This is a genomic window from Clostridium paridis (assembly GCF_016765615.1).
Taxonomy (GTDB): Bacteria; Bacillota; Clostridia; order Clostridiales; family Clostridiaceae; genus Clostridium_T; species Clostridium_T paridis.
On sequence record NZ_JAESWA010000023.1, the window covers coordinates 498,778 to 555,210 of the forward strand.

The window sequence follows — 56,433 nt, forward strand, 5'->3', positions numbered from 1 at the left end:
AGTAGCATTTCAGATATTGATTTATTTTCTTTATATGATGATAAAGATCTTAAAGAATCAAGCTCCCCAACAATACTTACACTGTTTTTTATGGCACTTTCATTTGATAATGTACTTGATGAGTTGTATAAATCAAAACTCTTATCCAGAATATTAAAATCCTCCTGAAATTTTTGAGTATTGGATTTTTCAATACGCTTGTAAGTATTCACTCTATAAAATTGAAATAAATTTATTAAAACTAAAAGTAAACAAACTAGTATTAATCCATTTATTATTCTTTTATTCATTCAAACACCTCATCAATTAATAATTATAAATTCGTACTAAATTACAACTTGGTTTTTATACCAATTATAGCATTAATTCCAATATGGTGTACATAATCAACGCATACTAGCTCTCTTATGTTTGCTAAAAGATTCATTAAATATTGGAATTTAACAGTTAATAATTTTCATGGCGCTCTTAAAAAAAGTCATTCTATAATTTCGTTATACCCCACGCAGTCGCTGCGAGGGGCCCACGAAAAAGAATGACTAAATTTTTCAGAGCTTCCGTATGTGACAATATTGTAAGGTTAAAATAATGTTTTGTAAGGAAGAGAAATGGATTGATTATGCTATACTTTGTACAATAATATTGTAGTTCGAAACAAGATATAAAGGAGAATAGATATGAATGATGTTTTAACAGCTAAAAGCTTAAAAAAAGTTTATGGATCAAGGGGTAATGTATACACTGCACTTCATGATATAGATCTAAATATTAAAGAAGGTGAATTTGTAGGAATAATGGGGCCTTCTGGTGCAGGTAAAACAACACTTTTAAATATTATATCTACTATTGATAAACCAAGCAGCGGAATGGTTACTATCGGTGGAGAAGATATAGTTAAGATGAATGAAGAGAAGTTATCTGTATTTAGAAGAAATAAGTTAGGATTTATATTTCAAGATTTTAATCTTTTAGATACCTTAACAGTAAAGGAGAATATAGTTCTTCCACTTGCACTTTCCAAGGTTAATTTAAAGGAAATAGAAAATAGGCTTAGGGAAGTAGCTAGAAACTTAGGGATAGATAATATTTTAAATAAGTATCCTTATGAGATCTCAGGTGGTCAAAAGCAAAGAACAGCAGCTGCTAGAGCTATTATAAATAAGCCAGCTTTAATCTTAGCTGATGAACCTACTGGTGCATTAGATTCTAAATCATCAACTGAGCTTCTTCAGGCTTTAAGTGATTTAAATGAAAATAATAAAGCTACAATTATGATGGTAACTCATGATGCCTTTGCAGCTAGTTATTGCAAGAGAATAATCTTTATCAAAGATGGTTTATTATTTACAGAGATAGCAAGGGGAGGATCTAGAAAAGAATTCTTCCAAAAGATCTTAGATGTACTTAAGACCTTAGGTGGCGGCTTAACTGATATGTAATAAACAAGAACACTAGATATTTAAAGGAGTGAGAAATTAATGGGCTTATTTGATATTGCCTTTAAAAATATAAAGAGAAATTTTTACAACTACTTTTTATACTTTGTATCTATGATATTTAGTATAATGATTTACTTTACTTTTACTTCAATTCAATATAACACGAAGGTTCAAGAGGCTGTAGGATCTTCGGTGAATTTTGCAGCTGTATTTAAGGCAGCGGCTATAGTTGTTGCAGTATTTGTATCCATTTTCATTTGGTATTCTAATTCTTTCTTCATTAGAAAAAGAAAGAAGGAAGTTGCGCTTTATTCTTTACTTGGAATTAGAAAAAAAGAAATAGGAAGAATGCTTTTCTATGAAAATATTGTTATGGGTATACTTGCCCTTATTGCTGGTATTCTTGTTGGAGGTTTACTTTCCAAGCTATTTATAATGTTACTTATTAAACTTATGGGATTTAGTGCGAGCATTTCATTTATGATACCTATTAAGGCAGTTATAAATACTGCTATAATATTTTCAATATTGTTTTTACTAACTTCAATTAACGGCTATAGACTAATATATAAATTTAAGCTTATAGAACTTTTTAAAGCTGAAAATGAAGGGGAAAGGGAGCCGAAGGCATCCTTAATTAGATCAGCATTAGCTATTATATTTATAGCTGCAGGTTATTTATTATATACAAAAGGACCATTAACTTTAAGTGTCTTTGCTATACCAGTAACCTTAGTACTTACTGTAATAGGAACCTTCTTACTTTTCTCTTCCTTGACTTTACTAGTTATAAAGCTTTCAAAGAAGAATAAGAGAAGATACTATAGCGGTATAAACATGGTAGGAACTTCTCAGCTTTTATATAGAATCAAAGGAAGTGCTAGAACTTTAGCAATAATTGCAGTGCTAAGTGCAGCAACCTTAACTGCTATGGAGGTATCTTCAAGCTTCTATTATGACCTTACCGTTAATTTGCAAAAGAATCATGCCTTTACTTATGCATTTGCAAGCAATAACACATCTTTAGATAAAAATGTTGAAGATATAATTTCAAAATATCCTAAAAATAAAATACTTTCATCTGTAGATATGAACTTTGCTAAAGTCCATGGTTTATGGGTGGATGCAGATCAAGCTTCTAACTTTTATTTAATATCGGAAAGTAACTATAATAAAGTAGCAAGCGCAAGAGGATTAAAGGATAAGGTAGAGCTTAATAGCAACGATGAAATCATAATTTACGATGAAAATTTAAGTTTCACCTCCCCAGAAAAAAGTTATATTGGCAAAACTATTAATATAGATACCAATAATCAGAAGCAGACCCTAAAGGTTAAAGACTATAAAGACTATTCTCTTGTAAACACAGGAATGATAAGAAGAGTAGTTGTTGTAAAAGACCAGGTTTATAGTAAGTATTACTTAAAAGACAATCTATATAGAATAAAGGGATATATTACTGATAATAAAAAAGATAGCGAAGAACTTACTAAGGAGTTTATAAGCTTAATCAATAATAAACTTCCAAAGTCAGATGGAAGCTATTTCAACTACTCTGCATATTATGAGGATTATAGAGCAGGACTTACTTACTCAGGGCTTATAATTTTTATTGGTGCCTTTTTAGGTCTTGTATTCTTAGTAGCCACTGGTAGCATAATCTTCTTTAAACAATTATCAGAGGCTAATGATGATAAAAATAGATATGAAATTCTTAAAAAGATAGGAGTTACAAGCAAAGAAATTAAAGCATCTATAAGTAAACAAATCTTTATGATTTTTGCCCTTCCATTAGGAGTGGGAATAATTCATAGCTTAGTGGCATCAACTCTTTTATCAAAGATTACAAGAATGAATTTAACATTACCTATAATTATAACTATAGGTGCATACACAATTATTTACATGATTTATTATTTCTTAACTGTAAATTCTTACTATGATATTATTAATTCAAAAAGATACGCTTAAGGATAAGAAAATTGGTAAAATTACGATAATAAAGTAAGGGGTTTTTGGAATGTAAGATGGCTTAATAATAACGGGGGGAAGACTTATGGCAAAGGATAAAAAGAGACGTAAAAAAAGAGGCTGCCTGCTAACTTTGTTTAAATTCCTTATTTTTATACTTGTAGTTTTATGCATAGGATGGTTTGGACTTAAATTTTATTTTACCAATGTAAACAAGATTGATGATAAGATACGTACTAATGTAAATACTAGCTTAGAAGAAAATAATAGTAAGTATTTAAGTTATAATGAGATACCTGAAATGTATAAGAAAGCATTAATAGCTACAGAAGACCGAAGTTTCTTAAAGAACCCAGGTGTTGACCCAAAAGGGATAGCTAGAGCAATATATGTGGATATAAAAAGTCGCGAACTTGTTCAAGGGGGATCTACAATAACTCAGCAGTTAGTTCATAATACACTTTTAAGTAGCAGAACAAAGCAATTACAGTGGAAACTACTTGAGGGAATCTATGCAATTGGAGTGAATGACACAATAAACAAGGAAGAAACTTTAGCCTTATATTCCAATGTAGTTTATTTTGGACATGGAGCTTATGGATTAAATATGGCTTCAGAGAACTACTTTGGTAGGGAACCATCAGAATTAAATTCAGGAGAGCTTACTATGCTTGCAGGACTTCCTAATGCTCCAAGTAATTATGATCCATATAATAACTATATACTGGCTAGAGAAAGGCAAAAGCAAGTAATACAAAGTATGGTGGATAGTAAGGTAATAAGTGAGTCAGAAGGAAATGAAATTTATAATAAACAGATAAGGTTGAAATAGTAAGAGAGACGTTTTGAATTCAAAACGTCTCTTTACTTATAGTATAAATTATCTAAAAGATAGCACATATTAAATCATTATGAATATTATGTAGTAAACACTCGCTTGTTACATAGAGACAAGAAATTGTCTCTATAAATTATAAACAAGGAGATGGGTGTATGGATAACTATTTTAATTTTGGAGAAGATCCAGGTATTAATGATAGTACAAATATCACTAACAATATAGAAAGTAATAACAACAGTTTAAACAATAACAATTTTAGTAGTAACTGTAACTCATGCAATAGAGATCCTGACCCTTGCAATAAAAGATGCAGCATGTGTGTAGGATTTGCATCAATATTAGGTTCTAATATTTTAGTAAACCAAAATGGAGTATGTGTAGTAGGTTTTATAAGGAACCTAAATGTTGAAATACTTGGAAGAAGAACTCGTTCACCATTATCAATAGGCTCAAGATTTTCATATGAGAATCCAGATAGAAATGGAAGAACCTTAAATCTAGGTGAAGTGGTTTTACTACAAAACGAAGTTAATGATTTTGTTAGCGCTCTTAGAAGATGTGGTATAATCGTTACTTCAATTAATAGCCGCTGGTTATTTGATGATCCTAGACTTGTATATGTTAATTTTGAATCAATAGACTGTCCATTAGATTTTGCAAGAAAAGTAGCACAAGCTTTAAGAACAATTAGATGCTAGATTAGTATTAACCGTGCTAGATAAAACTAGCACGGTTTTTATAGTTAACCTGTAGGAACAAGTACCAATTTGCTTATTAGTTGAATATGATAATTATTGAGTAATTGAAAAAAGGTGGTAGGTTTGTATTTATCTATACCGAAGAATTTAAATATTTTAGTTAAGTATGTAAGTAAAGAGAGCTTAAACATAGAGTGTTTAGAAATATTATATGAATGTAAGTACAGAGAACATGAAGAGATAGGTGTAACCATTCCTAATCAGAGAGAGGCTAGATGGGTTAGAGATAAGGAAGGGATGGAGGAAGAGGCTAAGTTAGATTATGTTACTTTAAAGATAGGATATTCTGAATTTAATTTAAAGAAACAAGAGGAGCAAGTAGAAGATTTAATAAAAGAAGGAGTGGATTTATTAATAATAACGCCAGTTGATCCGGAAGAGGAAGCAGAATTAGTTAAAGATGCTCATAAAAAGCTGATTAAAGTAATTTCTTATGAAGAACTTATAAAAAATGCTGATGTAGATTTATATGTAGCTTTTGATAATTTAACTATTGGAGAGCTTCAAGGAAAGTATTTAACCAAAAAGGTTCCAAGGGGTAATTATATTATTCTATCTGGTGACTCTGGAGGAAATACTTTTAAGAGAGGAGCAATGGAATATATACAGCCTTTAGTTAGTAGAGGGGAGATAAGAATAGTTACAGATGAAGTTGTAGATGATTGGGACCCAAAGAATGCCTATGATATAGTAAAAGATTCATTAATTAAAAATAATAATAGAGTAAATGCCGTATTAGCTCCAAATGATGCTATTGCAGGAGCTGCAATTGAAGCGCTAAAGGAGAAAGGTTTAGCGGGAAGGGTAGCGATAACAGGGCAAGATGCAGATATAGATGCAATTAGAAGAATAATTGAAGGAACTCAATCAATGACTGTATTTAAAGATTCAAGGCAACTAGGTAAGACTGCAATAAATGCAGCAGTAAAATTAATGAGAGGAGAAGCAATAGAAACAACAAACACAATAAATAACGGTAAGGTAGATGTACCTTCTATATTACTATCACCAATAAGTGTAGATAGTTCTAATGTAAACACAGCAGTTTTGGGAACTGGATTTTATAAATTTGAAGATGTTTATAAAAGAATGTATAGTAACTACTTAAATGTATAGAATAGGGACGTTTTGTTTGTAAAAAGGGTACAAACAAAACGCCCCTATATCTATTTAGTAAGGATTAAATTCATGTTTGATAAATTATATACGAAAAAGTTAATAGTGTGATATAATTATCCGGGCATTTTGATTTTAATTTAGATTTTTTTATAATTCACAAACAAAGGAGAAGGTTTTCTTTATGAAAATTAAGTATAAACTTATTATTAGCTATTTAGGGTTAATTATATTTGCTGTAAGTGTTTTAGGATATCTTATTGCAGAAAGATCCCAAAAGGCAGTATTAACAGAAGTAAATGAAAAAAGTCAGCGCTTAACAGAATCAATATGTACAACTCTTAGTGTAAGAAATGATTTGCTAACAGAAAAATCCTATGGGGATTTAAACTTTGCCATGTCTATTTTAAATGATTTAGATGTTATGAGGGTAGATTATAATGAAACTGTAAAAGTTGGGGAATTTAATTTGCCAGTTCTGTATGCGGGAAAGCAGAGATTATCCTTAGACAATACTATAGTTGACAAGCTTAAACAGTCTACTGGCACAGTTGGATCTATATTTCTACTTCATGATAATAAATTAATTAGAGTTTCAAGCACAATTTCAGTAGAAGATAAGAGTATAATAGGTACTTATATACCCAGTGATTCCATAGCTTATAAAAAAATACTTAATAAAGAAGAATATATCGGTGATATAACAATACAAAATAATTCATATATAACAAGAATGAAACCATTACTTGATAAAGATAATAAAGTTATAGGGGCAATAGGCATTGGAAATAAAGTTATAAATGACTATTTAGAGCAAACCTTAAGTAATATAAAATTAGGACAAACTGGTTATGTATATATATTAGATTCAGAAGGAAATGTAATTGTTCACCCTTATGATAAAGGTAAAAATGTGAAAAATTATGATTTCGTACAAAATATGCATACGAACAATAGTGGGAAAATTGAGTATACATATAATGGAATAAAAAAAGTAGGATATTATAAATATTTTGAGCCGTGGCATTGGTATATTGTAACTTCAGCTAATTATGATGAACTTAATTCTTCAGCAATATCAATTTATGAGACCACACTATTAACTGGATTAGGAATAGTTATATTAGGCGGAATTATAGCATTAATTATAGCTCATAATTTAGTGAAGCCTATAAATAAGCTAAAAGACTGCGTAGAGATAGCAGGAAAAGGAGATCTATCAGTAAGATGTAATATAAATAGTAAAAATGAAATAGGAATTCTTTCGAATAGCTTTAATAATATGTTGGTAGAAAATAATAGACTACTTGAGGAAACAGTTCAGTATGACAAATTAAAAACTGAATTTATAGCAAATATGTCTCATGAATTAAGAACTCCACTTAATATTATATTTTCAACAGCACAATTATTTGATGTATTTATTAAAAGTGGTGAAGATGTAGATATTAAAAAGATAAAAGGTTACACAGGAAGCATAAAACAAAATTGTTATAGGTTATTAAGATTAGTAAACAATCTTATAGATGTTACTAAAATTGATTCTGGTTTTGTAAGTTTAGAATTAATGAATGCAAATATAGTACAAGTTGTTGAGGACATAACCCAATCAACTGCGGAGTATGTACAAAATATGTCAAGAACAATAATATTTGATACCGATGTAGAAGAAAAGTTTATGGCCTTTGACCCGGCGAAACTTGAGAGAATATTACTTAATTTAATTTCCAATGCAACCAAATTTACTAATCCAGGTGATAGTATTGAAGTATCACTATTTGACAAGGGTGATCATGTAATTATTTCAGTTAAGGATACAGGAGTAGGTATCCCTGAAGAAAGAATTCCTGAACTTTTCCAAAGATTTAAGCAGATAGATCCACTTTTAAGCAGAAGTCATGAAGGAAGTGGAATCGGATTATCCATAGTAAGAGCATTAGTTGAAATGCATGGAGGCACAATAGGAGTAAAAAGCAAATTTGGAGAAGGAACAGAGTTTAATATATACATTCCAGCGAAAGTTATTAAAGAGGAACCAAAAACAAAGGTTAATAATGATTTAAACAACCAATCAAATGTTGAAAAAATTAAAATAGAATTCTCAGATATTTATAAATAAATTATAAGGATGTAATGTTTGTATAAAGTGCAATCATTACATCCTTTTATTTAGACATAATAAAATTTAATGATGAATTAATAGAATAATATTTATATTTTGGAAAGGGAATATATATAATATATAGTTCACAAAAATTTGAAATAACTTTACGGAGGTATAGATATGTTTGAATTAAAGGGTAAAATAGCTGTAGTTACTGGAGCCTCAAGTGGACTCGGAAAAGATGCAGCCTTAGCTTATGCAAAGGAAGGTGCTAACCTATGTCTTTTAGCGAGGAGAATAGAAAAACTTGAAGAGCTTGAAAAGGAAATAAAAGCTTTGGGAGTTAAAGCAATCTCAATTAAGTGTGATGTAACTAAGGAAGATGAAGTTAAAGCAGCAATAGAAACTGCAGTTATTGAATTTGGCAGAATAGATATCTTACTTAATAATGCTGGAATAGCAGTTCGTGGTGGAGTTGACACCCTAAGCGAAGAGGACTGGAATAGAAGCATGGATACTAATGTTAAGGGAATTTACCTAGTTAGTAAATATGTAATTCCAATTATGAAAAGGCAAAACTATGGTAAGGTAATTAATATTAGCTCTATTAATGCAATACTTGCAGATAAAAATGATATATTTATAAGACATTCTTATAATGCATCTAAAGCAGCTGTTATTGGACTTTCAAGAGGAATGGCAGCATCTTATTCTCAATTTGGAATTACTGTTAATTCTGTATGTCCAGGATTATTTGAATCTGAAATGACAGAAAATACTTTATTTAAATCCAAAGAGTTCTTAACAAAATATAATATGCTTTGCCCAGCAAATAGACCAGCTAAAAGAGGAGAATTAAATGGAACAATACTTTACTTCTCGTCTGATGCATCAAGTTATGTAACAGGGCAGCATATTGTGGTAGATGGCGGATTATCAATAGTGTAGAATAATAAATATGTGAAAGAAAAGAGGTGCTAACCCAATTAGAGGGTTAGCATTTCTTTTCTTTTTTTATGCGCTTAAGTACACTGGCCGTAACATATTATGTAGCAGGGGAATATGATGTATTGTACGGACTGAAGAAAAATAAGTATTCAAAGGAGAAATATTATGAATGACTTTAGTAGCAAACTAATGAGATTGATTGAAGATAATATAAGTAAGGGAAAATATGTACAAAAAAATATTGAAGTTTCTGCTGCTACAGGAGATCAATATTTTGTCTTTCAATTAAGAAGTGATGGAGGTTATTCAATATTTGCAAAAGCTGATGTGGAAATGCCTAAAGAAATAGAAATCCCAAGTCAATTTAGTAATAAACCAGTGGTTTCAATCGGTAAAAATGCATTTAGCAATAGTGAAAATAGGGTGATAAAGAATCAAAAGATAGAGAGTGTAACTATACCAGAATCAATAATGAATATCTCAGATGAAGCTATGAAAGATTGTATAAGGCTTTTAAAAGTTATTATTTTTGGAAATAGGGTACCAACCCTAGGCAAAAATGTTTTCTTGAATACACCAAAAGAATTAGCAATATACGTTCCAGTAGGAATGGTAGATGTTTATAAAAATGATCCAAGCTGGAGTGCCTATAGGGATAAAATTCAAGCAATAGATGTGCCTTCACCAGAAGAAACTCCAAATCAAGAGGGGCTAGTTAATACTGTAGTTACAACAGTAGTTGATAGTAAAGATGTTTCAATATCTTATAATTTCTATTTCTTAAACATCACTAATTCTACAGTTGTGAATGATGATGAAAACTATGACGTTAAGAACTTTGATGATATAGATCAGTAAGTGAGTAAAATTTACTAAACAAAGGAGTAAAAGATATGGTTAGAAAAACAATTGAAACCAATGTTATTATAGCTGAGCAAGAAGAACTATTTTTTAAAGAAGTAGTATTTGATTTTGATGCATTACCACCACAAGAGGGAAGTGGCGGCCTTCTTTCTAATGTAGCTTCAAGACTATTTAAAATACAAAATATTGATGAAAGTGTTGAGGTTAAAGCATATCCTACAAGAGATTGTGCTATTATGTTTAATGCGTGGATAACAAAAAATATATCTTATAAAATTGCAGCACGAGTTCCAAAAGAAACTACTCCTATGCCTCCAACCCCTATGCCTGTTGCAGGTGATAATCCTCCAACCCCTCCACTAAATCCAATTGAGATGGTAGGAGTAGGAATTGAAGATTCAGCTGGCTATCCAACAGTTTATGGACCACTTCATCACATGACAAAAGTAATCGACTTTGGTGGATTTGTAAAATTAGATCTTCCATTTGGAGAAAAATTAAGAGAAACAGATACTGTAGAAGTAGTATGTGCAGAAATAGTAGGGACACATGATGAATTATTAAATCCAGAACCAATTCAAAACCAACATTCATCGACTTCAGTGACTTATCAAGAAGTGGAGATACCATTACCTCCAAATCCATTAGATCCTGATGCGCCACCACAAACTATGAAGATTATAGTACCAGTACCAGTGACTACTACAAGCTTTAAACCCTTTGATCCACCACTAACTCAATACGCAAGATTAAGGGAAAAAATGTGTATAAAAATTAAAGTTAGAGTGATAAGAAAAGAGTGCGTTGATATAAATTCTTAAGAAAAGTAATTTTTGAACTTTCAACTAATATATTCTTATAGTAGTTGAAAGTTCAAAAGCTTATATACATTCTAAATATTATCAGGTTGATTAAAATCTTTAAGCATTTCTATAAAGTTTTCAAGCTCTAAATCATCCCATCTAGAAATACGTTCATAGAAAGCAGATTCTTTCTCTTTTAATGCCTCAATAGTTTTTTCACTTCCTAGATCAGTTAGTGATAATAGTACGCCACGTTTATCATTAGGAGATGGCTCACCTTTTACATAGTTTAATTTTTTCAATTGATTCACAAGCCTACTAACGGAACTACGATCCATTGCAGTTGATTCAGCTAAAGCTGTAGCACTCGTTGGGCCATAGGAGTAAAGCCAGCGAACAATAAGAAAGGCAGCAGGTTGTAGTGTGGAATCAAAACGTGCAGCTGTTTTCATATTTAATGCGTGGGATGCACTTATTAGTGCATTAATCTGTTTACCTAGACTCAGCTCTAAATTTATTCTATTAGTATTTTTCATAATTCACCTCACATGAAATAAAGTACTTGACATATATCAAGCAAGTATATATAGTTGACATATGTCAAGTATAATTATTTATTTAAATCATGTCAAGCAAGGAGGATTATTATGGATAAATATCATACAGTTGTAATTACTGGTGCTACTAGTGGTCTTGGACAATTAGTTGCAATTGATTTAGCAAAGAAAGGTGCTAACTTAGTGCTGACTGCAAGAAATAAGGAAAAAGCGAACTCAACTAAAAAAATGCTTCAAGAATTAAATCCTAAAGCTAAAATAGACTTCTTTTATGGAGACTTATCACTACTTAAAGATGTTAAGAGAGTAGGAGAGGAGATTAAAACTAAGTATCCTAAAATTGATGTACTTATCAATAATGCTGGGCTACATGCATTTGAGCAAAGAATAACTTCAGAAGGGTTTCCTGAAATGATTGCAGTTAATTATTTGGCACCATGGTTATTAACCAATATATTAAAAGAATCATTAATCAATTCAGAAAGTGCTAGAATTGTTAATGTTGCGTCTGAAGCATCGCGAAATCACGGTGAACTTAGACTTCCAGAAGATTTATTAGACACATCAAGCTTTACAGCTAGAGGGTCGTCAGTGATATATGGTAAGACAAAATTATTAGATATTATGTTTACTTATGAACTTGCACGAAAACTTACTGGAACTAATGTTACAGTTAATTCTCTTAATCCAGGCTTCAATGTTACTGGGATTGGACGTGAACTTTGGTTTTCCTCAATACTTGAAAAAATATTAAAGATTTTACATATCGGAGATCCTCGTAAAGGGGCAGATATTATTCTTAGTTTAGCTACTAGCTCAGAATATAATAAAATAACTGGTGGATATTTTAATGTTGGAACAGGAAAAGAGATCACTCCAGTATATCCTGGTAATGATAAGGATATGCAAAATAAATTGTGGAATGATACTATGATGATGCTTAATGAAAGAGGGTATATTGAATAAAAAGATTAATATATTCAACAAATATTAGAAAATAAAGATATAAAAATAGAAGCTTTGAAAAAATTCCAATGAAATATATTTAGGTTATAAACTATGAATCTTATTCATGTGATATAATGAAACAATTACTAGATAGTATTCTTTGTTCTATTATTTGGAGGGTTAGTATGATTGAAAAAATATGTGAAATTATTAATGATGAGTATTGTTGCGATATTGATATAACTGTTGAGGAATGGAAACAATTATTAACTAATCCTAAAGTTTTCGATGATAAAAGCATGGAAGCTATAAAAAAGTGGTATATAGAATCTGGGCACTCTGCTACTTGTAGTTATATTGGTAAAAAATATAATGAGCACAGTATGAGTGCAAATGGAATAATAAATGGTTTAGCTGGAAGAGTTCAAAAAGAACTTGGACGGTTCACTGTTAAAGGAATTGGGGGTATAGCTAAAGGTACAAGATTTATTGTTGTAATGAAGAGTAAACTAATTGATACAAAACCAAAGACTTGGGAGTGGACGCTTAGAGAGGAACTTGTAAAAGCTATTGAAGAATTATATATATTTTCAGATGATAGTTATTCAGATGATGATCTTGTTACAGATATCGGTGATATTGACATTTCTCCTGATTACCCTCATTTTGAGTATAGTGGTAAACCTAAAGATAAGAAGGATCCTCTTAATGTACAAAATAAATACTTATATCCTCGAAGTCACAAGGTATCAATAAATGCTTTGCAGCATGCAAATTATAAATGTGAATTTGATAATACCCATGTAACATTTACTAGGAGAAATTCGGATTTAAACTATACTGAACCTCACCATTTAATCCCAATTACTTACCATAATAAATTTAAAGTATCTCTTGATGTTGAAGAAAATATTGTTTCTTTATGTTGCAATTGTCACAAACAAATACACTTGGGACAAGGGTTTGAAGTGATGTTAGAAAAACTATATAATGAGCGAAAAGATTTATTAAATATGGTGGGTATAGATATTTCGTTAGATAATCTTATTAAACTATATAAAAATGAAAAAGGCGATAATTAAATAGTAGAAATGTTATTAAAAGAAAACAAAGTTAGTAAAGATGTAAATGGAAAGTGAAAAATTACTTGGATTACAGCTTCATTTTTTTAAGAAGAGAAAATAAATATTTATAAATAAAAAGATACATTTTATATGTATCTTTTTTATTTGCAAAAATCAATTCCTCGAACTTCTGTAGATACTTTTTGGGAAGGAGCATTCACAGAAAATACTTGTGCTATCCAAATTAGAATGCCACTTAGTGGAACATGTACTTCTGCTGTAGCTGAAGTATCACCTGAATTTACAAGATTACTTACATCTACTGATACATTACTCCACAGAGGGCCAGAAGAATTGTTAAAAACATTTGTTCCAACCATAGAGTTATTAAAATAAGCATTATCTCTTCCATTAGAAGATTGTCCAACCATGTATGTTGTTTTAGCAGTAATAGGTGGATTGCCCACAATGAAATCCTGAAAGGTAGTTTCTATAGTATCATCGTAAAATGCTACTAAACCTTTATTTATTAAAACAGTCTTAAAAGGTTTACTAAAATTAGAATATACAACTACTAAAGAAGCACCATCAGTTTGAAGGACACGAAATGCACCTCTTGGAAAATCTTCTAATACATTTATACCTTCTTTTGCAATAGATGAAACATCCGCATAAAATCCATCAATATAATCTCCCCCAAAATCTATGGTACTTATTAAGGTTCCGGTTATATTTATGTTATTCAATTTACCACCTGGTAATATTGGACCTACATAACCACCAAATCTTATAACATCCCAAAATAGAAATGCTGCTTCAATAGATGATCCAGGAGGTAAAGTTATACCTATAGTAGCAGATCCAGTAGCTGTAAGACCTACACCCATTGCTTCGTAATCTCCATACAAAGCTCTGTTGTAAAATTCAGTTAATGGATTCGGAGTTGGCGCATATAATATGTCATATAGATCATTTCGATTTTGATCTATAGTGTAATTAATTGATACACCATCGGAGGGCATTATAAGAGGATGACTTTCAGTATTTTTGGTTTCCATTAAAATTACCTCAAATAAGTATTACTTTTAATAGTATAAGATATTCAAGGGCGTTATTTCTGGTTATAAATATTTAAGATCTTTTTTATTTGCAAAGATCAATTCCTCTAACTTCAGTAGATGGCTTTGAAGGAGTTTTTGGAAGAGGAGCATTCACAGAAAATGCTTGTGCGACCCATATGAGAATGTTGCTTTGAGCATTTAGTATTCCAGCTATAGCAGTTGTATCTCCAGGATTAACCTGGTTACTTACATCCAAAGTTACATTACTCCAGAAAAAGCCTGATGAGAAATTAAAAACATTAGTTGCAATCGTTGATCCATTAAAATAAGCAGCGTCATTGCCATTAGTAGTCTGACCGACCATATATGTTGTTTTAGCTATTATTGGCGAATTTGCAGCTTTAAAATTATTAATGGTAGTGTAAGCTGTTTCTCTAAAAAAGTAAAATATACCTTTATTTAATACTATTGTTTTATAAGGTAGACCATAATTATAATAGATAACAACTAAAGAGGCGCCGTCAGTTTGATATCTTCCTGGAATTCTTGGAAAGCCAGCAAGTTCATTATCCCCAATCTTTACTAAGTTGGTTACATCTGCATAAAATCCATTAACTTCTGAATCAAAACCAGTTGAACCAATTAAAGTTCCAGTTATAGGGTTACCATTTAGTATACCACTTGGTAATACTGGAAGCGTACCTATGGATTTAGATACATCCCAAAAAAGAAAAGCAGCAACAATAGTTGATCCATTAGGAAGGGATATGTTTATAGTGCCTGCTCCATTGATAGCCAAACCAATACCATTAGCCACATAATCACCATATAAAGTTATGTTGTAGAATTCAGTTAATGGAATTGGGTTTGGGGCTATGCCCATTACAGAGACATCACTTTGATTCTGATTTAAATCATAGTTAAATTGTTTTCCATCAGATAATGTTGTAAAAGTAGGTGATTGTATATTTTTAACATCCATTAAAATTACCTCGAATAACTATTATATTTAATAGTATAAGATATTCAGAGGTGTTATTTCTGGATATAAATTTTAAGAGCTTAAATATATTTACAAAGATCAATTCCTATAACTTCAGTAGATTCTTTCTTTTTAATCAACAAGTAGTCCTGCTAATATAACTTCTAATCCATATAAAAATTGCCCCTCAAAGTCTATACTCATTTCATATTGTTCTCCAAAAATTAAGCCGAACTGTTTAGCTGCATCAGGTGAAATATCTTTTCCGCGAATTTCATCAGCAACAAAGGATAAAACATAATTATTTAAAATATTTGCAGCAGTTAAGCAATTTTTATTAGAAACTCCATAGCTAGTTAAAGTAGCTAAAATAAATTTTATACCTTCTATCCTGCTTGGAGTACGTGGAAAAGATGTTGCCAAAACTTCTACAGCATCTCTAGTGTTTAATAAAACTCTACGTATTTCTAAAGAAAGAGCTATTAAGGTTTCTTTTGGATCCTCTAAGTTTTTAGGTAATACTATTTCTTTGTTAATATGTTCAGCAATCAAATCATATAAATCTTGTTTGTCTTTGATATGCCAATATAAGGAGGCAGCTTTAATATCTAATTCTTTTGCCAAAGCCCGCATTGATAAATTGTTTATTCCATCACGATTTAGTATATCTAGTGATGCTTTTATAATTGAATCTTTTGTTATAGCCATAAAATCACTCCAAAAAATTTATAATAAACATTGACACTAACACCGTTAGATGATACACTAACGGTGTTAGATACCTAACTATGTTAGGTGCTTATAATTATAGGTAATAATTTTAATAAAATCAATATGTTTTATAAGGAGAAGGCTAATTATGATGAAAGATATGAAAAATATGAGAAAAAGTAAGGATATTGGTATTTATGGTTTAACAGCAAAATGGTATGATAAGAATTCTCGCAAAAGTAGAATTGCGGAAATGAAAAGATATGCTGATGAAGTTGCTTCTCATGTTGATAAAAATGCAAATATATTAGAAGTAGCTCCTGGTCCAGGCTATTTATCAATTGAACTTGCGAAGAAGGGGTTTAATTTAACAGGAGTGGAGATAAGTCCCGATTTTGTAGAGATTGAAAAAAATAATGCAAAGGAAGCAAATGTTTCCGTTAATTTTAAAGAAGGGAATGCATCAAATCTCCCTTGTGAAAATAATTCTTTCGATTTTATAGTATGCAGTGCTGCATTTAAAAATTTTAAAGATCCCGTAAAAGCACTAAATGAAATGTATAGAGTTCTTAAAGAAGGTGGAACATCTTTAATAATTGATATGAATTATGATGCAACATCTGAAGATATAAATAATGAAGTAGTAAGATCAGGAATGAAGGGGTTTGATAAGTATTTTGTGAAATTTTCCTTTAAAACTTTCTTGAAACAAGGGGCATACACTAAAGAAGATTTTGAGAGGCTATTAAAAGAAACCCCTTTTAATAGATATGAGATAAAACAAGAAGGAATCTGTTTATATGTTTATCTATATAAATAAATGAAAGTCTATTTAATGTGAGAAGAGTTATACTTAGTTGTTAATTAAGTATAACTCTATTTTTTATATTTTTTTGAGGGTGAAATAATAGTAGTGGAATTATATGGTTGACAACCTTTGGTACACATGATAAAATGAGTACGTACTCAATGAGTAAACACTCAATGAAATAGAGGGGAATTATATGGCAGGAACACAAAGACAAGATCAGAAACTTAAAACTAGAAATCATATTATTGAGATAGCTTTAAATCAATTTGCAAAGGATGGACTGACTTTAGCTCGTACAGCCGATATTGCAAGTGCTGCAAATGTATCTCATGGCACAATCTTTTCTCATTTTAAAACAAGAGAAATTCTTTTGGATGAGGTTATTGAGGAGTTTGGCAGACGTATTACAACTAGGCTCCATGAACTTGTTAGTAGTGATTGTGATATGAGAGATGTCCTTGAAGCTCACTTAAGAGGTATTAGTGAATATGAAACTTTTTATACTAGATTGATTTTGGAAAGCCGTTTACTAAATGAAAGTTCTCGTAATTCAATAATTATGATTCAATCAGCTATATCCTTTCACATAATTCAAGTTGCTGAAAGAGATATAAAGGAATGCAAAATACGAGAAATACCGCTTGATTTAATTTTTAATACTTGGATAGGTTTAGTTCATCACTATTTAATAAATAGTGATTTATATACAAAAGAGGGCACTCTTTTTGATGCGCACGGAAAGAGATTAATTGATCACTTTTTAAATTTATTAAACAAATAGAAAGGAGAAAATAAAATGAAAACATGTATAGCTTGTGGAATGCCAATGAAAACTCAAAATGAATTTGCAATGGGGGATGAAAGTAAGGATTATTGCGTTTATTGTGCAAGACCAGATGGAACAATGCAATCTTATGAGGAAAAGCTTGAATCTATGACTGGATTTATTATAAGAACTCAAGGATTAGTGGAAGATGCAGCAAAGAGTGCAGCAAAAGGAATGTTAGAAAAACTTCCAGCGTGGAAAAAATAAAGTTACTTTTGAGGGAAGTGTGCAGATTTGTACACTTCCTTTTTAGTGGGGAATGTTTTTTAGATTAGTTAATGTAAAAGAATAGTAAAATTGCCATTTAATTAATATTCAATTAATGTTATAATTTTAACAGATAACGTTTTCTGAAAGTGACTTCTTATGTGGCTGGCACCATGAGGTTCAAATTTTTATTAGTAAATTAATACTTTTGGATTAAAGGAGAAGTTATGAAACAGAAGGCTAAAGCTGCAATAATTGAATCATTTAAAGAATTATTAAATAAGAAATCTATAGACAAGATTACAGTAAAGGAAATTTGTGAACACTGCAATGTAAACAGACAGACTTTTTATAATCATTTTACAGATATTATGGACATTTTCAAATACATATTTTTTAAGGAACTATCAATGGACATTGCTCAAAACAGAACTTTTGAAACTTGGAGTGGTGGATTCCTAGCTACAATGAATTATCTCAAAAAAAATTCAAAAATGATTCTTCATGTATATAATTCTTCTTATTTGACTGAAGCAAATACCTTCTTTATAAGCCTTTCGAATAGATTACTGGATGATGTGGTTGAAGAATGTGTTAAAAAAATGGAAGTAAAATTAAATGATAAAGATCGAAGTTTCATAGTTAATTTTTATAGACATGTGTTTAATGGATTAATGACAGACTGGGTAAACGAGGGGATGGAGGAGGAACCGGAAATTATCCTAAAAAAGCTTTTGGTTATGATAACAGGAAGTATTCCTCGCTCTGTTAGTGCTTTTGTAAAAGAAGAAATAAAATAATATTTTTCAAATTAGAAAAGTGTTCAAAATTGGACACTTTCTTTTATTTGTCTATTGAACCTTGTTTGTGAAAAAATGTAAAATAAAGTTAATGGGACAACCAGCTTAAAATATTAATTGTTTATATTAAGGAGGTTATATTATGTTTGTTTTCAACTACTCTGATGGTGCATCAGCAATCAGTGTGTGGGGTGTTTGGATAATTGTATTTATCGCACTCTTTGGATTTAATGAAGTAGCCCGAAGGTGGAAGTATGTTGGATTTTTCAGTTTTGTTATTTTACCAATTATATTATCAATGTTATGGTTTACAGTATTAAAAGACACCACTTATACTGACTGGTTCCATTTAGCTAAGGTGTATTCATCTACAGCTGGATGTATAGGTTTCTGGTGTATTAGGCATGTGAAATGGACCAATAAACGTACTGGCAGGGTATGGAGATTAGCGGATAAGAAATGGGCATTATGCTTTCCACCACTTATTCTAGCTATAAATATCATGGAAGCAGTTTTCCGTGATTTCGAAGTTGGACTTAATTATGCTGGTGGAGGAATTTTAAAAGATGAAGCCATGTATGTACTTGGTGGTTCTTGGAATTTTATGAATGGTATAGCAGGTATTTTAAACATTATAACCATAACTGGTTGGCTTGGAATTTGTATAAAAAAACAGACAGCTAAAGATGGTAGCAAAGATATGCTATGGCCAGATATGTTGTGGTTTTGGATAATAGCATATGACTTATGGAATTTTGCTTATACTTATAACTGTTTACCAGGCCATTCTTGGTACTGTGGTTTTGCATTACTTCTAGCACCAACTCTTTGTGCCTTTACAGTGGGAAAAGGAGCATGGCTTCAGCACCGTGCACAAACTCTAGCAATATGGTGTATGTTTGCTCAGACATTCCCAGCGTTTATTGATAAAGGAGCTTTTGCTGTTTCATCATCTTATAATGAAACACCACTTTTTGCATTTAGTTTTGCTGCATTAGCTGCCAATATACTAGTATTCCTTTATATGATTTATAAAGTAGGTAAGACAAGAAGAAATCCTTATCTTGGAGAACTTTATACTGATTTAAAAGAACATAAGGAAATAGGAGCACTTGCAGAATAGACATCTTCAAAGCTAAATGAACCTTTTAGGGTTATAGAATTTAAACTTTTAATTTAGACAAATTGAGCATTTTGTCTATTGTTATGTGTGAAATAATTATCTACAATTTGGTTATACAGTTAAAAGATGGAGGTACTTTAAATGTATTATAGTAATGGAAATTATGAAGCATTTGCACGTCCTTTAAAACCTGAGGATGTGGATAAAAAGTCAGCATACTTAGTAGGAGCAGGCTTAGCAGGGTTAGCAGCAGCATGTTTTTTAGTACGTGATGGACAGATGAAAGGTGAAAATATTCATGTATTAGAAGAACTCAATATATCTGGTGGTGCTTGCGATGGGATTAGAGATAATGAAAAAGGGTTTATAATTCGTGGCGGCCGTGAAATGGAAAATCACTTTGAATGTTTGTGGGATTTATTTCGCTCAATTCCTTCAATCGAAACAGAAGGGGTTTCAGTTTTAGACGAATATTATTGGCTTAATAAGAAAGATCCAAACTATTCATTAATGAGAGCAACTATAAACAGAGGAGAAGATGCTCATACTGATGGAAAGTTTGGATTAAGTGAGAAGGCATCAAAGGAAATAGTAAAGCTATTTATGACCAAAGATGAGGATTTATATGATAAAACTATAACAGATGTGTTCACAGATGAATTCTTTTCTTCTAACTTCTGGCTTTACTGGAGAACAATGTTTGCCTTTGAAGATTGGCATAGTGCCTTAGAAATGAAGTTATATATTCAAAGATTTATTCACCATATTGGAGGACTTCCAGATTTTTCAGCACTTAAGTTCACTAAGTTTAATCAATATGAATCATTAATTAAACCAATGCTTAAGTATTTAGAATCTCATGGTGTTAAGTTCCAATACGATACAAGAGTTACAAATATTATTTTTGATATAAATAGTGGCAAAAAGCTCGCAAAGAAGATTGTTTACATGCGTGGGGGCAAGGAAGAAAGTATTGACCTTACAAAGAATGATTTAGTATTTATTACAAATGGAAGCTGTACAGAAAATTCTACTCTTGGTGATCAAGACCATGCACCAGTATTTAATGATTATATTGGAGGCTGCTGGGAACTTTGGAGAAACATCGCAAAACAAGATAAAGCCTTTGGTAATCCAGATAAGTTCTGTACAGATACAAAGAAAACAAATTGGGAGTCAGCTACAGTAACTACACTTGATGATAAAATTCCTCCATATATTGAGAAGATGTGCAAACGTGACCCTTTCAGTGGAAAGGTTGTTACAGGAGGAATTATAACAGTAAAAGATTCAAGCTGGCTACTTAGCTATACCTTGAATAGACAACCTCACTTTAAGGAACAGCCTAAAGATCAACTTGTTGTTTGGGTATATGGACTATTCTCTGATGTTCCAGGAGATTATGTGAAGAAGCCGATGAAAGAATGTACTGGAGTAGAAATCACTGAGGAATGGTTATATCATATGGGTGTTCCAGAAAATGAGATTCACGAAATGGCTACAAATTCAGCACGTTGTATACCATGTATGATGCCATATATTACTGCCTTCTTCATGCCAAGAGCAAAAGGGGATAGACCGAAGGTTGTACCAGATGGAAGCGAGAACTTTGCATTTATAGGACAGTTCTCAGAGACAGTACGTGATACAGTGTTTACAACAGAGTATTCAGTTAGAACAGCTATGGAAGCCGTATATACTCTTCTTAATGTAGATCGCGGTGTACCAGAAGTATTTGGTTCTGTTTATGATATTAGAGTTTTACTAGATTCTACCGCTAAGATGATGGATGGTAAAAAACCAATTGATATGAAATTACCATTCCCACTAGGTTTTGTTAAGAATAGAGCGTTAAAAAAGATATCAGGAACAGTAGTAGAAGAAATACTAGAAAGATATAAAATAATCTAGCTCAAGATATTTGGAGGGTTAGCTAATATGGAAGAGTATAAAGTACTTGAAATTAAGCAAAGTGTTTTTGAAGATAATGATAGACAGGCTGAGCTTTTAAGAAAAGAGCTAAAAAAAGAAAAGACCTTTTTATTAAACTTAATGTCATCGCCAGGTTCTGGGAAAACTACAACAGTTTTAAGAACAATAGAAGCTTTAAAAGATGAAATGAAAATTGGAGTTTTAGAAGCAGATATTGATTCAGAGGTAGATGCGAGCACTGTCTCTAAGACTGGTGCAAAGGTAATTCAATTGCACACAGGAGGCATGTGTCATTTGGATGCTGACATGACAAAACAAGGTCTAATAGGGCTAGGGACAGAGGGTATAGAATTAGCCATTTTAGAAAATGTAGGGAATTTGGTATGTCCAGCAGAATTTGATACAGGAGCATCTAAAAATGCAATGATTTTAAGTGTACCAGAGGGAGATGACAAGCCATTAAAATACCCATTGATGTTTTCAATTGTTGATGTTTTATTAATAAATAAGATTGATGCAATAGATTATTTTAATTTTGATATAGAGGCAGTAAAAGAACGTGTTAAAAAATTAAACCCCAATATTAAAGTTATTCCAATCTCAGCAAAAACAGGAGAAGGAATGGATGAATGGGTAGAATGGTTACGCTTGGAAGTAAATAATTGGAGGGAAAATTAGCAGTTATTTTTAGGGGGAGTTAATATGGTAAAGAAAAAAGTCCTGGAACTAGCTAATAAGATTGCTGCTGGTATTACAGGAGGTATAATTAAAGTAAAACCAACAGATCCTGAATATAGAATTTTAGAGCCTGTTACTTCAGATGAAGAGGCAGAAGTTGCACTTCACTTAGAGATTCGTAAGCCTAAGACTGTGCAGGAAGTAGCAAAGCTATGTGGTAGACCTGAAGATGAAGTGGAAAAGATTTTATACAAAATGGCAGTGGACGGCTCAATAAAATTAGAGAAAGAAGATGGAGTAGATAAATACTTCCTTGAGCTATTTGTACCTGGGGTTATGGAATACATGATTGATAATAAAGAGAATGTAGAAAAGTATCCAGTAATTGCAGAGTGTTTTGAAGAGTATACAAGAAAACTAGGTATCATTATGGCAGGAAATATTCCTATTGGCCTAGGGGTAATGAGAGTAATTCCAATAGAGAGTGCTATAGATGGAGATACCAGAAGAGCTTCTTATGAAGAAATCTCATATTTGCTTAATAAGAACGAGGTTTTTGCTGTTACAGATTGTGCTTGTCGTGTATCCATGAGAGTTAAAGGGGAAGGTTGCGGACACACAGTTGAAGATATATGCATTCGTCTTGGTCCAGCTGCTGAATACTATATTCGTACAGGAAAAGGCAGAAGTATTACAAGGGAAGAGGCAATAGCTATTTGTGAAAAGGCTGAAAAAGAAGGGTTAATGCACCAAATACCTAATTTATCTGGCCCAGGAAATGCTCTTGCTATATGTAATTGCTGCGGATGTTCTTGTTTTGGTTTAAGAAATGCAAATCTATATAAAAATCCTGATTGGTCAAGATCAAATTATGTTTCGCAAATAGACACTGATAAATGCGTTGCTTGTGGAGAGTGTGTTGAAAATTGCCCATCAAATGCCTTAACTTTAGGTCTAAGCTTATGTACTAAAGAAAAGCCTATAGAACCTCAAGAAAAGGACACTCCATATGATACTCCTTGGGGAAAGGATAAATGGGATCTAGATTATCGTCATAGAAAAGTTGTTGGGGACAGAGGCACAAGTCCTTGTAAATCAGAGTGTCCAGCACATATAGCTGTACAAGGATATATTAAAATGGCGTCTCAAGGAAGATATAAAGAAGCATTAGAGCTAATTAAGAAGGAAAATCCATTCCCAGCAGTTTGTGGTCGTATATGTCCAAGAAAATGTGAGTCTGCATGTACAAGATCAGGCTTAGATGAACCACTTGCTATTGATGAGATTAAGAAGTTTATAGCAGATCAAGACTTAAAGGGAGAATACCGCTATGTACCTGAAAAGAGAGGGGACAGAGCAGAAAAAATAGCTATTATTGGTGGGGGACCAGCTGGACTATCATGTGCGTATTTCTTAGCAGTTGAAGGGTATAAGATTACGGTTTTTGAAAAGCAAAAAGTACTTGGTGGTATGTTAACACTTGGAATTCCAGCCTTTAGATTAGAAAAGGAAATAGTAAATTCAGAGATTGAAGTTTTAAAAGAACTTGGGGTAGAATTTAAAACTGGAGTTGAAGTGGGAAAAGATGTTACACTTCAGGAACTTAGAAATAGTGGGTATAAAGCATTTTATGTAGCTATTGGTGCTCAAGCTGGTAGAAGCCTAGGCTTAGACGGGGAAGAAGCTGAAGGGGTTATAACTGGTGTAGATTTCTTAAGAAAAGTAAATCTGGGGGAAGATACAAAACTAGAAGGAGAAGCTATCATAATTGGAGGAGGAAATGTTGCAATTGATGTAGCAAGAACTGCTGAGAGAGTGGGAGCTTCAAAGATAGAGATGTATTGCTTAGAAAGTAGAGAAGAGATGCCAGCCCTCGAAGAAGAAATTGATGAAGCACTAGCTGAAGGAATCAATATCAATAACTCCTGGGGTCCAAAAGCAATTCTTCATGAAGATGGCAAAGTTATAGGTGTAGAATTTAAAAAATGTATTTCTGTTTTTGATGAGAATAAAAGGTTTAACCCTAAGTTTGATGAAAAGATAACTAAAGTAGTTAAAGCAAATAATGTCTTGATTTCAGTAGGACAAGGAATTGATTTAGGAAGCCTATTAAAAAACACTAAAGTAGTATTAAATCCAAATAAAACCTTAAAGGTTCAACCTCTTTCTTTTCAAACTGAGGAGAAGGATATATTTGCTGGGGGAGATGTAGTAACAGGACCTAAGTTTGCTATAGATGCCATTGCATTAGGTAAGCAAGGTGCAACTTCTATCCATCGTTATCTTCATGGAGATAATCTAGAGTTAGGACGTGAGAGAGAATACCGTGCTTTTGATAGAGAAAACTTAGATAAGGATGGTTATGATAGACTTCCAAGACAAAGGGCGGTTCATGTTGATGGAAGTAAGTCAAAATTAACCTTTAAAGATTTGCGTTCTACATTTACAGAAGAGCAGGTGAAGAAGGAAACTGAGCGTTGTCTAGGCTGTGGTGCTACAGTTGTAGATCAATATCAATGTGTAGGTTGTGGAATGTGTACTATTAAATGTAAGTTCGACGCTATTAAGTTAGTAAGAAAATATAATAGCGCTGGGGTAGAGTTTAAAGATATGAAATCTACTGTAATTAAACACGTATTAAAGCGTCAGGGAAGAATTGCAGCAAAGAAGGTAAGAAAATCATTTAAAGCAATTATCCCAAAGAAAAAGCAAGAGGTTTAATATTGAGAGGTGAGTCCATTGCATGAAATTGGAGTTATGATGGAAGTTGTAAAAACAGTAGAAAACTTCGCTAAGAAAAATTCTATAACTAAAATTGAAACCTTAGTTTTGCAAATTGGTGAGTTATCCTCAATGATACCCAGATATATAGAAGCTTGCTTTCCAGCTGCAGTGGATGGGACTTTGCTTCAGGATACCAAACTGAAAATTGAAGTATTGCCAGGCAATGCTATGTGTAAAAAGTGTAATAAGGTTTTTAATCTTATAGAAAATAACAATAAATGCCCACACTGCGAAAGTAGGGAATGGGAAATATTAAGCGGCAGAGAATTTATGATTAAAGAAATTGTTGCATGTTAAAAGGTTTGAAAGCATTAATCCATAAAGGATTAGTGCTTTTATCTTTATTAAATATCCAAATTGTGTTACTTTTAATTATTGATAAGAGGCTTAGACATTGATATTATGGATTAAAAGAATGATTAAGTTAAATATCTAAGGAGATATAAAGATGGATGATTTAGAAAATAAAGAAGTAAAAGCAGTAAATGGGATTAAGGTTCCTAAGCTAGGCTTTGGTGTACATAATCTAGGTGAGGAAGAAGATATTGAAGGTGTGGTTAGTAAAGCTATAAGAGCTGGATATCGTAATTTTGATATTTCAGAAGAATACACAAGTAAAATTAATTTTGGAGAAATCATTCAAAAAAGCAATTTATCGCGAGAAGAATTCTTTATATCCTCAAAAGTTTGTAATTGGGACAATAGGTATGAAGATATAAAGCAAGCATTTATAAAAGTATGTAAAGACCTAAACTTAGATTATATAGATATGTGTTTATTGCAATCTGAGGCTACTAATTATAATGAGGCATGGAAGGCTTTAGAAGAGTTATATTCAGAAGGGAAAATTAAAGTCATTGGTGTATCTAATTTTGGGATTAAAGAATTAGAAGAATTAATAGAGAACTCTAAGATTTCACCTATGTTAAATCAAATAGAAACACATCCTAAATTACCTCAAAGCGAATTATACAATTATCATATTGAACATAAAATCTTACATGAATCATTGAATCCATTAGGAGAAGAACGTGAAGGATTACTTGAAAATCCAATACTAAAATTAATATCAAAAAAATATGGTAAAACTGCTACTGAAGTGATTTTAAAATGGCATATGCAGCGTGGAAGTATAGTGATTTTAGATCTACAAACGACAGAAAGAATAAAAGAAGATTTTAGCTTACTTGATTTTGAATTAACTAATGGTGAAATGGATGCAATAAGTAAATTAAACTTAGATATAAAACAAACAAACCCAAAGAAGAATTGGCTTTTTAAAAGTTTTATAAAAATATTTGACAAATAATAATTCGAATTATGTGAAATGATTTTTAACCATTAAAGGTTATTATGAAAAGAAAAAAACCTTTACGCTAAGGATTACTGTAAGATACAGCCATAACTTACACTTGACACTAAATATTCCTCTAGATTACTAAAAACTTACCGATAATATAAGTGGCGGAAAATTAAATCTTGGAGGGAGAAACAATGAAAATTAAAACAATTAAAAACAAACTAATTTTAACCTTTCTTTTAATTATTTTAGTGCCTATGTGTACTACTGGTATTATTTCTAACCTAGTACTTTATAACAGTCTTAAAACTTCTTATTCTAGTTCTATAGAGAAATCTGTAACTGGCGTAAATAAAGTTGTAGATGAATCCTATAATGGTTATGAAGCATCATTATCTCAGATAACAGAAAATTCTATATCAAAAACTTCATTAGCTAATCCTAATGGAGCCATAGTGAAAAAGGAGCTTAATGGAATAATAAAAAGTAATCCAAAGATACTAAATGCTTATATTGCAACTGCAGATAAAAGCATGTACATATTCCCGGAGACAGAACTTCCAAAGGGCTATGATCCAACAGTGAAGTCTTGGTATAAGGATACAATTTCAAATGATAAAATACTTTGGCAAGATGCATATAAGGATGTTGCAACTGGAAAGATGGTAGTGACTGCTACAAAGAAAATAGTCGATGAATCTGGAAAAGCAATAGGGGTTGCTGGAATAGATATTGATATTACTAATATAGCAGAACTAGTTAACAGTACTCAAATTGAGAAAACTGGTGAAATACTGCTTATGGACAGAACTGGAGTAGTAATAGCATCGAAGAATAAAGACATATTACAGAAGAACTTAAATCCTGATAGAGTAAATACTAATGCAGATACTCAGGATCAAAAGATGGAGAATGCATTTAAAGATAAATCAGAAGTAGCTTGGATGAAACCAGTAATTGAAGGTAAATCAAGTTCAATCCAAACAAAGCTTCTTGGAAAAGATAAATTAATATATTACATAAGTAACGATAAATCTGGCTGGAAACTTGTTGGTATGATGGATACTAGTGAAGTATACTCTAAAGTTCTTTCTACCATTGGAATAACTGGTGGCTTATTCATATTATTTATAATAGCTGCACTTTTAGTTGGCTTTAGGATATCTAAAAACTTAACTAATCCAATTAATCAATTAAAAGAAGCTATGAAAAAAGGAGAAGCTGGTGACTTAACAGTTATAACAAACATAAAAAGTTCAGATGAAATTGGAGAATTAGGTGGAAGATTCTCAAATATGATTGATAGTGTTAAGAATTTAGTTTTATCAGTTAAGAATTCAGCTGATGATGTATTAAAATTTTCAGAAATTCTAACAAGACAAGCAGATGAAGTTTCAACATCTTCAGAAGAAATATCTAGAGTTATGGATGATATTGCAAGAGGAGTTCAAGAGCAGGCTACAGAAGTAGACAAGGCTGCTGGAATTGCTACTGATTTTAATAATAGCTTAACTATTATAAAAGAATACAATAGTAAGATGAATAGAGAAAGCCAAGAGATGGAGACAAGCAGTGAAAAAACAATGGCTGCATTCAAAGAACTTAAAACTAAAAATGAAAGCACAATAAATGGTGTTTCAGAAACAGCTAAGAGTATTGGAGTTTTAGTAAAAGAAACTGAAGATGTAGGTCAAATACTAAGCACAATACTAGAAATTTCTGAGCAAACGAATCTTTTAGCATTAAATGCAGCGATTGAAGCTGCAAGAGCTGGAGAATCTGGAAGAGGTTTTGCTGTAGTTGCAGAAGAAGTTAGACAACTTGCAGAACAATCAGGTACATCAGCAGAAAACATAAGAAATATAATTACTAGAGTTATTGAAACAACTAAGGTTGCAGCAGCAAATATGGATAACATTAGAGCTGATGTAGAAAATCAAAACTCAGCAGTTACTTATACAGAACAAAACTTTGTAAGTCTAAATAAGTCAATTGAAAGTATAGTAGAAAAAATAGAAGCAATGAATAAAAACATAGAATTGATGCTGTCTAATAGTGAACTACTTACTTCAAATATTCATAATATATCAGCTGTTTCAGAAGAATCAGCAGCTGCAACAGAAGAGGTTAATGCAGGTGTTGCTAACCAATTAAATGATATACAAAATGTAAAAACACAAGCAGATGAACTTCATAGATTAGCACAAACACTAGAAAACTTAATAGAAAAATTCCAAGTTTAATATTAATAAAAAATGACGTATTGCAATCCATGATGGAGAGCAATACGTCTTCTTTATTTATAAGCTATTTAATTGATTTAACGAAACATGTAACTCCATTTTCAATTGCTTCTGTAAATTTCATCTTCTTAAGATATTTAATATGAGAAGCATTTGATGAATAACAGATGAATTTATTATATCCCTTATCTAAGAAATACTCTTTACTATTTTCATAAATAAAGGTTCCAATTTTAAAATCCCTATATTCAGGTATAACAAAATCTAAATCAATTTTTAGGGTATCGCTTTCTTTTTCTGATGCGATAAAAATTCCAGCAGGCACTAAGTTTCTTAAAATATAAAAGCCAACAGGTGTATTATTAGAATCATATTTAAGATTGCTAGAATAGTTTTTAATATCTTCTTGATAGAAATCTAGAAAATTCTTAAAGTAGTTAGAATCACTTTCAATTGGCATTATTTTAAAATATTCTTTTGTACCATAGATTTTTATAAGATAGTAAACATTAATTATGCAGATACATAGGTTCATAAAACCTACAGGGAAAGCACCTATTAAGAAGCCATATAAAGAAAATATTGCGGATCCTAATAGGTTAATCCACCTTAATTTTATTATAGAGCTCATAAGTAGAGAAATTAAAACAATGAATGAGGCTATATACCCCAAAGCTTCTAAAAAATTATTACTCATATTGTAGTCTCCCATAGCTATTATTTTCTGTATTCTAGTATAGCTTAAGAGTAAATAAAAGCAAAATCAGAAAAAAGCTCAAGAAAATAAGTAAGCGCTACCATATTATTATTTTCAAACTGTTTCTCTTGTTTTTATAGTTTTAACTTGTCCATAATTTAATCATGAGTATATCCAATAATATTAAATTCTTTAGATAAGATTTCAATAAAATCATCATACATTTTGCAATTTATTTTTATACATGTAGATATGTGTATAGTATCTACCCCTCTATTTTTCATTTGAGTAGCTCTATGTAACATTTGTTCTAGTGAATTATCAGAGCATCCATTGCAATGAGTAAAACATATTATTTCAGAATTCAAACCATAATTCTTAAAGGAAGCATTTCTGTCATTAAAAGCCTTAAAGCATCCATAGCTTGAGCAGACCTTACTTTCGTTAAAACATGTAATAATACCAATATTATTCATAAAAACAACTCCTTATATAAGCTTACTGTATATTAAGAAGTATAAATTATTATAGATTAGTAATCCTCCTATATTTCATTTTCTAATTTTGCGGTATATATTACGTTCCTTTATTAATTGTTACAATTGCTATATAATATGTACATAGAAATTTTAAAATAAGGGGCGATTTAAGTGTACATAAGCGAAACAAAAATTGTTGTTAGATATGCAGAAACTGATCAGATGGGAATAGTACATCATTCTAATTATTATATTTGGTTTGAACAAGGTAGAACTGATTATATAAAAGAAAGTAATATGAGTTACAGTGATATGGAGGAAAGAGGAATATTAATGCCACTAGCTGAAAGCAGTTGTAAATATATTCAAGGCGCTAAGTATGAAGATGAATTAATAATAAAGACTTGGGTAAGTCACTTATCTCCAGTGAAAGTGGTATTTAATTATTCTGTGATTAGAGAAAAGGATCAAAAGGAAATTTCTAAAGGAAGTACAGTACATGCTTTTGTAAATAAAGACCTTAAGATAATGAATATTAAAAAGACTCATTCAGATATTTATGAGAAATTACAAACATTGATGTAGTAAATAGAGAAAAGATCACTTTGGTGTAATACTAAAAGTGGTCTTTTTTATCTATCTCATCAAGTTTTGATAATATTAAGTATGTACAGGTAACTATTATAGAACCAATTAAGCATACACCTGTTAGTGCTGCGATTATAAATGAATCATTAGTAGATGAGGAATCTGATGCAATTAGAAAAGAAACAAATCTAATTAAAAAGTAAGTCCCTAGAAATAAGACGATTGAGGTTATGATTTTATTAATTTTATTAGCTTTATCTGTCATAAAAAACCTCTCTATTCTTTAATATAAAATCTTATGAAAAAAGGTGACAAGAGCAACAATAAAGTCCCAAAAACAGGATAAAACCAAAATGCATAAGCATTTAGGCCATGAGATTTAAATGTACTAAATATGATGCCTTCAAAAAGTACTGGTATAAAAGCAATAAGAATTATAATTATACGGAAAATAGGTTTTATAAAATGCACAGTTTTGCAATTTTCACATTCAACAGGCTTAAGGCCTCCCCAATCCCAACTTGCTTTTAAAATAGTGGACCACTTAAAACTTTTAGAACATTTCTTGCATTTCGGAATTAACATACACTTCACCTTTCCTGAATGTTATGATTTAATAATATGCTTTTTCATTAATCTTATCAGCTTGATTTCCCATAAAAAACCTCTTTATTCTTTAATATAAAATCTTGTGAAAAAAGGGGATAAAAGCATTAACAAAATAGCCCAAGCAGGATAAACCCAGAATATATAAGATCTTATTCCATAAGGTAAAGGTAAGCCCAATATAGCATTTTCAAAAATTAGTGGTGTAAAAGCAAGTATAAATATTATTATACGGTTAATAGGTTTATAATAATGTTTAGTTTTACAATTTTCACATTCAATAGGTTTGAAGCCGTTCCAACTCCAACTTGCTTTTAAAATAGTGGACCACTTAAAACTTTTAGAACATTTCTTGCATTTCTGAATTAACATACACTTCACCTTTCCTGAGTATTATGATTTAATAATATGCTTTTTCATTAATCTTATCAGCCTGATTTGAAATAAAAAACCTCTTTATTCTTTAATATAAAATCTTATGAAAAAAGGTGATAAAAGAACTAATAAAATCATCCAAGCTGGGTAAGCCCAGAATATATAAGCATTTAATCCAAATGCCTTAAATAGTTCAAATACATGGTTCTCAAATAATAATGGAATAAGAGCAAGTACAATTATAATTATACGGGCGATGGGCTTTATTAAATGTGTAGTTTTGCAACTTTCACATTTAATGGGTTTAAATCCACCCCAGCTCCAAATAGCTTTAATAATAGTAGACCACTTAAAACTATTAGAGCAGTTTTTACATTTCTGAATTAACATACACTTCACCTTTCCTGGTATTATGATTTAATATTATGTTTTCTCATGGATTTTAAAATATATTTATAGATATCTGTAAACCTAAAGATTTTTGAACCTATAAATCCAGCTAATCTAGATATAAGCATGCCTATTACTAAAGGTATTGAAATTGCTAATAGCACTTGAAATATAGTACTAAAAAATGAATACATGTAAACACCTCTTATTAATCTTATTAACTTATTATAACTCAAAATCAATTTTATGGTAAAATATTTTTATGAGGGGGGATTAGTATGACGCTTGATATTAAGTATGATGTAATTATAGTTGGGGCAGGTATGGGAGGCTTAAGTACTGCAGCTTTTCTATCTAAAGAAGGAAAGAAAGTTTTAGTTATAGAAAAACACGATAAACCTGGTGGATTTATTACTTCATTTCAGAGAAAAGGATGTCGTTTTGACATTGGGTTAGAAGGCTTAATGGAGCTTAGTGAAAATGGAGATATAACTGGATTTTTAAATTACTTTGGTGTGTCAGTGGAAACTGTTAAAAGAACTGAAAAGCTAAGGATTTTTACTGGGGACAAGGATTATACTTTTAACTCACCTACATTAAAAAGTGATTTTATAAAACAATTTCCCCTTGAAGAGGAAGCCATTGATAAATTTTTTGATTTAAATGAAAAAATTTTAAGCGAAATGTATAGTGGTGGTGCTCCAAAACCTCCTTATGAAATGAGATTATTTGAAAAGCTTAAATTTGGAATTGAGTCCATGTTAAAAAGACCAACCTTAATGAAATATGGAATGAAAAATGCATATCCAATATTAAAAAAGACATTTAAGGATAGAGACTTAATTAACGTTATAATATCAAAAGGCATATGTAATATGGTGTATTTAGGTTATGTCTATAGATGGGATGTAGTTAATAGAGATATTGTTTACTATCCTATAAGTGGAATGCAGGCAATTCCTGATGCTGTAGTGAAAAATATAAATGATAATTATGGGCAAATACTATTAAATACTGAGGTTAAAGAAATTCTTATAGAAAATGGAGTTGCAAAAGGCGTAGAGTGTACTAATGGAAGTTGTTATTATGGGGATATTGTTGTCTCTAATTCTTCTGTACATTATACAGTTAACAAACTTGCTAAGGATGCACAAGAATTAGAACCACTAAGAAAGAGTATAGAAAAACGTGAAATATATCCTGGAGCTATGATTAATTTCATGGGAGTAAGTAGAGAATATGATTTTGGTGGAGTAAATTATATAGCAATAATGGATAAAGATACTATAGATTTGGATTTTGATGATTATACTCCATATAATTGTCCTATATGGTTAATTGTAAGTGAAAAACCAAAAGATCAATTAGATCATTCAGTTACAATTTTAGCTTACCTTCCATATAAATATCATAATAATTGGGATACTGGAATAGACGGTACTAGAGGAGAAGAATACAGGAAATTAAAGAGTGAAGTAGAAACTATTATAACTAATAGAATTTGCAAAAAAATGGGTGAAGATTTTAGAAAGTCAATATTATTTTGTGTATCATCTACCCCTGTATCTTCTGAAAGATATACCTATAGCACTGAGGGCGCATTTATGGGATGGATGATGAATGAAGGAAATTACGGTAAATTTATTCCTCAAGAAACTAAAGTAAATAATCTTTATTTAGTTGGGCAGTGGGTTTTCCCTGGTGGAGGGGTAGCAGGTGTTATGGCAAGTGCTTATTATCTATCTAAAAAGATATTGGCTTTAGACAACATAGATTTAGAGAAGAAATATAAAGAAAGTATATAGATATAGTGTTTCGTAACTAGAAGAGAAGTTAATAAAGCTTCTCTTTTTTATATGCTATAATTAATTTACAAGAACGAGACATGCTAATTATATCTTAAGGGGGAATTATATATGGAAAAGTGCAATACAATTATTTTTGATTTAGATGGAACATTACTTGATACTCTTGATGATCTAACAGATAGCGTAAATTACTCATTAGCACGTCATGGATTCTCATGCAGGGAAAAAGATGAGGTTAGAAGATTTGTTGGAAATGGAGTTGCACGTTTAATAGAGCTAGCAATTCCAGATGGACGTAGTAATCCAAAGTATGATATATGCTTAGCAGATTTTAAAGAGCATTATTCTAAAAATAAACAAAATAAAACCAATGCTTATAATGGAATAATGGAGCTTTTAGAAAAGTTATCTAAAGAAAACTATAAGCTTGCAATTGTATCAAATAAGTTTGATAAGGCTGTAAAAGAACTTAATCAAATTTATTTTGGGGAATATATAAAAGTAGCAATTGGACAATCAGAGCACATAGCTAAAAAGCCTGCACCAGATACTGTTTATATGGCATTAGAAGAATTAGGTTCAAAGACTGATAATTCAATATATGTAGGAGATTCTGAAGTAGATGTAAAGACTGCTAAGAATTCTGGAATTAAATGCGTAGGTGTTACCTGGGGCTTTAGAGGAAGAGAAGTTTTAGAAGATAAGGGCGCAGATTATATCATAGACAAGCCGTCAGATTTACTGGAAATAATTGCATAAAATACTGTATAATTAAGGTGTGAATTATTTAAGAGGGGAATCTTTATGTTAATTGGGGTGGCTATTTTATTCTTAATAATAGCATTATTAATCTTTTCAGGAAAAGGAAGCTTTCTTATAATTGGATACAATATAGCATCAAAAGAAGAAAAAGAAGAGTATAATGAGAAAAAGCTTTGTAGGGCTGTAGGAACATTATGCATATATATATCAATAATAACTGCATTAGCTAATTTCTTTAAGTTCAATGATATATATGGAACTTTTTATTTGGTTTCAATATTTGCAATGATTATATCTACAATTATCTATATAAATACTAAGTGTAAAAAAACAAACTAAAACTGCTGGAGGTAAAGTAATTGAATTTTGATCAATACTTAAGACATGTTGAACTACGACATGAAAGAATAGAATCTTTTTCTGAATTTCCATATTGTCTGCCATCAGTAAGAAATTTAGATAGAATGGAGTTTCATCCAAAGGTTACATTCTTAGTAGGTGAAAATGGAACGGGTAAATCAACAATACTTGAAGCAATTGCCATTGCTTTTGGTTTTAATCCAGAAGGGGGAACTAGAAATTTTAACTTTTTAACAAAGGATACTCATTCAAAGTTACACGATGCAATTAAACTTGTTAAAGGAGTTAAGAGACCGTGTGATGGATTTTTCTTAAGAGCAGAGAGCTTTTATAATGTAGCTACAAATGTAGATGAACTTGATGCAGCGGAATTCTATGGGGGAAAATCTCTTCACTCACAATCTCATGGGGAGTCTTTTTTATCACTAATAAGAAATAGATTCAGTGGGAATGGGTTATATATTTTAGATGAGCCTGAAGCCGCACTTTCACCATCAAGACAAATGTCCATGATAGCTATAATGCATGAGCTTATAAGTAATAACTCTCAGTTTATTATAGCAACTCATTCGCCAATAATAATGTCTTATCCTAATTCTTTTATCTATGAATTAAATGATGGAATTAAAAAGGTTAACTATAAAGAAACTGAACATTATAAAATTACAAGGGCATATCTTGAAAATCCTGAAAGAATGCTTAAGATACTCTTAGAAAATGAGTAGAATAATTGTGTTGGAAGTCATAAGACTTCCTTTTATTTTTTATAAATTAAAATATTTAATAAAATTGTAATAGAATTTTAAAGATTATTAAGTAAATATTTACATTTTACATAGTATAATAAAGTAAATTGACTTTAATACTTTAAAGAATAAAAATTAATTTTAAAAGGGGAATAACCATGGGCTATATACCTAAAAAAGTTAAGTTCATTATAGACAAGCATATAGAAATGATAGAAGAAAGACTTCCTGATTTACTTGAAGGCTATTACATTTATGGATCATTATCTCTAGGAAAATTTCATTATGGCTTTAGTGATATAGATTTTATTGCAGTAGTTAATAGAGAAGTTAGTGAAGAAGAATTAGAAGTTTTAAAATATATTCATAATAGTATTAATAAAAAATATCGTAAGACTACACTAGATGGAATGTATGTAATGGAGGAAGATATAGAATCCTTAAATAAAGAGGGAGATAGATGTGTTAGGTTTAATGACGGAAAATTTGAAGGATATATAAAGTTTAATAGAAATTCAATAGATGCATATCAATTAAAAAAATGCGGAATCGTTATAAAGGGGAAAGATATTGAGGATTATAAACTAGAAGTCAATTTTGACATTTTAATTAATGAAATGAGGAATAATCTAAATAGCTATTGGGTCAACTGGATGAATGGCTGTAAGAAATTTATGTCATCAAAATACATTGGTTCCTTTGTTAGTCTAAAGAATATTGAGTGGGGAGTTTTAGGTGTTTCTCGTCTTTATTATACATTAAATGAAAAGGATATAACCTCAAAAGTTGGAGCAGGAGAGTATGCATTAAGCAAAGTGCCTGCCAAATGGCATAATATAATAAAAGAATCCATGAAGCTTAGAAATGATAGCAAGGAATCTTATTATAAATCTTTCTCTAAGAGAAGAGATGATGCTTTAGAATATATGGATTACATAATAAAAGAGAGTAATAGACTATTAGATGGTAAGAAATAAGCTGTTTTAAGAAAAAGAACAGAATACTAAGTTAGTATTTCTGTTCTTTTATTGTTATTTTACTTACTTTTCTTTTTTGCCATTTTATATTTTTGATAAAGAATATCTTTTAAAACCAAAACTGTGTCAGAATCATCAAAATTGAACTCACTTTTAAAGGTATCATATAGCTCAGAAATTTTTTTGCTATAGCTATCTATCCCTTGCATACCTTGATATGAAGCTAATATTGGATACTTTTTACTCCAAGCACTAGTCCAATCTATTTCATCAACAATTAATTCAATATTAGTAAGGTCACCTCCAATAGGGGTTCCACTTATAAGATAATCATAGCTTACATTATAAAGTTCACTTAATAATTTAGCCTTAATAAGTTCCGGAACTGTCTGATCAGTTTCCCATTTACTCACAGTTTGCCTAGATACACCTAGTTTTTCAGCCACATCTTCTTGAGATAAAGCTGCTTTTTTACGTAAATCTAATAATTTTTCGCCTAAGGACATAATTATCACCAGCCTTTCTTCTACTTCAATACGTATTGATTAGTTATAGTATACTAAAGGATAAATATCATTTCTATCAAGTAAAACTGGAATTTTGTCAACTAAACTTAACATTTTAAAGTATAATGAATATATATTTGCTTACACTACGAGAATAAGTAATCCTACTTAATTGTGCAGGAAAAGTCGGATGTGTATTTTAAAATTTTGATATCCTGTTAATGAAAGGAGGTCATATAAATGGATTCGCTAGGAAGAATGAATGAAGCATTAAACTATATTGAAGAAAATTTAGATGGTGATATTGATTTAAAGATAGTGGCTAAAATAGCATATTGCTCAGAATATCATTTTCAAAGAATGTTTTCATTCCTTGCAGGTATTACTTTGTCTGAGTATATTCGCCGCAGGCGTCTCACTCTTGCAGCATTTGAGCTTAGTAATAGTAATTTTAAGGTTATTGATATAGCAATAAAATATGGATATAACTCACCAGATTCATTTACTAGAGCATTTCAGAATTTACATGGCATAACACCATCAGAAGCTAAGAATAATGGTAAAGCTCTTAAAGCATATCCAAGAATGACTTTCCAAATTACAATTAAGGGAGGAAATGAAATGAAGTATAGAATTGAAGAAAAAGAGGGATTTTCCATAGTAGGGATTATGAAGAGAGTACCAATAGTATTTAACGGAGCAAATCCTGAAATTACATCTATGTGGCAAAGCCTAACTCCAGAGATTATTAAAGAGCTTAAGGAACTTTCAAATGTAGAACCTATGGGAATTATTAGTGCATCCACAAATTTTTCAGAAAATAGAATGGAAGAAAAAGGTGGACTTGATCACTATATTGGAGTAGCTACAAATAAGGAGTGTTCTGATAAATTTAAGAAACTAGAAGTGGCACCTTCAACCTGGGCTGTATTTGAAGCAAAGGGACCATTCCCAGAGACTCTTCAAAATATATGGGGACGAATATACTCAGAATGGCTGCCAGCTTCAAATTATGAAGTTGTAGAAGGCCCAGAAATACTTTGGAATGAAAGCAAGGACACAACAGCACCAGACTATAGAAGTGAAATATGGATTCCAGTTATGAAGAAGTAAGAATTAAAACACCGTATTAATTTACGGTGTTTTTTATGTTAAATATCTATAATAACTCATATATGGTATAATTTTCATATAAAAATTAAAGGTAGGTTATATTGATGAGAAAAAAACTCATTATATTAGTCATTAGCATAATAATGATATTTACCATAGTTATGCATTTGAATCCTTATTATGCACTAAGATTACACTTGTTTGTAACTGGCTATAGAAAGGCTGCATTAGAATCTCGTATTATTGAAAGTTCTCATGATAGTAATCAAGATAATGTAAAATACTATTATTTTGATAAAAGACCTATTGATATGTTTGGTTCTGAACAAGGAGACTATAAAGTAACTAAAATTGGACCTTTGTATTTTGTAAAATACCAAGGGATTTAATAAGGTAATTGGAGGTTCAAGTGATTGTAGATGAGAAATTAATAGAAGGCAAAAGGCTCACATGGATTCTTAGGTGTCCAACAAAAGGAGATTCAGAAGAACTTTCAGCACTCAGAATTAAGATTGATGGAGAAACAGAAAATCTTGATAGAGAAGCCGGTGAAGGATTATTAACATCAGAGGACTTTAAAAAGCTAATTTATGAAGATTCAATATCGGAAAAAAACTTATTTTTAGTAGCAGAAGTAGAAGGGAAGCTAGTTGGTTTTGCAAGATTACAAGGAAATGGGCTAAGTAGATATAGACATAAAGCTGAGTTTGGAATTTGCATTTTAAAAGAATATTGGGGGTATGGCATTGGGAAAGTACTTCTTGATAATATTTTAGGATATGCAGATAATGTGGGAATAAAAAAAGTATGTCTATATGTAGTCGAAACCAACACAAAAGCTATTGAGCTTTATAAAAGCTTTGGATTTGTACAAGAAGGCTTATTAATAAATGATAGAATTCATATGGATGGAAATTATTATAATTCAGTTGTTATGGGAAGAATTATAGATTAAATAAGAGGAAAGAGTTCTAAGAACTCTAATGATAAAAGTATAATGGCTCATAATTAAGCTAGCTTATTGGAACTCACATTAATCTTTTTAGATAATATAATAATATTAATAATAAGTTATGGGAGTAGAAAAATATGAGCAGTCTTATTCTTTATTCAGCGGCAATTATACTGTTCTTATTGTCTTATAGAAAAGATAAGGCAAAAACTAAAAAAGCACTATTAAGAGGGTGGAAATCCCTAGAGAATATGTTACCTCAGTTTTTAGGAATAATAATAGTTGTTGGGTTAACACTTGCAGTACTTAAACCTGAAACAATATCAAGAATATTAGGAAGTAATTCTGGTGTCTTTGGAGTGTTTTTAGCAGCTTTATTAGGAAGTATAGCTATGATGCCTACCTTTGTAGCTTTTTCTACTGGAAATATGCTTCTTAATAATGGAGCAGGTCTAGCCCAAGTTGCAGCACTTATATCAACCCTAACTCTTATTGGAATAATCACTATTCCTTTGGAAGCTAAATATATAGGGAAAAGAGGCACATTTTATAGAAACTTTATAGCTTTTATCTTTTCAATTATAGTAGCTTTCTTTGTTGAAAAGGTGGTGCCAATAATATGATAAAAACTCTAGCAAAAAGGTATTCTTTTTTTATAGTAGCTCTTTTGGTATCAATAGTAATCACAATTTTCAACAAGGATCTGGGTTTAAAATCCTTTAGTATAGCTTTTTCAAGTTTTGAACAGATGATTTTAGTAGTGCCTCCAATTATGTTACTGCTAGGATTAATGGATGTTTGGATTCCAAGAGAAACTATGATGAAGTACATGGGTGATAATTCAGGTATAACAGGAATCTTTCTTGCTATACTTATAGGCTCATTAGCTGCAGGGCCTATGTATGCTGCATTTCCTTTTACAATAGTATTACTTAAAAAGGGTGTTAAATTTAGCAATATAATAATTTTTATGAATGCTTGGTGCGTAACTAAAGTATCTACCCTCATGTTTGAATTTGCAGCACTTGGCTATAAATTTACAATAGCACGGCTATTAATTGATCTGCCGGGGGTAATACTAATGGGGTATTTAGTTCAGGCATTAATGCCAAAGGAGGAACTAAAGAGGCTATATAAAGGTAGTTCATAATATAAATAAAAGATAACTAAGATAAACTACGTAGTATAGAAATCTTAGTTATTTTTATTAACTACAGGACTCTTCCATGGTAAAATATGAGGTAATTATTATAGAAAAACCTAGAGGAGGTTTTTAAGTTCAACTAATAATTTTTTCGTGCCTGAAAATGTCCAGTAACCGACATTTTCAAACAAGAATAAATTAAGTTTCCTACAAAAACCTAGAGGAGGACAACATGGAATTTTTAAAGTCTATATTTTACTTTATATTAGCAGGAATATTTGAAATTGGCGGCGGCTATTTAGTGTGGCTATGGATACGTGAGGGAAAGAGTATCATTTATGGAATAATGGGAGCAATAATTTTAATATTATATGGAATTATTCCTACTTTACAACCTCCTAACTCTAATTTTGGCAGAGTGTATGCAACCTACGGTGGGATTTTTATTGTCTTATCAATATTATGGGGATGGAAGGTTGATAATATAATACCTGATAAGTTTGACTTAATTGGAGGAGCTATCGCATTAATTGGGGCAATTATTATTATGTATGCGCCTAGAGGATAGCCATCAATGTTTAATAGTTACATAAGATTTTGAATAAATATTTAAGACATATGGTATTGTAAATAATTATGTATAAGGAGAGGGTTATGAAAAAGGTAATCGCAAGTATAATTAGTTCTATATTTGTATTTACAGTGTTAACTGGATGCTCAAATAATAAGCCAGACACAATAGAAACAGCTAGTAAAGATAAGGATGAAGTATATTTAAAACTAGAGAAGTACATGGATAAGTATAGTAATTTTAATGGTACAGTCCTTGTAGCTAAAAATGAAAAGATTTTATTTGAAAATGGATATGGTATGGCAGATGCTGAAAATAAGAGGCAAAACACTCCCCAAACTGTTTTTAAAATAGCCTCAATAACAAAACAATTTACTGCAACTGCAATACTAATGCTTCAAGAAAAAGGACTATTAAATGTTCAAGATACAATTGACAAATATATCGAAAATTATCCTAATGGGAATAAAATAAAAATTTTTAATCTTCTAAATCACACTTCAGGTATTCCTGATTATCTTAAGCTCATCAGTTCGAATAGCGGATATACTCCTGAGAAGCTAATTGGATTGTTTAAGGATAAAAAACTAAATTTTGCACCAGGAACTAAGTATGAATATAGTAATTCTAACTATGTTTTATTAGGATATATAATTGAGAAAGTATCAGGTATGAGTTATGAAGATTATATGCGAGAGAATATATTTAAACCTTTAAAACTTGAGTCTACTGGAACTTTAAATAATATGGATAGAGCAACTGAAAAGGCGCAAGGGTACTCATATATAAATCATAAATCAAATCAATATCAAAAAGACATAGATATGGATCCTTCATTAGCTTTTGCTGCAGGAAACCTATATTCAAATGTAGAAGATTTGCTTGTATGGAATAATAACTTATGCTCAGGCAAACTTATAAATGAAAATTCATTGAAGGAAATGTTAACTCCGTATCTAAATGGTTATGGCTTTGGCTGGTATATAATCAACAAAGATAATCAAAAACTTATTGAACATGAAGGGGATATACTTGGATTTACAACACTAATAAGAAGAGATATGAATACAGGATATGTAGTTATTCTTTTAAGTAATAAACTTGGTGAGGGTGCAAGCTTAAAGGAGATGTGTGACGGATTATTTGCAACTGTAAGCAATAAGTAAAATCTTCTATAAAATATGTAATTTAGGGTATATAATATAATTATAACCACTAAGGAGGAGTAGAGAATGATCAACAAAATAGGAAAGATTACGTTATATGTGAATAACCAGGAGGACGCAAAAAAATTCTGGACAGAAAAAATGAACTTCGTAGTTAAATTTGAGCAAGCTATGGGACCAAATATGAAATGGATAGAAGTTGGACCAAGTGCAGATGAGTTTACTACCTTCGTTTTATATGACAAGAATGCTATGAAGGCTCAAAATCCATCAACTAGTGTTGAACATCCTTCAGTGTTATTAAGTACAACTGATATAGAAGCTACATACAACAAGATGAAAGAAAATGGAGTTGAGGTAGCTGAATTAATGAGTATGCCCTATGGAAAGATGTTTTCATTTAAGGACCAAGATGGAAATCAATTTATAGTTAGAGAAGATAAATAATACATTGAAAAAAACACTGATAAATTCCAAGTTAAGTTGAATTTATCGGTGTTTTTTATTTAAGAAATAAATATGTCCCCTTTGCCAAATACCACAAAATTATAAGTTGGTTTAATAGGTAATAAATTTTGTTTTCCTGTGTTAGGTTCTAGTCTTAAATATTCTAGGATTACCTGGTGATCATCGTATACTGTTATATGCATTGTGTGTTCTTTTGAAGTGTTTTGAACACTATAAATTTTATTAGGCTCAAGGTTTAATGTAGTTGCACTATAAATACCTTCTTTAAAGGTATTAGTGATAGGTTGTGCGTGAGGAGCTATCCCAAAAATATTAAATGATAAACATATGAAAACTAAAAAAGTAACTATTTTTTTCACTATAATACCACCTTTCAATTAATATGATGGATTATAAATTTCTTTTTATACATAAGAGAGTTTTTTATTGTTTATACTCTTTACTTACTCATTTCTTTTGATAAAGCAAATAATTTATTAATGGTTTTCCAGTTACGAACAGTTGCAGGTACATCTAATTTATGTAGATTATTAGCAAGTTTTGAATTTCTAATACTATTTTTAAATAGTAGATATACATCCTTTTCTATAACGCTATATTCATCATTTTCACTTTTATATGATTTTAATTTTTCGATATTTTCTTGTAAAGGTGAAATAAGTAGTAATGCAACATATAGACATTCTGTGTCTGATTGAGATTCAGCGTCTTTTATTTGTTCATCAGAAAAAGGGCAATTATTAATTATATCTTCAAGCTCTGAGGAGGTTCTTAAAACCACTGTTAAGGAAATTTTAAAAGCTTTTTCAATCTCACATTCTATCCTCTCTTTTAAAATGTTTTCATTTTCATTTGATTTAAAAAGCACATTGCCACTTTGAATATATGTTTTTACCTCCAAAAGACCAATGGATTCCAATACTTTTTTTAGTTCTGCCATTTTGATAATATTTTTGCCACCTACGTTAATGCCACGTAGCAGCGCAATAAATGTAGTCATTATTAAAAACTCTCCTTTGTAAATAATTTGTTTGTTTTATTATACGGTATAGAATTTGTGAATACAATTATATATACATTAGATAATGGATTAATTGGTATAGAAAGGATGGTGTGGAATTTATATAAAAAAAAGAAATTTATTAAGAAGGTGCATATGAATGGAAGAAAAGCAGAAAGCAGGGGTATTCAGTTATTATTTATTTATATTTTTTGTAGCTTTTATTATGGATAGATTTTATTCTAATGTAGCTATGGTGGTATATGGATTTTTAGCTGTTCTATTACTTATTAATATCATTAGTTTAATAAGAAAGAAAAGTAAGAAATCAGATTGGCTGTTTGTTTTAATTTTCTTTGTAATTATAGCTAATAGAGCAATAAACTCATGGTTTTATTCACAGGATCATCTTATTGTTGATACAGGTTATAAGGATATATTTGTTGCATTAATATTACTTTTGGCATTTATATTCTATATTCTTTATGGATTTAAGGAAATTGATTCAAAAGAAAGTAGATTTAAATTTATAGCATTTTTGATACTAGCTATCATTGGGACAGGCTTATTTTTTGTGAATGATATAGTAGTGCCTATAATACAAGGATATTAATTTAATAGTATGAAATATGAGACACTATATTTTCTGAAATAGATTTATAGTGTTTTTTTTATTTGGATTAAATATATATTTAGTGAAAATAATGGTAAAAAGGTGATACAATATTCATAATACATTTAATTACGAAAGAGGTATTCATGTGAACTATTACTTTGGATTTTCATTCTATGGACTAATAATCTTTTTATTACCTATGATACCTAACTTATTTTACTTTATTAAACCTGTTCCTTATACCTTAGGGAATAATGAGAATAAACATGTGTTGCTAGATATTATTGAAAATATATTTAGAGTAGTATTTTTTACAATGCTTATATTAGTTGTAAGTGAGCAAGCAATTAAAATTCATAGTACTCATATTATTTGGATAGTAATAATACTACTTTTATATTATGTGTTTTGGGGATTTTTCTTTATAGGAAAGGTTAATTTAATTATTATTTTAGGACTGGCTATTTTCCCAGTGACCTATTTTATATTATCTGAAATATGGCTTCACAATTATATTGCAATTATTCCGACTGGATTATTTGGTATAATTCATGTAATTATTAGCTATAGCGATTATGAGTTTAATGATAAAAGGAGGTAAATATATGAATAAAATAGGATATATTTTTTCATGGATACTAGCGATGCTTGGGATTGTTTTTTTGTATATTACATTTATAGTTTATACTTCACTTCGTTCATTCATTCCGGCATATAATGAAACACTTCTGCCTGGAAAAATATATATATTAGATTATACTATTCCTAGTGTAATGTCAGTATTATGTATTATAGCTGGTATAGTAATGGGTATTTATTTTTACAGAAAAGAAAATCATACTTAAGGGGGAAAAGAAAGATGGTTACATTTTTGGCAAAGGTTATAATTTTTTGTGCAGTTGTAAGACTAATAGTTAGTTTTTTTGGTAAGGGAAATGGTCAATATAAGCGAAGAAGCAATAGTCGAAATTTGTTTACTGATGAAATGAACAGGCAACAATTCCAAGAGTTTCAGGAAGAAATGAATAGACAACAATTCCAAAATTTTGAGAGAGAATCATTAAAACAAATAACACCTTTCGAGCATGGTGGTTATGATATGACACAAGGAAATAGTTTCAATGATAATAACCATAATGGAATGAATGGATTGTAGAAAATTTCAAGATATATAGAAAAGCATTGAACTTATTCTTATAAATATAATAAGGGGACGAGAGTATGATTTGGATTTTAGGTATCATTACAGTAATAATTATACTTATTTTAGTATGGTTTAATATTTCTTATTCACCAGTTAAAGCTGAGTTTAAGAAATATATTCATGAAGAATTAAAAAATTCTAAGACTTTAAATAAGAATTTTACAGAAGAGGATATTTCAAATTTACCAATACCTGTACAAAAATATTTTCGTTATTGTGGGTATATTGGTAAGCCTAAAATGGCAAATATGAAGATATACTTTAAAGATGTAGATTTTTTGCAGGCTTCAAGAAAGCTTAAAATAGAATATACATTGTATAGTTTCGTGAACAAGCCAACAAGGTTTGCTCTTATAAATACAAGTCTCATGGGAATCCCTTTTGAAGGAATTGACTCATATAAAGATGGAGTTGGAGGAATGAAGGGACAAATAGCTAAGATTATAACGCTATTTGATGAAAGAGGAAAAGCTATGGATAAAGCATGCCTTGCAACATATTTATCTGAAGGTTTAATAATACCTAATGTTGCTTTGCAGGATTTTGTTACTTGGGAAAGTATAGATGAAAATCATGCAAAAGCTACTATAACTTATTATGGAATTGAAGCTAGTGGAATTTTCACCTTTGATGATAATGGATGTATGACAAGTTATACGACAGAAGATAGAGAATATAATGATGGAAAAGGTAATTCAAGAATTGAAAAATGGTCAGCTGTTTGTAGAGGTTATAAAGATGTAAATGGAATAAAATATCCTACAGTTTTACAAGGTGTTTGGCACTTAGCTGCTGGGGATCTCGTATACTTTGATGGTAATGATATGAAAATAGAATACGATGTTAGGAAGTAGTACAATGAGTGAAAAGTTTTTGTGTTTATTAGCAACTTTTGATGAAGAAACAGAAAAGTATATGAAGGGAATTGAAAGAACCATAAATGAAACAGGTATAGTAGGAAAACAGACTCCTAATCTATCTCATCATATTACGATGGCTTACTATGATACAAATCGTGAAGAAGAAATCAAAAAGTTACTTGAAGAAGTATGTTTAAAGACAAAAAGTTTTAACTTAACTTTTAATCATATCGGATTATTTGACTTGTCAGTAATCTTTTTCGCACCAGATGTTAATCGTGAATTACTTAGTTTACATGAAGAGTTTGATAAGGAATTTATTAATAATGATAAAGGATGGACTCCTCATGCAACTATAATAATAGATAATGAGGAAAATATTCAAAAGGTAATTCCAATAGTAGCTAATAATTTTATGCCAATAAACGCAAGAGTGGAAAAAGTAAGTCTATATGAGTTTTTTCCGACGAGGTTTATAGCCGAATATAATCTGCAGTAATTTATAGGAAAGTTTGAGGTATTTATATGAGAAATATGAAATCCTTTGAGGAGGTTAATAAAAGCACATATAATATATTCACAGTTCCATTATATGAAAGCTATTGTTTTTCTAACATTTTTGGAACCATAAAGGATTTATTCGGGGTTGATGCGAATAGAAAATTGCCAGAGGACACTTTAGAAGGGTTAAAAACTTCGCCAAATAAAGTGGTATTCTTCTTAGTAGATGCTTTTGGATGGTGCTTTTATGATAGATATAGAGAACAATCAAAATTTTTGGAAGAAGTTGAGGAGAATGGAGTAGTATCAAAGTTAACTTCTCAATTTCCTTCAACTACAACTGTACATGTAACAACAGCTTTAACTGGTGAAACAGTAAATGAACATGGACTTTATGAATGGTTTTATTACGAGCCAGTGGTAGAAGATATAATAGTTCCATTTTTATTTAAAGAAGCTAGAAAAGACGGGATGCAAACCTTAAAAAACAGAAATATAGATCCAAGGAGCTTTTTGCCTAGAGAGAGCTTGTTCAGAAAATTATCAGAGCATGGGGTAAAGACTACTGTATATCAACCTAAGAGAATAAATCACGGTGCATTTGCTGAAGCAATGTATAATAGCGCAGCATTAAAGGGGTACGAGAATTATAAAGAACTATTTGAAGGTTTATCAAAAGATTTAGTTCAAAATAACGAAAAAGAATATTTTTACGTTTATATACCTGAACTGGATACTGTAGCGCATGAATATGGTAATTCATCTAAAGAATTTGAGAGAGCAGTAAAAAAGTTGTTTAAGCATCTAGATTCCTTTTATGATAATGGAAAAAGTAAGTTTAATGATACACTGATTATGATAAGTGCTGACCATGGGCAAATAGAAAGTGATTTAAGTAAAAAGTATTATATAAATGAAATGATACCTGATATTGATAAGTATCTGGTTAAAAATAAAAATGGTGATATTATGTCTCCAACTGGTTATACAAGAGATTTAATACTTCATGTAAAAGAGGAAAATTTAAGCTTCTTAAAAGAACTTTTGAAAAAGGAATTAAAAGAATTAGCGGAAGTGTATACCTTTGAGGAATTAACTAAAATAGGATTTTTTAATAACCCATCAAAAAGATTAAAAGAAAGATGCGGTAATCTTATTATATTACCAAGAGGTAATACTAACATCTGGTGGTATGAAAAAGATGTTTTTGAAATCATACTTAAAGGGGTACATGGTGGAGCAAATAAAAATGAAATGGAGATACCATTATTAACCTATTTATTTGACTAATTTTTGGTTAGAATTTCTAATTGACTATTACCTATTTACCCTATATAATTACTTATACAGGAACCGATTGAACATTCTTAAGATGTTTTGGAGTCCTAGAAAATAGTATATAAAGACTGAAAGTAAGCTCAGTCTTACATAATAAATTTCTGAAATATTTGAAAAGCTCCTATTTTGAATCTACATTACAACAAAGGGAGTCTCATAAAATTAAGATTATATTAGGCCTATGGTGAGTCCCATATGATTTCATAATTGAAAACATAACGGCAGTAGGAAAATAGAAGCTTATTTGCGGACACCCACCTATCAAGAGATAGGTCTCAAAATTGGAGAAACGGTATTTTGGACGCAATATGCAAATAATGAACTACCTTTATGGTAGTTCTTTTTTGTTTTATAGATTAATTAAAACAACTTATTCTCTTAAATCTTCTTTAATTCTTTGCTCAGCGTAGCTTTCTTCATTTTTCATATTACTTAATCCAAAATTAACTGGTCCAAAAGCAAGCATTGTATTTATTGCTGTATGAGCTTTTTCATTTTGTTCATGATTTCTTTTTAAATAAATTCCTTCTTCAATTTCTATATCCTTCTCCTTATCTATCATAGTTACACCTCCATATAATTAGGAAACCAGTATAAGAATACTGGTTTTTATATTTATATATTTAATTAGATGTGATTAGTTGCTGGTTGAGAAATATTTTTAAGTGCGTCTTCAGCATTATCTTGAAGAGTAGGCTCTACAGAAATATCTCCAAGAGCAACTATACCAACAAGATTGTTATTTTGAATAATTGGAAGTCTTCTTATTTGTTGGTCACTCATTATTTTAGCTGCATCATGAATATCCATATCAGGGGTTCCTGTTACAGGCTTTGATGTCATGACATCCTTTATTTTTTGAATACTTGTATTTTGACCTGTTGCTACTGATCTTACAGCAATATCTCTATCTGTAACGACACCAACTAAATTTTGTTCTTGGCATACAGGAATTGATCCAATATCGAATTGTTTCATCATTTGAGCAGCTCTTTCAACAGAATCATCTTGACTTAAACTTACTAAATCTTTTGACATTATATCTTTTACTTGCATAACATTCACCTCCAAATATATATTTCCCAAGGTGGATGTTTTTTATTATTATAAATCTCCTCTTTTTATAAAAGAACTTCTTATTATTTCATTTCTAAATTCTCCAGATATACACATGGAAACAGCTTTCTTTCCTAAAGTAGTTATATGAAAATCAATAGTAGATATATCTAAAAGCTTACTTATAGCTTGATTATCCTGCCCTATAATTAATGGAACTTTAATGTTATTATCTTTAAAAAATTTATAAATTCCAGCTGCAACTTCATCACTGTTTGCGAATATGCAATCAACATTGTTCTTTAAACTATAAAAATATTTTCCAGCACAGTAGCCATCCTCAAAATTTTTACAATTATTATATATTAATTTTGTTGAAAAACTTTTTAAGTTTGTTTGAAAAATATTAAAAACTTTTTGTGAAGCCAAGCTAGAATCATAAGTCCTACTAAAGGTAAGGGCAAAGTTTTTATAATTTTTCTTTTTAAGCTCTACTAATATGGGTTCATAGACCTCAAATCTATTTATGTAGACAGAAGGAAGATTGCAGTCACCTACATCTTCACAGCAGATAATTGGACCATATTTTTTATATTCTTCTATTAATTTAAAACAATTTGAAGCAGATAAAATTATAAGACCATCAAACTCTTTTGAGGAAAACATTTTTAGATAGTCAAGTTCTATCTCTTTATCGTAGTTTGTAGGTAAAAAGGTAACTTTATAACCATCTCTAAAACCTTCTTCCATAATCCCACTTATTATCGTATCATAATAACTATTAGAACTGCTATAAGGTACTATTATTCCAAGGTTAAAGCTCTTGCCAATACTAAGACTTACTGCCTTGCTATTTGGAATATAATCATATTTAGATACTATTTCTAAAATCTTATCTCGAGTTTCTTTAGAAATTCTAGGTTGATTATTTAATGCACGAGATACTGTAGAAACAGAATAACCCGAAATTTTTGCAATATCATAAATAGTTATCATAAAGCTCACTCCTTAAACTATTAGTTAAAATAATTTTACCTTAAAATGTTTTTTAAAAAAAGTATTGACGCTGAACCCGTTTCGCAAATTATACTTAGGTAAAGTTAACAATAAAATACCACAGAGATGTAATTAATAGGAGGAGAAAATGAAAAGATTATTAAGTTGTTTTGCAAGTGATTTTAAGAAAATGAGTAGAGATGAACTAAAACAAGCAATTTTAGCAAGTGAAGGAAGAACTGTTCTAGGAGAAACAGTGGTAACTGCAGCACCCTTATTAGAAGGGCTTACTAATGCAGAAGTAATGGCATCCTTTGGTGCTGATTTAATACTACTTAATGAATACGATGTGTATGAGAAGAAGGTTCAAGGATTAAAAGAATGCGATAAAACCATTGATAGACTAAAAGAGATGGTTGGAAGACCAATAGGAATTAATTTAGAACCTGTTGATGAAGATGCAACATTTATAGAGGATAAACTAGATATTTCGAAGGGAAGAAAAGCAACTAAAGAGACATTTGTTGAGGCGAATAATCAAGGAATAGATTTTATTTGTTTAACAGGAAACCCAGCTACTGGAGTTTCAAATAGTGCTATTTTAAACTCAATTAATATTGCTAAGAAGTATTATAGGGGATTAATTTTTGCTGGTAAAATGCATGGAGCAGGAATAAATGAAAAATTTCTTGATGTAGATATTATAGAGAGATTTATTGATGAAGGTGCAGATGGAATATTGGTTCCTGCTGTAGGTACAGTTCCAGGAGTTCAAGAACAAGAACTATATAATTTAGTTAAGAAAGTGAAAGAAAAAGGGGCATTAAGTATAAGTGCAATAGGAACTAGTCAAGAAAGTGCAGATGTGGATACCATAAGACAGTTTGCTTTAAGCAATAAAAGGGTGGGGATTGATATACATCATATAGGAGATGGTGGATATGGAAGAATGGCAGACCCAGAAAATATTATGGCTTTATCTATAGTAGTTAGGGGAAAAAGACATACTTATTTTAGAATGTCGCAATCATTAATGAGATAATTCCATAAATTTTATTGTGATATAATAAAAGCATATTACCCGGAAAATATTTAAATCAGAAATATATATAAAATGAGGAATGGGAGTAATAAGGAGGACAAAATGAGTAACATTGTATTTCTTAATTCAAGCAGAGTAAATTTTGATAATTCACTTGATTTTTCAACTCTAGATAGCTTAGGTAAAGTTACAAAATATGATGATAGTAATGAAAGTGAAATTCTAGAAAGAGTAAAAGATCAAAACATTGTAGTTACAAAAGAACTCGCTATAGGAAGAGAGTTAATAGAAAAGTTTCCTACAAGTGTTAAATTAATATGTGAAGCTGGTACGGGATACAATAATATTGATACAGAGGCTGCAAAAGAGAAAAACATAGCAGTTTGTAATGTACCAGGTTATAGTAGCGAAGCTGTGGCTCAATTAGTGATTACATTTATGTTAAGTTTAAGTTCATCTTTATCAGAGCAGCAAAGGATGATTGAAAATAATAACTATAGTAATTTCACTAAATACCTAGGGGTGCCCCACTTTGAAATACAGAATAAAACTCTAGGAATTATAGGGGCAGGTTCTATAGGACAACAAGTGATGAAAGTAGCTAAAGCATTAGGAATGAATATAGTTGTTTACAGCAGAAGTCATAAAGATTTAGGTGACTCAAGTATTAAGTTTGTAAGTTTAGAGGAACTACTTAGGGAAAGTGATTTTGTTACTATTCATTGTCCACTTACTAAGGAAACAAATCATCTTATTGATAAAAATAATTTAAAACTTATGAAGCCTTCAAGCTTTATAATAAATACTGCTAGAGGAGCAATTATAAAGGAAGCAGACTTAATCGAGGCTTTAGAAAATAAAATAATAGCTGGAGCAGCTCTTGATGTTCAAGAGATTGAACCACCAGAATTAAATAATCCACTTTTTAGTATGAAAAATGTTATTTTAACTCCCCATATTGGTTGGAAATGCCTTGAATCAAGACAAAGACTTTTGGATATTTTGGCTAAGAATATAGATGCCTTTATAAAGGAAAAACCAATTAATAGAGTTTGTTAGTTATATAGAGGATACAAGTAGTAAAGCATAGAATAACAAACATTTTTTCGTGTTTGTTATTCTATAGATAACTCACCTTTGCCTAGTACGGCGATGCTGAAATCAGGATTTAAAGTAATTAAGTTGAATTTTGGTGAATTAGGAGATAATTTTACAGCCTGTATTACTCTTAAATTTTCGTCAACAAATAATACGAAAAGCTCTTCATTTGGAGATATATTTTTAATATAGTGTTCTGATTCAACAGGAAAACTAAACTCTTTTGCACTATAAACCCCTTGTTTTAAATTAGTTGCAGCTGATACTGGAATAACGCTATTAATATTAATTAATATAGATAAAAAAATAAGGGCTGAAACAATAAGCTTTTTCATAAATATAACGACCTCTCAATCTTATTATTTGATTTTAATTAGAATAAGTCCTTAAGTAATTGATATTTGACCATTGCCTAATATTACGATTCTGTAAGTAGGTTTTAAAGCAACTAAATTTACTTTTTTAGTGCCTGGCGGCATTTTTAAAAACTGAAGTAGTACTTGCTTTTCATCATAAATCTGAAGTAATACTTCATTTTCTTTAGATAGATTTACTGCAGAATAGAACTCACCTTCAGGAACATTTAAATCGGATAATTTATAAACCCCTTCTTTAAATAGTGTAGTAGCATATGTAGGTGTAATAGTATTAAATGAAATGCATGAAAGGATAATAAAAAAAACAATAAATCGTTTCATTAGTATAACAACCTCTCACTGTTAGTTAAAAGCATTAGTATAAGCTTTAATCAGCGCCTTTCTTCTGAAATAAATAATTCTCCTGGACCGAGTATTACAAGTCTATAGTCTGGCTTTAATGCAACTAAAGTAAATTTTCTTGAACCAGGGGGGATTCTTAAAAATTGTTGTATCTCTCTATCTCCGTTATAAATCTGCACGAATATTTCACTATCTTTAGATAAATTTTGTGCTGTATAAAAGTTACCAGCTGAAATATTGAAATCGGATAATTTGTATACTCCTTCTTTAAATACATTTACAGCAGAAATAGGAATGATCGTATAAAATAATGTACATGAAAAAATCATAAAAGAAGCAAGAAGTTTTCTCATCTAGATAACCACCTTTCCAGTTTATTATTTGTGTTAATTTATAAACTATACCTCAGACCTACTTAGTAACTCATTAAGTTAAAAAAACTACAATATATATAAATTATATTATTAGTAGAAGTTAAACAATTAAAAAGGGGAATTAGGGTTATGGGAAAGAAAAACGAAAAATTAATTTATTTGGAGGAGTATGTATTAGTAAACGGAATAAAACAATATCTTTTTCATTCAGGTACAAGCTATGATAATCCGGTAATGTTATTTTTGCATGGAGGACCTGGAAATGCAGAATCCATATTTGCATATGCATTTCAAGACAAATGGGAGGATATTTTTACAGTAGTTCACTGGGATCAACGTGGAGCCGGAAAAACACTTATTAAAAATCCAGATAAATATCCAACAATTGATTTGCTTTTAATGGACCTAAATGAAATAATTCAATATTTAAAGAAAAAGTATAATAAGCAAAAGATAATATTACTTGGACATTCTTGGGGAAGTGTTTTAGGTAGTACATTTATAAAAAAATATCCTAAAGATGTAGATTATTATATTGGGGTTGGGCAAGTAATAAGTATGCGTGAAAATGAGCGTGTAGGATATGATAAAGTTAAGGAATTAATTATAAGTGCTAATGATAAAAAATCATTAAAAAAAATCGAAGCTATTGAAAATTATCCAGGTGATAAATATGATAGTGAATTTATGAAAAAATGTATTAAACTTAGAAGACTTCAAGGAAAGTATAATTTAGCAGTTAAGATAGGTCTTTCAATGACACTAATTGCATTGAAAAGTCCTATTTCTAAGCTATCTGACTTTTTAGCACTTTTAAAAGGTAATAAAGCAAATGAGAAAATAATAAACTATTTATTTAACTTTGATTTAAATTCGGAGACGGCAGAGTATAAAGTACCAATCTATTATGTTTTAGGGGAAAATGATTGGCAAACACCCTATGTAATAGCTAAGATATATTTTGAAAATATTAAGTCACCATATAAAAAGCTTTATTTAATACCTAATGCGGGTCACATGACCATGCTAGATCAGCCAGACCTGTTTTATAATGCACTAATTCAAATAAATAATCAGGAAAAATAAGTAGTTAAGGGACTTTTTGTTAGCAAAATTGCAAACAGAAAGTCCCTCTGTGCACCTAAAAACTTTTTAGGGCAAATATTTAGAATTTATATTAAATATAATGCATTATATACAAACAAATTAGTCTCAAGCATATAGTTAACTATAAAGATTTAGCATGCTAATAAGGACAAATAAAGATTTAAGAGCACTAATATAAATAATTTATTATAGATATATAATCTTTTGACTATATACATATGTTATTACTTATAATAATGGTTTTTTATCATATAAGATAAATATATAAACTTATATAATCTCACGACTATAAAGTGTTAGTACAAAAGCTTATATGATGTTAGCTTAACCCTACATGGTAAGACTAAATATTACTAGGATAAAAGATAAACTTAAACCCTAATAACACCATATCACTTCCACATAGATTAGCTAATCTTTATCTGTCCTCTGATATTATATTAACCAGAATAACTCTAATTACACTGGAAAGTAGAGATAATAAAATGATAACATTAGCTATTAAATTTAAATTTTAGAAATTTGATTATTTTAAAGGTTGTATTTGTGCTAATTATAAAATTCAAATATAATATTAATAAGTATTTGGATTTATTTGTAAGTTGAAATTTTGGAGGTGAGTACCATTAGTAAAAAGAAAAGGTTACTTTTTATTATAGTTCCTATAATAGTATTTTTAGCCTCTGTAACTTTTATAGTTTTTAATTTCAATAGTAATAAGCGTAAAGAAGTAGTATCAATAGAGATAATTCAAAAAAAGGATGAAGAAAAAAGTGTTCTTTCAGATAAAAATATAATAAATAAGTTTATGAAAGCTTTAAATGATAGAAGGAGAACTAATAAGAAGCTTGATATACGTTCACCTGATTATCTAGTTAAGATAAACTTTATAGATAAATCAAATGAAGAATATAATTTATGGATAAGTAAAGATGATAGTGCACAAGGTGTCTTAATGAAAGGGAGTAAAGTTTGGTTTATAAATAAAAATTCAAATATTATATTAAATGAAATTTTAAAAAATAAAGTTAGTACAATTAATATAGAAGAGGCACAAGATATTATATCAAGCTATCTAGAGGCATTAACTCAAAAAGATTTAGAAACTTTAAAGAAATATGGAACTGAGGTCTTTACAAAAGGACTTAATGAAGAAGGAATTTCTTATCTTAGAAAAACTCTTCAATCTGCAAAGTTATTAAATGCTAAAATCAATACTTGTGATAAAGATAGAGTTTTAATTGATTCAAAGGTAGAAATTATATGTTATGAGGATGCACAAACTGCAGGAGATTGGATTCCTGGAAAATCAATTTCTACTAAGCAATTTGAACTAATTAAGGTAGAAGGTAAATGGAAGATTAATTCATGGGGGTATTAATGCAATGAATAGATTAGAAGAAATAAGGAAGTTAATTAACAATATTTTGATAGAAGGTAATACATCAGAGGAGAAAAGCGGAGTATTTGCACATTTATATGGTGTATCAAATACATGTAGTTTAATAGCACTTAAACGTGGTCTTAATGTTGAATTATGTGCAATTATAGGGATGCTTCATGATATTTCAACCTATAAAACTCATTATACTCCAGATCACGGAACATTAGGTGCTATCGAAGCTGAAAAAATATTAGAAGAAATTAAGCTTTTTAATAAAGAAGAAATAGAAATTATTTGCAGTGCTATAAGTAAACATAGCAACAAAAATTCTGTTGATAATGAATATGACGAAGTACTGAAGGATGCAGATGTTTTGCAGCATTATTTATATAATACAAGCTTTGAAGTAAGTGAGAAAGAGAAAAATAGGTTAAGCAAAATATTGAGTGAATTAGGAATAGTTTCAAGTATTTAAAGTTGATTTTTCACGAAAGTAATAAATTGCAGAGTATATAGTAGCGCCAACAAGTTTTATCATAAGGTCTGTCATAGTATCTTC

70 protein-coding genes and 1 other RNA gene (2 of these 71 cut by a window edge) are annotated in these 56,433 nt (G+C 30.3%); 49 read left to right on the plus strand and 22 right to left on the minus strand.

Features of this window, described 5'->3' with window-relative positions; translation table 11 throughout:
• Nucleotides 1–290, minus strand: partial view of a hypothetical protein gene (locus JK634_RS15595; protein ID WP_202768774.1) — the 5' portion only. It extends 160 nt beyond the left edge of the window; the window shows 290 of its 450 coding nt (coding positions 1–290); its start codon is at nt 288–290; its stop codon lies beyond the left edge, outside the window.
• 387 nt (nt 291–677) lie between these two features.
• Between JK634_RS15595 and JK634_RS15600 the strand changes: the two genes are divergently transcribed.
• From JK634_RS15600 to JK634_RS15640, 9 genes are all read left to right on the plus strand, one after another.
• Complete coding sequence (locus JK634_RS15600; RefSeq protein ID WP_202768642.1) at nt 678–1,439, plus strand: ABC transporter ATP-binding protein; 762 nt, start codon at nt 678–680, stop codon at nt 1,437–1,439.
• 39 nt (nt 1,440–1,478) lie between these two features.
• On the plus strand, nt 1,479–3,410 hold the full coding sequence (locus JK634_RS15605; protein ID WP_202768649.1) for an FtsX-like permease family protein: 1,932 nt from the start codon (nt 1,479–1,481) through the stop codon (nt 3,408–3,410).
• An 85-nt stretch (nt 3,411–3,495) separates the two neighbouring features.
• Nucleotides 3,496–4,242, plus strand: coding sequence for a biosynthetic peptidoglycan transglycosylase (locus JK634_RS15610; protein WP_202768650.1), 747 nt, complete (start codon nt 3,496–3,498; stop codon nt 4,240–4,242).
• A gap of 161 nt (nt 4,243–4,403) precedes the next feature.
• A complete protein-coding gene (locus JK634_RS15615) occupies nt 4,404–4,949 on the plus strand; it encodes a DUF1259 domain-containing protein (RefSeq protein ID WP_338031239.1) in 546 nt (181 codons plus the stop codon).
• Between the two features lie 123 nt (nt 4,950–5,072).
• Nucleotides 5,073–6,125: a sugar ABC transporter substrate-binding protein gene (locus JK634_RS15620; RefSeq protein ID WP_202768651.1), complete on the plus strand. Its 1,053-nt coding sequence runs from the start codon at nt 5,073–5,075 to the stop codon at nt 6,123–6,125.
• A 184-nt stretch (nt 6,126–6,309) separates the two neighbouring features.
• Nucleotides 6,310–8,244, plus strand: a complete 1,935-nt coding sequence (locus tag JK634_RS15625; protein ID WP_202768652.1) for a Cache 3/Cache 2 fusion domain-containing protein — start codon at nt 6,310–6,312, stop codon at nt 8,242–8,244.
• A gap of 165 nt (nt 8,245–8,409) precedes the next feature.
• Entirely contained in the window at nt 8,410–9,177 is a 768-nt protein-coding gene (locus tag JK634_RS15630; protein ID WP_202768653.1) for an SDR family NAD(P)-dependent oxidoreductase, read from the plus strand.
• Between the two features lie 165 nt (nt 9,178–9,342).
• Nucleotides 9,343–10,035: a leucine-rich repeat protein gene (locus tag JK634_RS15635; RefSeq protein ID WP_202768654.1), complete on the plus strand. Its 693-nt coding sequence runs from the start codon at nt 9,343–9,345 to the stop codon at nt 10,033–10,035.
• A 35-nt stretch (nt 10,036–10,070) separates the two neighbouring features.
• Nucleotides 10,071–10,862, plus strand: coding sequence for a hypothetical protein (locus JK634_RS15640; RefSeq protein WP_202768655.1), 792 nt, complete (start codon nt 10,071–10,073; stop codon nt 10,860–10,862).
• Nucleotides 10,863–10,933: 71 nt separating this feature from the next.
• On the opposite strand, the gene JK634_RS15645 is transcribed toward JK634_RS15640, so the two are convergent.
• Complete coding sequence (locus JK634_RS15645) at nt 10,934–11,380, minus strand: MarR family winged helix-turn-helix transcriptional regulator (protein WP_202768657.1); 447 nt, start codon at nt 11,378–11,380, stop codon at nt 10,934–10,936.
• A gap of 111 nt (nt 11,381–11,491) precedes the next feature.
• Here JK634_RS15645 and JK634_RS15650 point away from each other — a divergent pair, with 111 nt between their 5' ends.
• Together JK634_RS15650 and JK634_RS15655 are read left to right on the plus strand one after the other, a co-directional pair.
• The gene (locus JK634_RS15650; RefSeq protein WP_202768658.1) at nt 11,492–12,367 is read left to right on the plus strand and encodes an SDR family NAD(P)-dependent oxidoreductase; all 876 of its coding nucleotides are present in this window, start codon (nt 11,492–11,494) and stop codon (nt 12,365–12,367) included.
• Nucleotides 12,368–12,534: 167 nt separating this feature from the next.
• Nucleotides 12,535–13,431: an HNH endonuclease gene (locus tag JK634_RS15655; protein WP_202768659.1), complete on the plus strand. Its 897-nt coding sequence runs from the start codon at nt 12,535–12,537 to the stop codon at nt 13,429–13,431.
• A gap of 143 nt (nt 13,432–13,574) precedes the next feature.
• On the opposite strand, the gene JK634_RS15660 is transcribed toward JK634_RS15655, so the two are convergent.
• From JK634_RS15660 to JK634_RS15670, 3 genes are all read right to left on the minus strand, one after another.
• Nucleotides 13,575–14,471: a DUF3344 domain-containing protein gene (locus tag JK634_RS15660; RefSeq protein ID WP_202768660.1), complete on the minus strand. Its 897-nt coding sequence runs from the start codon at nt 14,469–14,471 to the stop codon at nt 13,575–13,577.
• A gap of 85 nt (nt 14,472–14,556) precedes the next feature.
• Complete coding sequence (locus JK634_RS15665) at nt 14,557–15,456, minus strand: hypothetical protein (protein ID WP_202768661.1); 900 nt, start codon at nt 15,454–15,456, stop codon at nt 14,557–14,559.
• 132 nt (nt 15,457–15,588) lie between these two features.
• A complete protein-coding gene (locus tag JK634_RS15670; RefSeq protein WP_202768662.1) occupies nt 15,589–16,164 on the minus strand; it encodes a TetR/AcrR family transcriptional regulator C-terminal domain-containing protein in 576 nt (191 codons plus the stop codon).
• Between the two features lie 151 nt (nt 16,165–16,315).
• On the opposite strand from JK634_RS15670, the gene JK634_RS15675 reads away from it, so the two are divergent.
• The 11 genes from JK634_RS15675 to JK634_RS15725 all read left to right on the plus strand — a co-directional run bounded on the left by JK634_RS15675 (nt 16,316) and on the right by JK634_RS15725 (nt 28,871).
• Nucleotides 16,316–16,987, plus strand: coding sequence for a class I SAM-dependent methyltransferase (locus tag JK634_RS15675; protein ID WP_202768663.1), 672 nt, complete (start codon nt 16,316–16,318; stop codon nt 16,985–16,987).
• A 184-nt stretch (nt 16,988–17,171) separates the two neighbouring features.
• Complete coding sequence (locus JK634_RS15680) at nt 17,172–17,759, plus strand: TetR/AcrR family transcriptional regulator (RefSeq protein ID WP_202768664.1); 588 nt, start codon at nt 17,172–17,174, stop codon at nt 17,757–17,759.
• 15 nt (nt 17,760–17,774) lie between these two features.
• On the plus strand, nt 17,775–18,011 hold the full coding sequence (locus JK634_RS15685) for a zinc ribbon domain-containing protein (RefSeq protein ID WP_202768665.1): 237 nt from the start codon (nt 17,775–17,777) through the stop codon (nt 18,009–18,011).
• 227 nt (nt 18,012–18,238) lie between these two features.
• On the plus strand, nt 18,239–18,811 hold the full coding sequence (locus tag JK634_RS15690) for a TetR/AcrR family transcriptional regulator C-terminal domain-containing protein (protein ID WP_202768666.1): 573 nt from the start codon (nt 18,239–18,241) through the stop codon (nt 18,809–18,811).
• A gap of 142 nt (nt 18,812–18,953) precedes the next feature.
• Nucleotides 18,954–19,934 carry a DUF5692 family protein gene (locus JK634_RS15695; protein ID WP_202768667.1) on the plus strand — a complete coding sequence of 327 codons (981 nt, stop codon included), beginning with the start codon at nt 18,954–18,956 and terminating at the stop codon, nt 19,932–19,934.
• 141 nt (nt 19,935–20,075) lie between these two features.
• Nucleotides 20,076–21,845: an oleate hydratase gene (locus tag JK634_RS15700; RefSeq protein WP_202768668.1), complete on the plus strand. Its 1,770-nt coding sequence runs from the start codon at nt 20,076–20,078 to the stop codon at nt 21,843–21,845.
• A gap of 27 nt (nt 21,846–21,872) precedes the next feature.
• The gene (gene hypB / locus JK634_RS15705; RefSeq protein ID WP_202768669.1) at nt 21,873–22,544 is read left to right on the plus strand and encodes a hydrogenase nickel incorporation protein HypB; all 672 of its coding nucleotides are present in this window, start codon (nt 21,873–21,875) and stop codon (nt 22,542–22,544) included.
• Nucleotides 22,545–22,568: 24 nt separating this feature from the next.
• Nucleotides 22,569–25,265 carry an FAD-dependent oxidoreductase gene (locus JK634_RS15710; protein WP_202768670.1) on the plus strand — a complete coding sequence of 899 codons (2,697 nt, stop codon included), beginning with the start codon at nt 22,569–22,571 and terminating at the stop codon, nt 25,263–25,265.
• A gap of 18 nt (nt 25,266–25,283) precedes the next feature.
• Nucleotides 25,284–25,625, plus strand: coding sequence for a hydrogenase maturation nickel metallochaperone HypA (gene hypA / locus JK634_RS15715; RefSeq protein ID WP_202768671.1), 342 nt, complete (start codon nt 25,284–25,286; stop codon nt 25,623–25,625).
• 151 nt (nt 25,626–25,776) lie between these two features.
• On the plus strand, nt 25,777–26,637 hold the full coding sequence (locus tag JK634_RS15720) for an aldo/keto reductase family protein (protein WP_202768672.1): 861 nt from the start codon (nt 25,777–25,779) through the stop codon (nt 26,635–26,637).
• A 185-nt stretch (nt 26,638–26,822) separates the two neighbouring features.
• A complete protein-coding gene (locus JK634_RS15725; protein WP_207753654.1) occupies nt 26,823–28,871 on the plus strand; it encodes a methyl-accepting chemotaxis protein in 2,049 nt (682 codons plus the stop codon).
• 64 nt (nt 28,872–28,935) lie between these two features.
• On the opposite strand, the gene JK634_RS15730 is transcribed toward JK634_RS15725, so the two are convergent.
• The gene (locus JK634_RS15730; RefSeq protein ID WP_202768673.1) at nt 28,936–29,568 is read right to left on the minus strand and encodes a GNAT family N-acetyltransferase; all 633 of its coding nucleotides are present in this window, start codon (nt 29,566–29,568) and stop codon (nt 28,936–28,938) included.
• 158 nt (nt 29,569–29,726) lie between these two features.
• The gene (locus JK634_RS15735) at nt 29,727–30,044 is read right to left on the minus strand and encodes a CGGC domain-containing protein (RefSeq protein WP_202768674.1); all 318 of its coding nucleotides are present in this window, start codon (nt 30,042–30,044) and stop codon (nt 29,727–29,729) included.
• Nucleotides 30,045–30,218: 174 nt separating this feature from the next.
• On the opposite strand from JK634_RS15735, the gene JK634_RS15740 reads away from it, so the two are divergent.
• A complete protein-coding gene (locus JK634_RS15740; RefSeq protein ID WP_202768675.1) occupies nt 30,219–30,632 on the plus strand; it encodes a YbgC/FadM family acyl-CoA thioesterase in 414 nt (137 codons plus the stop codon).
• Nucleotides 30,633–30,663: 31 nt separating this feature from the next.
• Here the strand turns inward: JK634_RS15740 and JK634_RS15745 are convergent, their stop codons facing one another.
• From JK634_RS15745 to JK634_RS15765, 5 genes are all read right to left on the minus strand, one after another.
• Nucleotides 30,664–30,900 carry a hypothetical protein gene (locus tag JK634_RS15745; protein WP_202768676.1) on the minus strand — a complete coding sequence of 79 codons (237 nt, stop codon included), beginning with the start codon at nt 30,898–30,900 and terminating at the stop codon, nt 30,664–30,666.
• Between the two features lie 11 nt (nt 30,901–30,911).
• Nucleotides 30,912–31,220, minus strand: coding sequence for a TIGR04104 family putative zinc finger protein (locus JK634_RS20715; protein WP_202768677.1), 309 nt, complete (start codon nt 31,218–31,220; stop codon nt 30,912–30,914).
• Nucleotides 31,221–31,304: 84 nt separating this feature from the next.
• Nucleotides 31,305–31,613, minus strand: coding sequence for a TIGR04104 family putative zinc finger protein (locus tag JK634_RS20720; protein ID WP_202768678.1), 309 nt, complete (start codon nt 31,611–31,613; stop codon nt 31,305–31,307).
• An 84-nt stretch (nt 31,614–31,697) separates the two neighbouring features.
• Nucleotides 31,698–32,006, minus strand: coding sequence for a TIGR04104 family putative zinc finger protein (locus JK634_RS15760; RefSeq protein WP_202768679.1), 309 nt, complete (start codon nt 32,004–32,006; stop codon nt 31,698–31,700).
• Between the two features lie 20 nt (nt 32,007–32,026).
• On the minus strand, nt 32,027–32,200 hold the full coding sequence (locus JK634_RS15765) for a hypothetical protein (RefSeq protein WP_202768680.1): 174 nt from the start codon (nt 32,198–32,200) through the stop codon (nt 32,027–32,029).
• Between the two features lie 84 nt (nt 32,201–32,284).
• Between JK634_RS15765 and JK634_RS15770 the strand changes: the two genes are divergently transcribed.
• The 5 genes from JK634_RS15770 to JK634_RS15790 all read left to right on the plus strand — a co-directional run bounded on the left by JK634_RS15770 (nt 32,285) and on the right by JK634_RS15790 (nt 36,659).
• Nucleotides 32,285–33,811, plus strand: a complete 1,527-nt coding sequence (locus JK634_RS15770) for a phytoene desaturase family protein (protein ID WP_202768681.1) — start codon at nt 32,285–32,287, stop codon at nt 33,809–33,811.
• A gap of 111 nt (nt 33,812–33,922) precedes the next feature.
• The gene (locus JK634_RS15775; RefSeq protein ID WP_202768682.1) at nt 33,923–34,573 is read left to right on the plus strand and encodes an HAD family hydrolase; all 651 of its coding nucleotides are present in this window, start codon (nt 33,923–33,925) and stop codon (nt 34,571–34,573) included.
• Nucleotides 34,574–34,618: 45 nt separating this feature from the next.
• Complete coding sequence (locus JK634_RS15780) at nt 34,619–34,915, plus strand: DUF3784 domain-containing protein (RefSeq protein WP_202768683.1); 297 nt, start codon at nt 34,619–34,621, stop codon at nt 34,913–34,915.
• 20 nt (nt 34,916–34,935) lie between these two features.
• The gene (locus JK634_RS15785) at nt 34,936–35,661 is read left to right on the plus strand and encodes an AAA family ATPase (protein WP_202768684.1); all 726 of its coding nucleotides are present in this window, start codon (nt 34,936–34,938) and stop codon (nt 35,659–35,661) included.
• A 179-nt stretch (nt 35,662–35,840) separates the two neighbouring features.
• The gene (locus JK634_RS15790) at nt 35,841–36,659 is read left to right on the plus strand and encodes an aminoglycoside adenylyltransferase domain-containing protein (protein WP_202768685.1); all 819 of its coding nucleotides are present in this window, start codon (nt 35,841–35,843) and stop codon (nt 36,657–36,659) included.
• Nucleotides 36,660–36,718: 59 nt separating this feature from the next.
• Here the strand turns inward: JK634_RS15790 and JK634_RS15795 are convergent, their stop codons facing one another.
• A complete protein-coding gene (locus JK634_RS15795; RefSeq protein WP_202768686.1) occupies nt 36,719–37,165 on the minus strand; it encodes a helix-turn-helix transcriptional regulator in 447 nt (148 codons plus the stop codon).
• A 240-nt stretch (nt 37,166–37,405) separates the two neighbouring features.
• Between JK634_RS15795 and JK634_RS15800 the strand changes: the two genes are divergently transcribed.
• From JK634_RS15800 to JK634_RS15835, 8 genes are all read left to right on the plus strand, one after another.
• Entirely contained in the window at nt 37,406–38,278 is an 873-nt protein-coding gene (locus JK634_RS15800; protein WP_202768687.1) for an AraC family transcriptional regulator, read from the plus strand.
• A 104-nt stretch (nt 38,279–38,382) separates the two neighbouring features.
• A complete protein-coding gene (locus tag JK634_RS15805; RefSeq protein WP_202768688.1) occupies nt 38,383–38,667 on the plus strand; it encodes a hypothetical protein in 285 nt (94 codons plus the stop codon).
• 20 nt (nt 38,668–38,687) lie between these two features.
• Nucleotides 38,688–39,233 (plus strand): GNAT family N-acetyltransferase, encoded by a 546-nt coding sequence (locus tag JK634_RS15810; protein ID WP_202768689.1) that lies wholly within the window; start codon nt 38,688–38,690, stop codon nt 39,231–39,233.
• Between the two features lie 134 nt (nt 39,234–39,367).
• On the plus strand, nt 39,368–39,853 hold the full coding sequence (locus JK634_RS15815; RefSeq protein ID WP_202768690.1) for a permease: 486 nt from the start codon (nt 39,368–39,370) through the stop codon (nt 39,851–39,853).
• A complete protein-coding gene (locus tag JK634_RS15820; protein WP_202768691.1) occupies nt 39,850–40,380 on the plus strand; it encodes a permease in 531 nt (176 codons plus the stop codon). The genes JK634_RS15815 and JK634_RS15820 overlap by 4 nt, the downstream gene beginning before the upstream one ends.
• A 226-nt stretch (nt 40,381–40,606) precedes the next feature.
• Nucleotides 40,607–40,942, plus strand: coding sequence for a YnfA family protein (locus JK634_RS15825; protein WP_202768692.1), 336 nt, complete (start codon nt 40,607–40,609; stop codon nt 40,940–40,942).
• A gap of 86 nt (nt 40,943–41,028) precedes the next feature.
• Nucleotides 41,029–42,111, plus strand: coding sequence for a serine hydrolase domain-containing protein (locus JK634_RS15830; RefSeq protein ID WP_202768693.1), 1,083 nt, complete (start codon nt 41,029–41,031; stop codon nt 42,109–42,111).
• A 66-nt stretch (nt 42,112–42,177) separates the two neighbouring features.
• Complete coding sequence (locus JK634_RS15835) at nt 42,178–42,558, plus strand: VOC family protein (protein ID WP_202768694.1); 381 nt, start codon at nt 42,178–42,180, stop codon at nt 42,556–42,558.
• Nucleotides 42,559–42,617: 59 nt separating this feature from the next.
• Here the strand turns inward: JK634_RS15835 and JK634_RS15840 are convergent, their stop codons facing one another.
• Nucleotides 42,618–42,938, minus strand: coding sequence for a hypothetical protein (locus JK634_RS15840; RefSeq protein ID WP_202768695.1), 321 nt, complete (start codon nt 42,936–42,938; stop codon nt 42,618–42,620).
• An 80-nt stretch (nt 42,939–43,018) separates the two neighbouring features.
• Nucleotides 43,019–43,579: a DUF1697 domain-containing protein gene (locus JK634_RS15845; protein WP_202768696.1), complete on the minus strand. Its 561-nt coding sequence runs from the start codon at nt 43,577–43,579 to the stop codon at nt 43,019–43,021.
• Nucleotides 43,580–43,739: 160 nt separating this feature from the next.
• Between JK634_RS15845 and JK634_RS15850 the strand changes: the two genes are divergently transcribed.
• The 8 genes from JK634_RS15850 (at nt 43,740) to ssrS (ending at nt 48,406) form a co-directional block, all read left to right on the plus strand.
• Nucleotides 43,740–44,192, plus strand: a complete 453-nt coding sequence (locus JK634_RS15850; RefSeq protein WP_202768697.1) for a hypothetical protein — start codon at nt 43,740–43,742, stop codon at nt 44,190–44,192.
• Nucleotides 44,193–44,340: 148 nt separating this feature from the next.
• A complete protein-coding gene (locus JK634_RS15855; protein WP_202768698.1) occupies nt 44,341–44,796 on the plus strand; it encodes a hypothetical protein in 456 nt (151 codons plus the stop codon).
• Nucleotides 44,797–44,800: 4 nt separating this feature from the next.
• Nucleotides 44,801–45,040, plus strand: a complete 240-nt coding sequence (locus tag JK634_RS15860; RefSeq protein ID WP_202768699.1) for a hypothetical protein — start codon at nt 44,801–44,803, stop codon at nt 45,038–45,040.
• Nucleotides 45,041–45,054: 14 nt separating this feature from the next.
• Nucleotides 45,055–45,351: a hypothetical protein gene (locus JK634_RS15865; protein WP_202768700.1), complete on the plus strand. Its 297-nt coding sequence runs from the start codon at nt 45,055–45,057 to the stop codon at nt 45,349–45,351.
• A gap of 65 nt (nt 45,352–45,416) precedes the next feature.
• The gene (locus JK634_RS15870; RefSeq protein ID WP_202768701.1) at nt 45,417–46,253 is read left to right on the plus strand and encodes a DUF6544 family protein; all 837 of its coding nucleotides are present in this window, start codon (nt 45,417–45,419) and stop codon (nt 46,251–46,253) included.
• Nucleotides 46,254–46,257: 4 nt separating this feature from the next.
• Nucleotides 46,258–46,758 (plus strand): 2'-5' RNA ligase family protein, encoded by a 501-nt coding sequence (locus tag JK634_RS15875; RefSeq protein WP_202768702.1) that lies wholly within the window; start codon nt 46,258–46,260, stop codon nt 46,756–46,758.
• Nucleotides 46,759–46,784: 26 nt separating this feature from the next.
• The gene (locus tag JK634_RS15880; protein WP_202768703.1) at nt 46,785–48,050 is read left to right on the plus strand and encodes an alkaline phosphatase family protein; all 1,266 of its coding nucleotides are present in this window, start codon (nt 46,785–46,787) and stop codon (nt 48,048–48,050) included.
• Nucleotides 48,051–48,193: 143 nt separating this feature from the next.
• Nucleotides 48,194–48,406, plus strand: a non-coding RNA gene (gene ssrS, locus JK634_RS15885) — 6S RNA.
• Between the two features lie 62 nt (nt 48,407–48,468).
• Here ssrS and JK634_RS15890 read toward each other — a convergent pair.
• From JK634_RS15890 to JK634_RS15900, 3 genes are all read right to left on the minus strand, one after another.
• Nucleotides 48,469–48,660: a hypothetical protein gene (locus JK634_RS15890; protein WP_202768704.1), complete on the minus strand. Its 192-nt coding sequence runs from the start codon at nt 48,658–48,660 to the stop codon at nt 48,469–48,471.
• A gap of 65 nt (nt 48,661–48,725) precedes the next feature.
• Nucleotides 48,726–49,154 (minus strand): CBS domain-containing protein, encoded by a 429-nt coding sequence (locus JK634_RS15895; RefSeq protein WP_202768705.1) that lies wholly within the window; start codon nt 49,152–49,154, stop codon nt 48,726–48,728.
• A gap of 48 nt (nt 49,155–49,202) precedes the next feature.
• Nucleotides 49,203–50,150, minus strand: a complete 948-nt coding sequence (locus JK634_RS15900) for a LacI family DNA-binding transcriptional regulator (RefSeq protein WP_202768706.1) — start codon at nt 50,148–50,150, stop codon at nt 49,203–49,205.
• A 148-nt stretch (nt 50,151–50,298) separates the two neighbouring features.
• Between JK634_RS15900 and JK634_RS15905 the strand changes: the two genes are divergently transcribed.
• Together JK634_RS15905 and JK634_RS15910 are read left to right on the plus strand one after the other, a co-directional pair.
• A complete protein-coding gene (locus JK634_RS15905; protein ID WP_202768707.1) occupies nt 50,299–51,192 on the plus strand; it encodes a DUF7916 family protein in 894 nt (297 codons plus the stop codon).
• A gap of 102 nt (nt 51,193–51,294) precedes the next feature.
• Nucleotides 51,295–52,251 (plus strand): NAD(P)-dependent oxidoreductase, encoded by a 957-nt coding sequence (locus JK634_RS15910; RefSeq protein WP_202768708.1) that lies wholly within the window; start codon nt 51,295–51,297, stop codon nt 52,249–52,251.
• Nucleotides 52,252–52,307: 56 nt separating this feature from the next.
• On the opposite strand, the gene JK634_RS15915 is transcribed toward JK634_RS15910, so the two are convergent.
• The 3 genes from JK634_RS15915 to JK634_RS15925 are packed head-to-tail and all read right to left on the minus strand — an operon-like array spanning nt 52,308 to nt 53,362.
• Nucleotides 52,308–52,625 (minus strand): hypothetical protein, encoded by a 318-nt coding sequence (locus tag JK634_RS15915; protein WP_202768709.1) that lies wholly within the window; start codon nt 52,623–52,625, stop codon nt 52,308–52,310.
• A gap of 51 nt (nt 52,626–52,676) precedes the next feature.
• The gene (locus JK634_RS15920) at nt 52,677–52,988 is read right to left on the minus strand and encodes a hypothetical protein (protein WP_202768710.1); all 312 of its coding nucleotides are present in this window, start codon (nt 52,986–52,988) and stop codon (nt 52,677–52,679) included.
• Nucleotides 52,989–53,038: 50 nt separating this feature from the next.
• Nucleotides 53,039–53,362, minus strand: a complete 324-nt coding sequence (locus JK634_RS15925; RefSeq protein WP_202768711.1) for a hypothetical protein — start codon at nt 53,360–53,362, stop codon at nt 53,039–53,041.
• Between the two features lie 150 nt (nt 53,363–53,512).
• Between JK634_RS15925 and JK634_RS15930 the strand changes: the two genes are divergently transcribed.
• From JK634_RS15930 to JK634_RS15940, 3 genes are all read left to right on the plus strand, one after another.
• Nucleotides 53,513–54,469, plus strand: a complete 957-nt coding sequence (locus JK634_RS15930; RefSeq protein ID WP_202768712.1) for an alpha/beta fold hydrolase — start codon at nt 53,513–53,515, stop codon at nt 54,467–54,469.
• Between the two features lie 637 nt (nt 54,470–55,106).
• Complete coding sequence (locus JK634_RS15935; RefSeq protein ID WP_202768713.1) at nt 55,107–55,871, plus strand: YhfM domain-containing protein; 765 nt, start codon at nt 55,107–55,109, stop codon at nt 55,869–55,871.
• Between the two features lie 4 nt (nt 55,872–55,875).
• Complete coding sequence (locus tag JK634_RS15940) at nt 55,876–56,349, plus strand: HD domain-containing protein (protein ID WP_202768714.1); 474 nt, start codon at nt 55,876–55,878, stop codon at nt 56,347–56,349.
• On the opposite strand, the gene JK634_RS15945 is transcribed toward JK634_RS15940, so the two are convergent.
• Nucleotides 56,338–56,433: the final stretch of a DUF2238 domain-containing protein gene (locus JK634_RS15945; protein ID WP_202768715.1), read on the minus strand. 507 nt of this gene lie beyond the right edge of the window; the window shows 96 of its 603 coding nt (coding positions 508–603); its start codon lies beyond the right edge, outside the window; it ends in the stop codon at nt 56,338–56,340. The genes JK634_RS15940 and JK634_RS15945 overlap by 12 nt on opposite strands.

Bases quoted from the DNA above. Each gene is read 5' to 3' on its own strand.
- JK634_RS15660 (WP_202768660.1), bottom strand. From the start codon at position 14,471: ATGGAAACCAAAAATACTGAAAGTCATCCTCTTATAATGCCCTCCGAT.
- JK634_RS15605 (WP_202768649.1), top strand. From the start codon at position 1,479: ATGGGCTTATTTGATATTGCCTTTAAAAATATAAAGAGAAATTTTTAC.
- JK634_RS15640 (WP_202768655.1), top strand. From the start codon at position 10,071: ATGGTTAGAAAAACAATTGAAACCAATGTTATTATAGCTGAGCAAGAA.
- JK634_RS15875 (WP_202768702.1), top strand. From the start codon at position 46,258: ATGAGTGAAAAGTTTTTGTGTTTATTAGCAACTTTTGATGAAGAAACA.
- JK634_RS15735 (WP_202768674.1), bottom strand. From the start codon at position 30,044: ATGAATAATATTGGTATTATTACATGTTTTAACGAAAGTAAGGTCTGC.
- JK634_RS20715 (WP_202768677.1), bottom strand. From the start codon at position 31,220: ATGTTAATTCCGAAATGCAAGAAATGTTCTAAAAGTTTTAAGTGGTCC.
- JK634_RS15845 (WP_202768696.1), bottom strand. From the start codon at position 43,579: ATGACTACATTTATTGCGCTGCTACGTGGCATTAACGTAGGTGGCAAA.
- JK634_RS15760 (WP_202768679.1), bottom strand. From the start codon at position 32,006: ATGTTAATTCAGAAATGTAAAAACTGCTCTAATAGTTTTAAGTGGTCT.
- JK634_RS15930 (WP_202768712.1), top strand. From the start codon at position 53,513: ATGGGAAAGAAAAACGAAAAATTAATTTATTTGGAGGAGTATGTATTA.
- JK634_RS15925 (WP_202768711.1), bottom strand. From the start codon at position 53,362: ATGAGAAAACTTCTTGCTTCTTTTATGATTTTTTCATGTACATTATTT.
- hypB (WP_202768669.1), top strand. From the start codon at position 21,873: ATGGAAGAGTATAAAGTACTTGAAATTAAGCAAAGTGTTTTTGAAGAT.
- JK634_RS15825 (WP_202768692.1), top strand. From the start codon at position 40,607: ATGGAATTTTTAAAGTCTATATTTTACTTTATATTAGCAGGAATATTT.
- JK634_RS15670 (WP_202768662.1), bottom strand. From the start codon at position 16,164: ATGGCTATAACAAAAGATTCAATTATAAAAGCATCACTAGATATACTA.
- JK634_RS15815 (WP_202768690.1), top strand. From the start codon at position 39,368: ATGAGCAGTCTTATTCTTTATTCAGCGGCAATTATACTGTTCTTATTG.
- JK634_RS15710 (WP_202768670.1), top strand. From the start codon at position 22,569: ATGGTAAAGAAAAAAGTCCTGGAACTAGCTAATAAGATTGCTGCTGGT.
- JK634_RS15880 (WP_202768703.1), top strand. From the start codon at position 46,785: ATGAGAAATATGAAATCCTTTGAGGAGGTTAATAAAAGCACATATAAT.
- JK634_RS15725 (WP_207753654.1), top strand. From the start codon at position 26,823: ATGAAAATTAAAACAATTAAAAACAAACTAATTTTAACCTTTCTTTTA.
- JK634_RS15675 (WP_202768663.1), top strand. From the start codon at position 16,316: ATGATGAAAGATATGAAAAATATGAGAAAAAGTAAGGATATTGGTATT.
- JK634_RS15860 (WP_202768699.1), top strand. From the start codon at position 44,801: ATGAATAAAATAGGATATATTTTTTCATGGATACTAGCGATGCTTGGG.
- JK634_RS15600 (WP_202768642.1), top strand. From the start codon at position 678: ATGAATGATGTTTTAACAGCTAAAAGCTTAAAAAAAGTTTATGGATCA.
- JK634_RS15650 (WP_202768658.1), top strand. From the start codon at position 11,492: ATGGATAAATATCATACAGTTGTAATTACTGGTGCTACTAGTGGTCTT.
- JK634_RS20720 (WP_202768678.1), bottom strand. From the start codon at position 31,613: ATGTTAATTCAGAAATGCAAGAAATGTTCTAAAAGTTTTAAGTGGTCC.
- JK634_RS15830 (WP_202768693.1), top strand. From the start codon at position 41,029: ATGAAAAAGGTAATCGCAAGTATAATTAGTTCTATATTTGTATTTACA.
- JK634_RS15915 (WP_202768709.1), bottom strand. From the start codon at position 52,625: ATGAAAAAGCTTATTGTTTCAGCCCTTATTTTTTTATCTATATTAATT.
- JK634_RS15850 (WP_202768697.1), top strand. From the start codon at position 43,740: ATGGAAGAAAAGCAGAAAGCAGGGGTATTCAGTTATTATTTATTTATA.
- JK634_RS15780 (WP_202768683.1), top strand. From the start codon at position 34,619: ATGTTAATTGGGGTGGCTATTTTATTCTTAATAATAGCATTATTAATC.
- JK634_RS15730 (WP_202768673.1), bottom strand. From the start codon at position 29,568: ATGAGTAATAATTTTTTAGAAGCTTTGGGGTATATAGCCTCATTCATT.
- JK634_RS15940 (WP_202768714.1), top strand. From the start codon at position 55,876: ATGAATAGATTAGAAGAAATAAGGAAGTTAATTAACAATATTTTGATA.
- JK634_RS15795 (WP_202768686.1), bottom strand. From the start codon at position 37,165: ATGTCCTTAGGCGAAAAATTATTAGATTTACGTAAAAAAGCAGCTTTA.
- JK634_RS15895 (WP_202768705.1), bottom strand. From the start codon at position 49,154: ATGCAAGTAAAAGATATAATGTCAAAAGATTTAGTAAGTTTAAGTCAA.
- JK634_RS15790 (WP_202768685.1), top strand. From the start codon at position 35,841: ATGGGCTATATACCTAAAAAAGTTAAGTTCATTATAGACAAGCATATA.
- JK634_RS15690 (WP_202768666.1), top strand. From the start codon at position 18,239: ATGAAACAGAAGGCTAAAGCTGCAATAATTGAATCATTTAAAGAATTA.
- JK634_RS15645 (WP_202768657.1), bottom strand. From the start codon at position 11,380: ATGAAAAATACTAATAGAATAAATTTAGAGCTGAGTCTAGGTAAACAG.
- JK634_RS15870 (WP_202768701.1), top strand. From the start codon at position 45,417: ATGATTTGGATTTTAGGTATCATTACAGTAATAATTATACTTATTTTA.
- JK634_RS15685 (WP_202768665.1), top strand. From the start codon at position 17,775: ATGAAAACATGTATAGCTTGTGGAATGCCAATGAAAACTCAAAATGAA.
- JK634_RS15745 (WP_202768676.1), bottom strand. From the start codon at position 30,900: ATGACAGATAAAGCTAATAAAATTAATAAAATCATAACCTCAATCGTC.
- JK634_RS15805 (WP_202768688.1), top strand. From the start codon at position 38,383: ATGAGAAAAAAACTCATTATATTAGTCATTAGCATAATAATGATATTT.
- JK634_RS15655 (WP_202768659.1), top strand. From the start codon at position 12,535: ATGATTGAAAAAATATGTGAAATTATTAATGATGAGTATTGTTGCGAT.
- JK634_RS15625 (WP_202768652.1), top strand. From the start codon at position 6,310: ATGAAAATTAAGTATAAACTTATTATTAGCTATTTAGGGTTAATTATA.
- JK634_RS15865 (WP_202768700.1), top strand. From the start codon at position 45,055: ATGGTTACATTTTTGGCAAAGGTTATAATTTTTTGTGCAGTTGTAAGA.
- JK634_RS15630 (WP_202768653.1), top strand. From the start codon at position 8,410: ATGTTTGAATTAAAGGGTAAAATAGCTGTAGTTACTGGAGCCTCAAGT.
- JK634_RS15770 (WP_202768681.1), top strand. From the start codon at position 32,285: ATGACGCTTGATATTAAGTATGATGTAATTATAGTTGGGGCAGGTATG.
- JK634_RS15700 (WP_202768668.1), top strand. From the start codon at position 20,076: ATGTATTATAGTAATGGAAATTATGAAGCATTTGCACGTCCTTTAAAA.
- JK634_RS15765 (WP_202768680.1), bottom strand. From the start codon at position 32,200: ATGTATTCATTTTTTAGTACTATATTTCAAGTGCTATTAGCAATTTCA.
- JK634_RS15695 (WP_202768667.1), top strand. From the start codon at position 18,954: ATGTTTGTTTTCAACTACTCTGATGGTGCATCAGCAATCAGTGTGTGG.
- JK634_RS15835 (WP_202768694.1), top strand. From the start codon at position 42,178: ATGATCAACAAAATAGGAAAGATTACGTTATATGTGAATAACCAGGAG.
- JK634_RS15905 (WP_202768707.1), top strand. From the start codon at position 50,299: ATGAAAAGATTATTAAGTTGTTTTGCAAGTGATTTTAAGAAAATGAGT.
- JK634_RS15820 (WP_202768691.1), top strand. From the start codon at position 39,850: ATGATAAAAACTCTAGCAAAAAGGTATTCTTTTTTTATAGTAGCTCTT.
- JK634_RS15615 (WP_338031239.1), top strand. From the start codon at position 4,404: ATGGATAACTATTTTAATTTTGGAGAAGATCCAGGTATTAATGATAGT.
- JK634_RS15680 (WP_202768664.1), top strand. From the start codon at position 17,172: ATGGCAGGAACACAAAGACAAGATCAGAAACTTAAAACTAGAAATCAT.
- JK634_RS15665 (WP_202768661.1), bottom strand. From the start codon at position 15,456: ATGGATGTTAAAAATATACAATCACCTACTTTTACAACATTATCTGAT.
- JK634_RS15720 (WP_202768672.1), top strand. From the start codon at position 25,777: ATGGATGATTTAGAAAATAAAGAAGTAAAAGCAGTAAATGGGATTAAG.
- JK634_RS15890 (WP_202768704.1), bottom strand. From the start codon at position 48,660: ATGATAGATAAGGAGAAGGATATAGAAATTGAAGAAGGAATTTATTTA.
- JK634_RS15775 (WP_202768682.1), top strand. From the start codon at position 33,923: ATGGAAAAGTGCAATACAATTATTTTTGATTTAGATGGAACATTACTT.
- JK634_RS15610 (WP_202768650.1), top strand. From the start codon at position 3,496: ATGGCAAAGGATAAAAAGAGACGTAAAAAAAGAGGCTGCCTGCTAACT.
- JK634_RS15920 (WP_202768710.1), bottom strand. From the start codon at position 52,988: ATGAAACGATTTATTGTTTTTTTTATTATCCTTTCATGCATTTCATTT.
- JK634_RS15635 (WP_202768654.1), top strand. From the start codon at position 9,343: ATGAATGACTTTAGTAGCAAACTAATGAGATTGATTGAAGATAATATA.
- JK634_RS15800 (WP_202768687.1), top strand. From the start codon at position 37,406: ATGGATTCGCTAGGAAGAATGAATGAAGCATTAAACTATATTGAAGAA.
- JK634_RS15900 (WP_202768706.1), bottom strand. From the start codon at position 50,150: ATGATAACTATTTATGATATTGCAAAAATTTCGGGTTATTCTGTTTCT.
- JK634_RS15910 (WP_202768708.1), top strand. From the start codon at position 51,295: ATGAGTAACATTGTATTTCTTAATTCAAGCAGAGTAAATTTTGATAAT.